Here is a 55,697-nt window from a genome sequence, read left to right as displayed (position 1 = left end):
TTTCTGAGCATGAAGGGACTGCAGGGGCTGGCCTGGCTGCTGGTGTTCCAGTCGATCGGCGAGGTTCTTTCGCGCGGGCTTTCGCTGCCTTTCCCGGGCCCGGTGCTCGGCATGATGCTGATGCTCGTGGGTCTGCGCTTCGCGGTCGTTCGCGAGCCGGTGGCCGAATGCGCGGGCTTTCTGCTCACACACCTGTCGCTGCTCTTCGTGCCGGTCGGCGTCGGCGTGATGACCCATCTCGCGCTGCTCAGCCAGTACGGCGGGCGCATGCTGATCATCATCGCCCTGTCGACGTGGATCGGGCTCGGCGTCACCGCGCTGGTGCTCTGGTGGCCGGACCGCAAGAGCGAACCGCAAGACAAGCCCTGAGGACCCCTGTGCCGCGCTTCGTCGAACTCTGGATCTATCTTTCCGCCACGCCGCTGTTCGGCCTCACGGCGACGCTGGTTGTCTACCTGATCGCGACCGCGGTGTACGCACGGCTCGGCGGCGCCCCCTGGGCCAACCCGGTGCTCTGGTCGGTGATCGTGCTGGCCGGCGGCCTTTTGCTCACGCGCGTGGACTACCAGACCTACTTCGCGGGTGCGCAGTTCATTCACTTCCTGCTCGGCCCGGCGGTGGTCGCGCTCGCATGGCCACTGTGGCAGCGTCGCGCCGAACTGCGCGCGCGCTTCGGGCGACTGCTGCTCGCGTCACTGCTCGGAGGCGCAGCAGCTGGCGGGTCGGCCGTCGCCCTCGGATGGGCGTTCGGACTGCCGCACGACGTGGTGCTGTCGCTCGCACCGAAGTCGGTGACCGCGCCGGTTGCAATGGGCATCTCGGAAAAGATCGGTGGCATTCCCGCGCTCTCGGCGGTGTTCGCGGTGCTCACCGGGATGATCGGTGCACTGTCGGGCAAGTACCTCTTCGACATGCTGCGGATCAGCACCAGCCCGACCGGCTTTGCGGCGCGCGGCTTCGGCCTGGGCACTGCCGCGCACGGCATCGGCGCTGCACGTGCAATGCACGTCAACGCCGATGCGGGCGCCTACGCGGGGTTGGCGCTGGGCATGCAGGTGGTGTTGGCCGCACTCCTCATGCCCCTGGTCTTCCGCCTGTTCTTCTAGGAACGCGGCCCGGCGGAAGCGTCAGCTCCTGTTGGGATCGTTGGGCCGGCGGTCGTACCGGTTCGGCACGCCGTCGTGGTCGTTGTCCCAACGGCCGGAGTGGTATTCCCAGCGGCCCTCGTGCTCACGCCATTCCGGTGCGCGGTAGGCATAGCCAGGCTTTTCACGCATCCAGCTGCCGTTGCTCCACACGTAGCGATGGCCGTTCCATTCGTAGTGACCCGGTGCCCAGACATAGCCCCGGCGCGGCGGCGGAACAGGTTCATGACGCGGCGGCGGCGGCGCGACGTGCACCGAGACCACCGGCTGCGCCATCGCGCCGGTCGGCGCAACGACCGCAGTGCCGATCGTCAGAAAAGATGCGGCTCCCATGACCAGGGTGACAGCGAGTTTTTTCATGGAGGACTCCTTTTGAGTTGCTGGAGCCTTCATCCTCCATGCCCCATGTGAACTGCTTGTAAGCCTGTGACGAAGTGTTGTGTAGAGCTGTGACCTCACCAGGTGTCGACGTAGGCCGTCGCCTCTCGCTTCGAGGCCGCCGTCGACGCCAGGCCCCGCACCAACCAGGCGCGCGTGTCGGCAGGATCGATCACCGCATCGATCTCCAGCGTCTGCGCCATGTGCATCGCCTCGCCGTTCGCGTACTGCTGCGCGACGAGCGTCTTGAACAGCGCGTCGCGCTCCGCCCCTTCGGCGGCGGCTTCGAGTTCCTTGCGGAAGCCGAGCCGCACAGCGCCTTCGAGACCCATCGCGCCGAACTCGCCGGTCGGCCACGCGGCGGTGAACACCGGCGCATCGAAGCCCCCGGCGGTCATCGCCTGCGCGCCGAGCCCGTAGCCCTTGCGCAGCACCACCGCGAAGTACGGCACGCGCAAATGCGATGCCACCATGAACATGCGGCACACGTGACGCACCTGCGCCTGCGCCTCCACCTCCGGGCCGACCATGAAGCCCGGCGTGTCGCAGAGCGAGACCAGCGGCAGTCCGTGCGCATTGCACAGCTGCATGAAGCGAGCCGCCTTGTCCGCCGCCTCGACATCGATCGCGCCGCCGAGATGGTGCGGGTTGTTTGCCAGCAGCCCGACCGGCTTGCCTTCGATCCGCGCGAGCGCGGTCACGATGCCTGCGCCGAATCCGGCGCGCAGCTCCAGCAGCGAGCCCGTATCGACCACGCCGCGCATCGCCGCGCGCACGTCGTAGACGCGCAGCCGGTTCTCGGGCACCGCATGGCGCAATGCGCGCTGATCGGCGCATTCCCAGTCGCTCGTCGGGCCCTGGAAGTACGAGAGGTACTGCTTCGCCGCCGCGACCGCTTCGGCCTCGTCTTTCACGAGGATGTCGATCACGCCGTTGCGCGACTGCACGCTGCTGGGCCCGATCTGCTCCGGCGCGAAGGTGCCGAGCCCGCCGCCCTCGATCATCGCGGGGCCGCTCATGCCGATGTTGCTGGCCTCGGTCGCGACGATCACGTCCGCGCAACCCAGCAGCGCCGCATTGCCCGCGAAGCAGCGCCCATGGACGATGCCGACGACCGGCACCTTGCCCGACAGCGCCGCGAACTGGCTGAAGGTGTGATTGTTCAGCCCCGCCACGATCGGCATGTCGGTATCGCCCGGTCGGCCGCCGCCGCCCTCGGCGAACAGCACCACCGGCAACTGCAGCTGGTGGGCGATGCCCAGCATGCGGTCGGTCTTGTGGTGATTGCGCATGCCCTGCGTGCCGGCGAGCACGGTGTAGTCATAGGACATCACCACGCAGCGCGACTTCTCCGCGCCGAACTGCTTCGCGTTGATGCTGCCGATGCCCGTCACCATGCCGTCGGCCGGCGTGTTGGCGATCAGGTCTTCGAGCGAGCGGCGGCGCGTCTGCGCGGCGATCGCCAGCGCACCGTATTCGGTGAAGTTGCCCGGGTCGTCGGCCAGCGCGCACAGGTCCGCGATGTTCTCGCGCGCTGTGCGGCCGCCCTGTGCATGGCGCTTTGCCACGGCAGCGGCGCGGCTTGCATCCAGCGTGAAGGCGTGGCGATCGATCACCTTCTGCAGATCGGGGCGGATGGCGTCGAGATCCTGCTCGGCACGCGCCTCGGCTTCGACCGAATGCGCATCGACCGGCTCGAGCTTCACCAGCGACTGGCCTTCGACGAGGTAGTCGCCCGGCTCGGCCAGCAGCGCGACCACGCGGCCGGCGGCGGGCGCATGCAGCAGGTGCTCCATCTTCATCGCTTCGAGCACGCCGATCTGGGCGCCGGCCGGCACGACATCGCCGACGTCGACTTCGAACTGCACCAGCTTCGCGGGCATCGGGGCCTTGATGCGGAGGCCGTCCTCGTCGTCCGGCTGCATGCGCGCGTCGGCCGGGACGGCTGCGGGCCGCGCGTGCTTCGCCGCCGCGACGTCGATATGCGATGCGGATGCCAGCAGGTCCGCCAGGTGCGCTTCGACGAATCGCGTGTGCACCGCCTGCGTGGCGAACTCGGGCCGCGTGCCGATCGCGCGAAGAAGCGACAGATTGGTCGCGATGCCGTCCACATGACACTCTTCGAGCGCCCGCAGGGAACGCCTGAGGGCATCGGCGAAACGCGGCGACGACGAATGCACGATGAGCTTGGCGAGCAGCGTGTCGTAGTGCGGCGAAGGCGCAAGGCCCGCATAGCCGTGCGAATCGACCCGCACCCCCGGCCCGGCCGGCAGATCGAAGCGCGTGAGCGTGCCGCCGGAAGGGCGGGCATTGCCTTGCGCATCGAGCGTCTCGGCGTTGATGCGCCACTGCACCGCAAAGCCGCGCTGCGCCGCGGTACGCGTGGTGTCGATGCCGAGGTCCGCGAGCGTCTGACCGCTCGCGACGCTCACCTGGAGCTGCACCAGATCGAGACCGGTCACCGCCTCGGTCACGGTGTGCTCGACCTGCAGGCGCGGATTGGCTTCGATGAACACGCAGGGCAGCGACGCCGAGTGCTCGTCGACGAGGAATTCGAAAGTGCCCAGGCCCTGGTAGCCCACCGCCTTCGCCATGCGCAGCGCGGCCTGCGTGACCTTGTCGCGCAGCGATTCAGGCAAGGAAGGGCTGGGCGCGATCTCGACCAGCTTCTGGAAGCGGCGCTGCAGCGTGCATTCGCGCTCGCCCAGGCTCGCGACCGCCTGGCCGTCGCCGAGCACCTGCACTTCGATGTGCCGCGCGTTGCGCATCAGGCGCTCGACATAGACGCCTTCGACGCCGAACGCGGCCTTGGCTTCGGACATGCAGCGCGCATGCGCCTCCGGCAGATCGTCGGCGTTCAGCACCGCGCGCATGCCGCGTCCACCACCGCCGCCGATCGCCTTGACCATCACGCCGGCGCCATCGGCCTGCTGGGCCGCGAAGAAGGCCTGCGCCTCCGCGAGCGTCACCGCGCCCGCACTGCCGGGCATCACCGGCACGTCGCACTGTTCGGCCAGCGCCCGCGCACGAGCCTTGTCACCGAAGAGCGAGAGCTGCTCCGGCGTGGGGCCGATGAAGCACAGCCCCGCATCGGCGCAGGCCTGCGCGAAGTCGGAGCGCTCGCTCAGGAAGCCGTAGCCCGGATGAACCGCATCGCAGCCCTGCTCGCGCGCGATGGCGATCAGCGCGGCCATGTCGAGATACGCCGACGGCCCGGTCGCCGACAGGGGAACCGCGACATTGGCCAACTGCACATGCAGCGCCGCCGCATCGTCCTTGGCATGCACCGCGACACTCGCAATGCCGAGATCGCGCAGCGCGCGCACCAGTCGAACCGCGATCTCGCCGCGGTTGGCAATCAGAACTTTTTTCAGCATTCGGTCAGTCCTTCAGCAGCCGGCGCAACACCTTGCCCGCGCCAGTGGTCGGCAATGCGTCGATGAAGCGAACCACCCGCGGCGCCTTGTAGGTCGCCATGTTCTCGCGCGACCACGCGACGAGCCCATCGGCATCGATATCGGCGCCCGGCTTCTTCACGATGAAGGCCTTGACCACTTCGCCCTTCTCCGCGTCGGGCTGCGCGACGACGGCTGCCTGCGCCACCGCCGGGTGCTTGATCAGGATCGTCTCGACTTCCTCGGGGAACACGCTGTAGCCCGAGACCTTGATCATTTCCTTGAAGCGGCCGATGAAGGTGAGGTAGCCGTCGGCATCGAGCTTGCCCATGTCGCCGGTGTGCACCCAGCCGTTGCGCAGGGTCGCGGCAGTGGCCTCCGGCTTGTTCCAGTAGCCCTTGAAGGTGCCTGGGCTCGCGAGCACGATCTCGCCGATCTCGCCGGTCGGCTTGTCCGCGCCGGTGTCGGGATCGATGATGCGGATGGTCACGCCCGGCACCGCGACGCCCTGCGTTCCCCAGCGCGGCGCATGGTGCGGCGTGTAGGTGTCGCAGGTGTGGCTTTCGCTCAGCCCATAGGCGGCTTCGAACGAACTGCAGTTCGGCGCGTTGCTGCGCCACTGCTGCGCCAGCGGTTCGGTGAAGGCGATGCCGAAGCTGGTGACCGGATTCATGCGCAGGCTCGACAGATTCATGTCCGCGATGCCCGGCACCCGCATGCACGCGACGTTCATCGGCGCGATGCTGTACCACCAGGTGACCTTGTAGCGCTCGATCGCCTGCAGGGCGGCGCGCGGCTCGAAGCGATGCATCAGCACCGATGTCGCGCCGGTGAGCACCGGCACGTTCACGCCCATCAGCATGCCGGCGATGTGATAGAGCGGCGCGATCGACAGCAGCACGTCGTCGCCATCGACGCCGTTGCAGTCCGCCGCTGCGCGCGTCTTGAAGAGCGCATTGCCGTAGCTCAGCATCGCCCCCTTGGGCAGGCCGGTGGTGCCGGAGGTGTAGGTCATGAGCGCCACGTCGTCGAGCGATACGTCCTCCGGCGCAGGTCGCGCGCCGCTCCCCATCACCGCGAGGAAGTCCTCGCACCCGGCGGGCACGCTGCGCGTTTCGCCCTGGGCCGCAGACAACTCGGCGGGAAGATCCAGCGTCGAGGACGAGGGCAGAAGGTCGGCGTAGTGCACGACGAACACATGCTCGAGGGCGCTCGCGGCTCGCACCTTGTCGACCACCGGCAGCAGCGACGATGCCGCGACGATCACGCGCGCCTTGAGGTCGTTGACCTGGTAGGCCAGCTCGTGCTCCTTGTTGAGCGGGCCGCTCGGGCAGACGATCGCGCCGATCTTCTGGATGCCGTAGTGCGCGACGAGGTACTGCGGGCAGTTGTTGAGGAACAGCACCACCGGCTCGCCCTTCCTGACGCCGATCGCCTGCAGGCGAGCCGCGAAGGCGTCGCTCGCCGCATCGAGCTCGGCGTAACTGGTCGTGTGCCCATACCAGATGCAGGCCGGATGATTTCCGCGCTCGCGCGCATGCGTGCGGAGGTACTCGTGCAGGGGCTGCTGCGGGCGGTCGGGAAGCTGGGTTGTCTCCATGGCGTCACTCTCACAGGGTTATCGATAGGGTTGGCCGCTTGCCAATCGCCGCATGGTGCACGAACAATCCTACCCATGGGTATAACTTCGGCGACACCGCACAAACCCTCTGGGCAAGCCCCTCCGCCCGCCGCTCGGCCCGATCGGCCGCAGGGCACGGGCCGGCAGCGCACCGCCACCGCGGGCACCGACGTGCAGCGCGAGCGCATCCTGCAGGCGGCCGCCCAGCTCTTCGCGGCGCAGGGCTACGCCAACACCACGATGGCGCAGATCGTGCGCGCGCTCGACGCAACCAAGCCCTTCGTCTACTACTACTTCCGCGACAAGCAGGAGATCTTCGAGACGCTGTCGTGGCGGCCCGCGGTCGACTGCTTCACCGCCCTGGACTTCGCCGCGAACGATCCGCGGCCCGCGGTCGACAAGGTCAAGGATGGCATCGAGCGGCTGATCCGCGCGACCATCTCGCACTACCCCTGCGCCTTCTTCGCCTACAAGGAGCCGCAGGTGTACCGCCCCGAGTACCTCGAGGCGCAGAAGAAGCTCGCGCATCACTTCTACGACCAGCTCTTTCCGCTGCTGGAGCAGGCGCGCAGCGATGGCGACCTCGACTTCGACGAAACCAAGATCACCGCGTTCGCGGCGTTGAGCCTGCCGGGCTTTCTCTTCAGTTGGTACAAGCCCGATGGCCGCTTCACGCCGGAAGAGATGACGGCCGAACTCTCGAAGCTCGCATGGCGCGTGATCGGCCTGCGCGAGCGCACCTGACCTTTCCACCCTACCGGAGACAGTTCAATGAAGTTCCCCCTTCTGCTTGCGCCCGTGGCGGCCGCGGCGCTCCTTGGCATCGGTTCCGCGCACGCGCAGCAGCAGACCTACAAGATCGCCTACATCGACCCACTCTCGGGGCCCTTCGCGAATGTGGGCGAACTGATGCTCACCCACACCCAGTTCGCGATCGAGGACATCAACGCCAAGGGGGGCGTGCTCGGCGGCACCAGGCTGCAGTTGCTGCAGTTCGACAGCAAGCTCTCGGCGCAAGAAAGCCAGAGCGCGCTGCAGGCGGCGATCGACCAGGGTGCGCGTGCGATCGTCACCGGCGGCTCGGGCTCGTCGGTGGTGAGCGCGATCGTGCAGGCAGTCAACAAGTGGAACCAGCGCAATCCAGGCAAGGAGCTGCTGGTGCTCAACCACTCGTCGATCGATCCCGAACTCACCGGCAAGCAATGCAGCTTCTGGCACTTCCAGACCGATGCGAACACGTCGATGAAGATGAAGGCCATCGCCAACTACATCAAGAAGACGCCGGAAGTGAAGAAGGTCTACCTGCTCAACCAGGACTACGCGCACGGCAAACAGTGGGCGAGCTACGGCCGCCAGCTCGTCGGCCTCGCGCGACCCGACATTCAGTTCGTCGGCGAGACGCTGCACCCGATCGGCCGCGTGAAGGACTTCGCGCCGTATGTCGCCAACATCCGCCAGTCGGGCGCCGATTCGGTGATCACCGGCAACTGGGGGCAGGACATGACGCTGCTGCTCAAGGCCGCGGGCGACGCGGGCTACGACCTGCACTACTTCAACCACAGCGCCGGGTCGGTGCCGGGCACGGTGCTCGCGGTGTCGCAGGCCAAGCTCGGCCAGCTCACCTGGGTGGCCGAGTGGCATCCGGGCCAGGCCGATTCGCCGAAGGTCGACGCGCTCGCCAAGGCCTACAAGGCCAAGACGGGCAAGGACTTCCTCGCACCGCGCATCGAGATGACGCCGCGCCTGCTGGCCGCCGCGATCAACAAGGCCGGCAGCATGGACACGCCGAAGGTGGCGCACGCGCTCGAGAACCTGAGCTTCGATTCGGTGGTGGGCCCGGTCCGCATGCGCGCCGAAGATCATCAGCTGCTGATCCCGCAGGTGGTCAACACCATCGCGCCGGTGGACGGCAAGACGGTGAAGGTCGGATGGGAGGGCACCAACTACGGCTTCCGCACCGATGCCGTCTACAGCGGCAACGAGCTCGCCCAGGGCACGGACTGCAAGATGGCGCAGCCCTGAACGTCATGACGCGGTGGCGTTAGTGCTGTACCGTTAGGTACCGCACACCCGGAGGCCACCGCTCATGACCGCGACCCTGCAACTCATCGGTGCACCCACCGACATCGGCGCCAGCACGCGGGGCGCCGGCATGGGGCCCGATGCCCTGCGCGTGGCCGGCATCGCGCAGACGCTGGCGCGCCTCGGCTTCGAGGTGATCGACCAGGGCAATCTCTCCGGACCGGCGACGCCGTGGATCGCGCCCACCACCGAGTTGCATCACCTCGACGAGGTCGTGACGTGGAACCGGGCGGTCTACGACGCGGTCGATACCGCGCTCACGGCCAATCACGTCCCCATCCTGCTGGGCGGCGACCACAGCATCGCGGTGGGCTCGATCAGCGCCATCGCCCGGCATGCGCGCCGGCGCGGCAAGAAGCTGCGGGTGCTGTGGCTCGATGCGCATTCCGACGTCAACACCGAAACCACGAGCCCGAGCGGCAACCTGCACGGCATGCCGGTGTCGTGCCTGCTCGGCCATGGCCCTGACGCGTTGACCGGTTGGAGCGGCGAACGCGCGGCGTTCGAGCACGATGCACTCCGCTTCATCGGCATCCGCAGCGTCGATGCGCATGAAAAGGCGGCGATCCGCGCGATGGGGCTCAACGTCTTCGACATGCGCCACATCGACGAGCACGGCATGCGCACCACCATGATCGAGGCGCTGCAGGACGTGGACGAGGACACGCACCTGCACGTGAGCTTCGACCTCGACTGCCTCGACCCCGACTACGCGCCCGGCGTCGGCACCGGCGTGCGCGGCGGCCCCACGTGGCGAGAGATGCAGCTTTGCATGGAGATGATCGCGGACACCGGGCGGCTGTCGTCGCTCGATGTGGTCGAACTCAACCCCGCGCTGGATGTGCGCAACCGCACGGCGGAGGTGGCGGTGGAGCTGATCGAAAGCCTGTTCGGCAAATCGACCCTGTCGCGGTAAGCGTCGGATCCCGATGGTCGGAGGCTTTCTCATGACGCAGCGAGGCTCTCTTCTGCTGTCGGTTGCGGCAGCGACACTGGCACCCACAGCCGCGAGCGGCGACATCGTCGACAGCGCCCTGAACATCATTCCGGCGCAATACACCGCCATGGCGGCCCAGCTCAGCAAGGATGGCGGCATCGCCTACCGATACGGTCCGGATGCGATTTCCTATGGCACGGCCAACACCGGCCCGGTACTCCACAAACGTGCGGACATCAGGCTCAATGCCCCGGCGCCCAGCTATCCGTTCTGGTGGCAGGTCGGACAGCCCTCCGGCGATCCCGGTTCCTACTCGTCGAACCAGGGTTCGATCGCCTTCGTGGCGGACGACCCGGCGCAGCGCGTGGGCGTGGCCGACATCCAGGTCTCGAACTACATGCACGGGGTATTCGCCCAGTCGCCGCAGCTGAGCTGGACGCGTGCGGCCGTCGACGGCGGAGGCATCGACAGCATCACCGTGATGGGCTATCGCGAACAGGGCATCGTGAGCGGCGACCCGGTCGCGGTGGGCCGCTGCACCGGCAGGCCCGGCTTCTGCGCCCAGGGCCTCGTCGCGTTCCAGAACGGCGTCATCGGGACGGTCGGCAGCAACACCGCTCAAAACCGGGCGACGGTGAAGCTGCCCGCCAACAAGGTGCCGACGGCCATCGCGATGACCAACAACAGCGAGTTCGCCCTGGTCACGGTGTGGGACACGCGCGCTCTCAAGGGCCAGGTGGCGGTCATCGCACTGGCGGGCCTCTGCGACGGTTGTGATCCGAACGACGCCAGCCGTTGGTACAACTACTGGGAGGAGTGGATGGGCGTCTACCCCGGCTTGCCGAACATGGGCGACATCGCCTTCATGAAGATCCTGGGCTACGTCGACCTCCCGGGCATGGCGGCGCCGACCGAGATCGCCGTCACCACCGGCATGGACCAGTTCAAGTCGCTCTTCCAGGGCGGCTCGACCGCAGGCCAGTTCGTGGGCCGGGTGAACTCACCGCTGACGAGCCACTGGCGGAAGTTCGCGAGCGGCGGCGCCCACGAGTACAACTACGCCAAGGGCGGCGTGGCGGTGGTGATCTCCAAATCGGAGCAGAAGGCCGCGTTCATCGACCTGAAGCCGCTGTTCAGCTACTTCAACGGCATGTACTTCAGCCCGAACGTGAGCCAGACGACGCGCTTCGGCCAGGCGGCCAACCAGTGGCCGTTCACCTTCGACGTGCAGGCCTCGCAGAAGCCGACGGTGATCAAGACGGTCTCGCTGGGTGCGCGCCCGACGGCAGTGAGGACGTCGGTCTTCGGCCCCACCCCGCGCGCCTGGATCGCGACGCAGGACGGCACGCTGCGCATCTTCAGCCTCGACGGCTTCGCGCCGGGCGACGGATGGAACACGGCGACAGTCAACCCACCAGCGAGCCACATCGCCGAAGTGGGCAGAGTGACCGGCATCGGCCGCAACCCGACGTCGCTCGCCAGCTCCAAGGGCGAACCGGCGGACGACAGCATCGACTCGAGCAACCAGCAGGTCATCGTGGCCTCCCGCGGCGACAACAAGATCAACTGGGTGCGCTTCGCCCCGAACGGCAACAGCGGCAAGGTCGTTCGCACGATCCAGCACAAGGAGATGAAGGACCTGATCGCGGTGGAGGACGGGGACAACTTCGCGAACATCGGCTACGTGCTGAGCGCGCTCGACTACGCCGGCAAGGCGGTGCGCAACTACCGCTATGGCCCGGTGATCTTCCGTGACGGCGGCACCTGTCCGACCGCCACGAGCTGCCCGATCAACGGCACCGTGGCCGAATACGGCGGCGCGATGGCGCTGCCCGGCAAGCCCTTCCAGATGAACTCCGCGAACGTGCCCTGAGCCTCGCCTCAGGGGTGGGCAGGGTGGGGTGCTTCCATCCAGGAAGGCTCGGACACCTCGGCGTCCGGGTCCGAGATCGGACGCAACTTGTCGCTGCGGCAGAAGAAGGTCCAGCCTTCGAACATCACGTCGTAGTAGGTTCCCGGCAGATAGGTCCAGTCCGGCGCGTCATAGGGCTCGGAGACGACCTCGACGATCCTGCAGACCGCCCGCTGCGTGAACGGGCTGGCCACGCAGCTCGGGACCACGTAGCAGAGCGTGCCGATCCTGATCATCCTTGCAGAATCGCACAACGCGGCGGCCGCGCCAAGGGCAGGGATTTGTCAGCCGCGGCTCGGCGAGAGGGGAACCGTCTGCAGCGGCAGCGGCACCTCCACCGGCGGACGCGCCGGCGCGACAGGTCGCGCTTCCGCTGGCGGCGCCTGCTCAATCGATTCAGGCAGGTAGCGCTCGATCAACGAGAAGAAGCGGTCGTAGAAGCGGTCGTCGGTCAGCGTTTCGCTCGCGACCTTGACCATCGCGTCGTCGCTGGACGAGAACGGCAACGACAACGAGCCGATCGCGCCCACGCCGACGCTCGCCGAGTTGTTCACCTTCTTGACGCCGTAGCGATCCTGCAATGCGCTGGCAAAGGCGATGGTGCTGCGTGACTTGCCGCCCTCGCGCGCGCAGACCACGCGGAATTCCACCTCCACATGCACTTCGGTCGCGGGCTGGAAGCTCTTGCGGCCGGTCACCAGCTCCTGGTTGGCCGCCGCGATCATGTAGCCCTGGCTCAGGAGCGCGCGTCGCGCAGCTTCGCAGGTCTGGGCTTCGCTTGCGGTATAGCTGCGGGTATGGGTGGTGGTGGAATCGAACTCTTCCGGCTCGTACGTCAGACGCTGGCGTTCGGTAACGCCACAACCGGAAACGAGAACGGCGACGAGCAACGCGGCAGCAGTTTCAAGGGAAGACGAAGGGCGCATGTCGGCAAGGAATAAGCGAAACGGGGGCAATGCTAGCGGCAAGCCGCCGGCGAGCGGCTCCGCTTGGACATCACGCCGCAGCGGACGTTCCCGTTGACTGCGCGATTCAGTCGTCGATGCGAATCACATGCTGCGCCCGGCCCCGTGTCGCCGCGATGCGGCGCGCGTTGGGCTCGTCGGTCTGCGCCACCCACGCGAGTGCCGCGTCCCGGCTGCGCCCGAACTGCTCGTGCCGGCGCACGAGGCGCTCTCGCCGCAGGTCGTCGTCCACGTCCACGTACCAGACTTCGTCGAGCAGCGGCGCGGCCCCGGCCCACGGGTCTTCGTCCAGCAGCAGGTAGTTGCCTTCGGTGATGACCAGTCGCGTCTGCGGCAGGATCGCGATGGCGCCGGCGATGGGCTCCTCGATCTCGCGCCGGAATTCGGGCGCATAGACGATCTCTTCTTCGCGCTGCTCGCGCAGGCGCCGCAGGAGTGCCACATAGCCCGCGCTGTCGAAGGTGTCGGGCGCCCCCTTGCGATCGGCCCGGCCGAGCCGCCGAAGCTCGACGTTCGCGAGGTGGAAGCCGTCCATCGGCACCACCTGCGCACGGCCGGGCGGCAGTGCGTCCAGCAACGCCTGGGCCAGCGTGGACTTGCCGGACCCGGGCGCGCCGACCAGGCCGAGCAGCCTGCGCTGCCCGCCGTCCAGCAAGCGCTCGATGCGCGCCAGCGCCGAGGCCGGCAGCTCGATCACGGGTAGAGGCCGCGCTCCTGGCGCGCCATCAGGATCCGGCCGCAGGCGACCGCGTAGGTGGCGGTGCGCAAGCTGATCTTGTGCTGGTCGGCCTTGTCCCAGATGTTGTTGAGCGCGTTCATCATGATGCGGTCGAGCCGCTCGTTGATCTCGTCCTCGTCCCAGAAGAAGGACGAGAAGTCCTGCACCCACTCGAAGTAGCTCACCGTCACGCCGCCGGCGTTGCAGATCACGTCGGGCACCACCAGCACGCCGCGCTCGGCGAGGATGTCGTCGGCTTCCGGCACGGTCGGGCCGTTGGCGCCTTCGAGCACCAGCTTGGCCTTGGTCTGCCTCGCGCGCTCGGCGGTGATCTGGCCTTCGAGGGCGGCTGGGATCAGGATGTCGCAGGCGACATCCCAGAAGGCTTCGTCGGCGACCGTGTCGCCGCCCTTGAAGCCGATGATGCCGCCTTCCCTGCGCGATTGCTCCACGAGCTTGGCCATGTCGAGGCCCTTGTCGTTGATGACCGTGCCGGTGTGATCCTGCACCGCGACGATCTTCGCGCCGGCTTCAGCGAAGAGTTCGGCCGCGACCGAGCCCACGTTGCCGAAGCCCTGTACCGCGATGCGCGCGCCGCGCAGGTCGAGGCCCAGGCGGCGAGCCGCTTCACGGCCGGTCACGAACACGCCGCGGCCGGTGGCCTTGACGCGGCCGAGCGAGCCGCCCAGGTGCAGCGGCTTGCCGGTGACCACGCCGGTCGCCGTGCCGCCGACGTTCATCGAGTAGGTGTCCATCATCCACGCCATGATCTGCGCGTTGGTGTTCACGTCGGGCGCGGGGATGTCGCTGTGCGGGCCGATGATGATGCCGATCTCGCTGGTGTAGCGTCGGGTGACTTTTTCAAGCTCCTTCTGCGACAGCTTCCTGGGATCGACGCGGATGCCGCCCTTGGCGCCGCCGTAGGGCAGGTTCACCGCGGCGGTCTTGATGGTCATCCATGCCGAGAGCGCCATGACCTCTTCCAGCGTGACGTCCGGGTGGAATCGCACGCCGCCCTTGCCCGGCCCGCGCGACAGGTTGTGCTGCACGCGATAGCCCTCGAAGTGGGCGATGGAGCCGTCGTCCATCTCGATCGGCACGTCGACGATCAGCGCGCGCTTCGGGCGCTTGAGCGTCTCGACCCAGCGGGCCAGTTCGCCCAGGTACGGCACGACGCGGTCGACTTGCGACAGGTACGTGCCCCACGGGCTGTTGGCGGTCGGGTGGACGTAGGAAAGGGTGGAGGAACTCATGGCGGTCTCGTGTTGTTGAACGACAGGCGCGACGATAGTCCTCCACAGCCCGCCGCGCCACGGCTATGCGCGTTGCTTTTCCGGTTATGCGCTTGCGGCAAGCAGCGCCGCATTGCCGCCCGCGGCGGTGGTGTTGATGGTGAGCGTCTGCTCCGCGCAGAAGCGAAGCAGGTAGTGCGGTCCGCCCGCCTTCGGCCCCGTGCCGCTGAGTCCTTCCCCGCCGAACGGCTGGACGCCGACCACCGCGCCGATGATGTTGCGGTTGACATAGATGTTGCCGACATGCGCACGGGACGCCAGCGCCTGCGCGCGGCTGTCGATGCGCGTCTGGATGCCCAGCGTCAGCCCGAAGCCGAGGCCGTTGACCTGATCGATCACCGCTTGCGGATCGCCGGACCAGCGCGCAATCTGCAGCACCGGGCCGAAGATTTCCGCCTTGACGCTGCTCACCGACGGCACCTCGTAGGCGCGCGGCGCGACCAGGTTGGGAAGCGCCTGCGCCGGCTCGCCGGCGCCGACGACCACCTTCGCTTCGGCATCGAGACGCTGCAGGTGCCGCTGGATGCCTTCGAAGGCTTCGCGGTCGATCACCGGGCCGACGTCGGTCGAAAGCAGCGCCGGATCGCCCGCCGCCAGTTCCTTCGCGGCGCCCCGGATCATGGCGACCACATCGTCGGCGATGCTGTCGTGCACCAGCAGCAGACGCAGCGCCGAACAGCGCTGGCCCGCGGACCGGAAAGCGCTCTGCACCACCGCATCGACCACCTGCTCGGGCAAGGCGGTCGGGTCCACGAGCATCGCGTTGATGCCGCCGGTCTCGGCGATCAGCGGCACGATCGGGCCGTCCTTGGCGGCCAGCGCGCGATGGATGATCTTCGCGACCTGCGTCGATCCGGTGAACACCACCCCCGCCACGCCCGGCGCGGCCACCAGCGCGGCACCGACGGTTTCACCGGCACCGTGCAGCAGCTGGACCGCCTGCGGCGGCACGCCCGCCGCATGCAGCAGCTTCACCGCCTCGGACGCGATGGCCGGCGTCTGCTCGGCCGGCTTGGCGAGCACCGTGTTGCCGGTCGCGAGCGCCGCTGCGACCTGCCCCAGGAAGATCGCCAGCGGAAAGTTCCACGGGCTGATGCATACCCACGGCCCGCGGCCGGTGAGGCGCAACTCGTTACTTTCGCCGGTCGGGCCGGGCAACGCGACCGGCCGCATGATGCGCTCCGCCTCGTCCGCGTAGTAGCGCAGGAAATCGACGGCCTCGCGCACTTCGGCGATCGCGTCGGACCAGCTCTTGAACGCCTCCTTGACCAGCAGCGCGCAGAAGCGCGGCAACGCGGCTTCGAGCGCATCGGCGGCATGGCGAAGCGCACCGGCGCGTTGCGAGACCGGCGTGTGGGACCACGACCGGAAACCGGCCGCGGCGGTCGCGACCGCTTCGGCGGCGCGCTGAGGATCGAACGCCGGCACCACCGGCACCGCGGTCGTGGCCAGCGCGTCGAGCAATGGCGCGCGCATGGACTCGACCGTCAGGTCGATCCCCTGGCTGTTGCGACGCGCAGGCGGGGGCCCGTAGAGGGCGAGCGGCAACGGCAGCGACGCCTCCTTGTCCAGCCAGAGCGGCGACGAAAGCAGTTCGCCCGTGCCGACCGACTCGTCGCCCAGCTGGTTGACGAACGACGAGTTGGCCCCGTTTTCAAGCAGCCGGCGAACCAGGTAGGCCAGCAGATCCTTGTGCCGCCCCACCGGCGCATAGATGCGAACCGGCACCCCGGTGCTCTTCATGACTTCGCGATAGATGCCCTCGCCCATCCCGTGCAGGCGCTGCAGCTCGAAGGGCACGTCGCCGGCCTGGCCCGCCATCTGCAGGATCGCGGCGATGGTACCTGCGTTGTGGGTGGCGAACTGCGGATAGATCGCGTCCGGCGCGGCCAGCAGCGCGCGCGCGCAGGCGAGGTAGCTCACGTCGGTGTGATGCTTGTGCGTGAAGACCGGGTAGTGCGGCAGGCCGAGTTCCTGCGCGCGCTTGATCTCGGCATCCCAGTACGCGCCCTTCACCAGCCGGCACATCAGGCGCAGCTTGTATTTGCGCGCGATCGCGGCGATGTGCTCCACCAGCTCGAGGGCCCGTGTCTGGTAGGCCTGCATCGCGACGCCGAAGCCCCGCCACTGCGGACGCTCGGCCGCGACGCGCGCGGCGAGCGCCTCGAACACATCGAGCGACAGTTCGAGGCGGTCCACCTCCTCGGCATCGATGGTGAGGTTCAGATGCGCGTCGGCTGCCAGCTCGCACAACTGCCACACGCGCGGCACCAGCTCGCGCATCACGCGCTCGCGCTGGGCGTCCTCGTAGCGCGGATGCAGCGCGCTGAGCTTGATGGAGATGCCGTCGTTGTCCTCGGGCCGGTCGCCGTTGACCGCGGCGGCGATCGAGCGGATCGCGTTGACGTAGCTGTCCAGATAGCGCTGCGCATCCGCCTCGGTGCGCGCGCCCTCCCCGAGCATGTCGTAGCTGAAACGAAGCGCCGCGTGCTTGCGATGCGCCGATCGCGCCTCGCCCATCGCCTCGTCGATGGTCTGGCCGAGCACGAACTGGCGGCCCAGCAACTGCACCGCCCGCAGCGTGGCGGCCACGACAGTGCGTGCGCCCAACCGCGCCATCAACCCGGGCCCAGGCTCCGCGTCGCCGGCATCGTCCGAAAGGTGTGGGAGGAACTTCTTCGACAAGGCGATCGCCGACGACGAAAGCCGCGCCAGCGTCGAATCCGCGGCGCCGTCGAAGTTGGCGCGGCCCAGCTGGTCGGCGGTGAGCGCGATGGCGGTTTCCGCATCCGGCACGCGAAGCAGCGCCTCGGCCAGCCGCATCAGCGCCAGCCCCTCGGCGCTGGAGATCGGGTATTCGCGCAGCAGGCTTTCCATGGCCCAGAACGGCGGCGGCCGGTCGCGCACCGCACGCACCCACGGCGTGGCGGTGGGCACGACCGAGATCCAGTCGAGCGCGCCCTTCAGTGCGGCGAGACGATGCGCGACGACGTCGGCTTCGGGGCGGTAGGGAGTGGGCAGGCGCATGGCGTGTTCTCTTGAAGAAGATCGAATGAATGCGATCGTCCGCCTTCTTCCTCCGAGTTATTCACCAAAAATCAGTCAACACGCCGGATAATTCACCACCCATGAGCGCAGAAGCACCCGATCTCGACCGCATCGACATGAAAATCCTGAAGGTTCTTCAGGAGGACGGCCGCATCTCGAACCTCAAGCTCGCGGAAGCGGTGGCGCTCTCGCCCACGGCCGTGCTGGCGCGGGTGCAGCGGCTCACGCGCGAAGGCTTCATCCTCGGCTACGAGGCCCGCCTCGACCCGCACAAGCTCGGCCGCGGGTTCACGGTGTTCGTCGAAGTGCTGCTCGACCGCACCACGCCCAACGTCTTCGACGAGTTCAAGGCCGCGGTGCAGGTGCGTGACGAGATCATGGAATGCCACATGGTCGCGGGCGGCTTCGACTATCTGCTCAAGACCCGCATGGCCGACATGGCCGCATACCGCGAGTTCGCCGGAACCGTGCTGTGGCAACTGCCTGGCGTGCGCGAGACGCGAACCTATGCGGTGATGGAAGAGGTCAAGAGCAGCGCGCGGCTTCCGCTGGGTTTCTGATCCGGCGTTCAGGGCATCGCGGCGGGATACTCCGCGTCGGCGGCGCACCGGCCGCCGGTCACTGGTGGAAAGGAGACAGCCATGCCCTACATCACGATCCAGGTCACCCGCGAAGGCGTGACGCGCGAACAGAAGAAGGAACTGATCGCCGGCGCGACCGACCTGGTGGTGCGCGTGCTCAACAAGGATCCGGCCACCACCTTCGTGGTGATCGATGAAGTGGATCTCGACAACTGGGGCGTCGGCGGCCGTCCTGTCGCGGACATTCGCCGCGAACAGGCCGCCGCGCGCAAAGCGCCGGGCTAGCGGCGCCCGAAGATCGCGGTGCCGACACGCACCATCGTGCTGCCGGCCGCGATCGCGGCTTCGAGGTCGGCGGACATGCCGAGCGACAGCGTGTCGAGTTCGATGCCGTCCTGCCGTATCGCCTCGAACACGCGCGCCGCCGCGAGGAACAGGTCGCGCTGCGACTCGAAATCCGGCGCCGGCTCGGGGATCGCCATCAGCCCGCGCAGCCGCAAACGTGGCAATGACGCCACGGATCGCGCCAGCGCAAGCACGTCGTCCGGCGCCGCGCCCGACTTGTTGGCGCCGGCGTCGACGTTGACCTGCAGGCACACCTGAAGCGGCGGAAGGTGGCCGGGCCGCTGCTCGGACAACCGCTGGGCGATCTTCAGCCGGTCGATGCTGTGCACCCAGTCGAAATGCTCGGCCACCACGCGCGTCTTGTTGCTCTGCAGCGGACCGATGCAGTGCCATTCGAGGCCGCTGCGCAGGTCATCGAGCGCCTCGATCTTGGCGATGCCTTCCTGCACGTAGTTTTCGCCGAATGCCGTCTGGCCGGCCGCGTGTGCCTCCCGCACCACATCGGCGGGGAAAGTCTTTGACACTGCAAGCAAGTGCACGCTCGCGGGATCGCGCCCGACCGCCGTGCACGCCTTCACGATCCGCTCCCGAACTTGCTGGAGGTTGTCGCCAATCATCGTCATAATCGTCAAAGCGTATCAAAACGTCACCGAGGAGCTTCGTGGACATCACCCAACTGCTGGCCTTCAGCGTCAAGAACAAGGCGTCCGACCTGCATCTGTCGTCGGGCCTGCCGCCCATGATCCGGGTTCACGGCGATGTGCGCCGCATCAATGTCGACGCGCTCGACCACAAGGCGGTGCATGCCATGGTGTACGACATCATGAGCGACACGCACCGCAAGCACTACGAAGAGTTCCTCGAGGTCGACTTCTCCTTCGAGATCGACGGCCTCGCGCGCTTCCGGGTGAATGCGTTCAACCAGTCGCGCGGCGCGGCCGCGGTGTTCCGGACCATTCCGTCGAAGATTCTCACGCTCGAGCAACTCAACGCACCCAAGATCTTCGGCGATCTCGCGCTCAAGCCCCGCGGCCTCGTGCTCGTGACCGGCCCGACCGGCTCGGGCAAGTCGACCACGCTCGCGGCGATGATCAACTACCTCAACGAAACCGAGTACGGCCACATCCTCACGGTCGAGGACCCGATCGAGTTCGTGCACGAATCCAAGAAGTGCCTGATCAACCAGCGCGAAGTGGGGCCGATGACGCTCTCCTTCGCGAACGCGCTGCGCTCCGCGCTGCGTGAAGACCCGGACGCGATTCTGGTCGGCGAAATGCGCGACCTCGAAACCATCCGCCTCGCGATGACCGCGGCCGAAACCGGCCACCTGGTGTTCGGCACGCTGCACACCTCGTCGGCGGCCAAGACCATCGACCGGATCATCGACGTCTTCCCTGGCGAAGAAAAGGAAATGATCCGCGCGATGCTGTCCGAATCGCTGCAGGCCGTGATCTCTCAGACGCTTTGCAAGACCAAGGACGGCCAGGGCCGCGTGGCGGCGCACGAGATCATGCTCGGCACGCCCGCGATCCGGAACCTCATCCGCGAAGGCAAGGTCGCGCAGATGTACTCGTCGATCCAGACCGGCAGCGGCCAGGGGATGCAGACGCTGGACCAGAATCTGACGGACCTCGTCCGGCGCAATGTCATTTCTTCGGCCGAAGCGCGCGGCAAGGCGAAGATCCCCGAGAATTTCCCAGGCTGACCCTCCAGCCACGGCATCCGGAGCAAACACATGGAACGCGATCAGGCCAGCCAGTTCATCAACGACCTGCTGAAGCTCATGGTGAGCCGCAACGGCAGCGACTTGTTCATCACCGCCGACTTCCCGCCGGCGATCAAGGTGGACGGCAAGGTCACCAAGGTGTCGCAGCAGGCGCTGGGCGCACAGCACACGCTCGCACTCACCCGCTCGATCATGAACGACCGCCAGACGGCCGAGTTCGAGCGCACCAAGGAGTGCAACTTCGCGATCTCGCCGACCGGCATCGGCCGCTTCCGCGTGAATGCCTTCGTGCAACAGGGCAAGGTCGGCATGGTGCTGCGGACCATTCCCGCCAAGCTGCCGACCATCGACGGGCTCGGCATGCCGCAGGTGCTCAAGGATGTCTCGATGACCAAGCGCGGCCTGTGCATCCTGGTCGGTGCCACGGGCTCCGGCAAGTCGACCACGCTCGCCGCGATGATCGACTGGCGCAACGAGAACTCGTACGGCCACATCGTCACGGTCGAGGACCCGGTCGAATTCGTGCATCCGCACAAGAATTGCGTGGTGACCCAGCGCGAGGTCGGCATCGACACCGACAGCTGGGAAGCAGCGCTCAAGAACACGCTGCGGCAAGCGCCGGACGTGATCCTGATGGGCGAAATCCGCGACCGCGAGACCATGGAGCACGCGGTGGCCTTCGCAGAAACCGGTCACCTCTGCATGGCCACGCTGCACGCCAACAGCGCCAACCAGGCGCTGGACCGGATCATCAACTTCTTCCCCGAAGAGCGCCGGTCACAGTTGCTGATGGACCTGTCGCTCAACCTGCGCTCGCTGATCTCGCAGCGGCTCATTCCGACGGAAGACGGCCACGGCCGCATCGCCGCGGTCGAGGTGCTGCTCAACACCCCGCTGATCTCCGATCTGATCTTCAAGGGCGAGGTCGGCGAGATCAAGGAGATCATGAAGAAGAGCCGCAACCTCGGCATGCAGACCTTCGATCAGGCGCTGTTCGACCTGTTCGAAGGCCACGCGATCTCCTTCGAGGATGCGCTGCGCAACGCCGACTCGGCCAACGACCTGCGGCTGCAGATCAAGCTCAACAGTCAGCGCGCGCGGACCACCGACCTGTCGGCCGGCACGGAGCACTTCGCGATCGTCTAGCTTGGGGCCGCGCTAAGCTCGGGGGATGAGCAGCCTCACCCCCAAAACCTACGAATCCATCCCCCCGCAAAAGGTCGCCTTCCTCGGCCTTGGCGTGATGGGCTACCCGATGGCCGGCCATCTTGCGCTGGCCGGCCACAGCGTGACGGTCTACAACCGGACCGACACCAAATCCAACGCCTGGATCGATGAATTCAAGCCGCAGGCCAAGGGCACGCTCGCGCACTCGGCCACGCCGCGCGGCGCGGCATCGAATGCCGACATCGTCTTCTGCTGCGTCGGCAACGACGACGACCTGCGCTCGGTCGTGCTCGGCGAGAACGGTGCCTTCGCGGACATGCCCAAGGGCGCGGTGTTCGTCGACCACACCACCGCCTCCGCCAACGTCGCGCGCGAACTGTCCAAGGCCGCGATCGCGCAGGGCCTGCAGTTCATCGATGCGCCGGTGTCCGGCGGACAGGCCGGCGCGCAGAACGGCGTGCTGACCGTGATGTGCGGCGGCGACTCGGCCACCTTCAACCGCGTCAAGCCCGTGATCTCGGCGTTCGCGCGGGCCTGCACGCTGCTCGGCGACAGCGGCGCGGGCCAGCTCGCGAAGATGGTGAACCAGATTGCGATCGCAGGGCTGGTGCAGGGTCTGTCCGAAGCCGTCGCCTTCGGCATGCGCGCAGGCCTCGACATGAACGAGGTGCTCGGCGTGATCGGCAAGGGCGCGGCGCAGAGCTGGCAGATGGACAACCGCGGCAAGACGATGATCGAAGGCCAGTTCGACTTCGGTTTCGCGGTCGACTGGATGCGCAAGGACCTCGGCCTGGTGCTCGACGAAGCCAAGCGCAACGGCGCGCGTCTGCCGGTGACTGCGCTGGTCGATCAGTTCTACGCCGATGTGCAGCAGGCCGGCGGCAACCGCTGGGACACGTCGAGCCTGATCACGAGGCTGAAGTAGGCACCCCCCGAGCCGCTTCGCGGCTCCCCCCTCTCTCGCCTTCGGCGGGAGGGGGGCGCACCCGGCGGCCCGGCGAAGCCGGTTCCGCGGGTGCCCTGGGCTGGGGTGCGGCGGTTTCGGGCGTCGCTGGCGATCAGCGGACCGGGGTTGTCACGACACCGCTGCTGGCCGGCGTCGTGGCGGGCGGCGCTGCCGACGAGGATCCCGGCAGCGGCTCCATCGGCGGCAGCGGCACGCGCGAGGTCGATGTGGACGACGACGAAGCGGGTGCCGCCGAGGTCCCCGACGAGGACGACGAACCCGAGCCGCTCACCTGCGACAGCGGCTGCTGCGCCTTCAGGTTCGCCAGCTCCTGGTCGCTGATGACTTCCACCATGCGCACGACCTTCTTCACGCCCGAGGTACCGCGCGCCACATCGGTCGCGCGATCGGTCTCGGTGCGCGTGGCGATGCCCATGAGGTAGACCACGCCGCGCTCGGTCACCACCTTGAACGAGTTCGCGAAGATGTCGTTCTGATCCAGCAGCGCGGCCTTCACCTTGCCGGTGATGAAGGTGTCGTTCGAGCGATCCGGAAAGCTGCTGCCGGGACCGACCACCACTTCGTTGACGACGGAGCGCACGTTGTCCACGCGGCGGATCGCGTCTTCGACCTTGCGCCTGTCCGCGTCCGAACCCACGGTGCCGGTGAGCAGCACCTGGCGGTTGAAGCTCGTGACGGTCACGTTCATGTCGTCGTTGGCAATGTCGCGGATGCGCGCCGCGCCGCGCAATTCGATCGCCTGGTCGTCGACCTGCGCGGACGAGCTCCGGCGATCGGTCGCCACCATGCCGGCACCCGCCACTGCAGCGCCACCGACCACCAGCGGCGCGCAAGCGGAAAGGCCTGCGAGCGTGACGGCGCCTGCAGCCAATGCGATTGCAATTCGTCGTGCGGTGGTGGTCGTCATGGATCGATGCCTTCCTGTGCGGGTGAATGAGATGTTGTCGATGGTAGCCCAGCGAATTTGACCGCCGGTTACGACGTGTCATTGGACTGGCGTCACGACAAGTTACGCTCTGCGTGTGGCCGCCGCGTTCGATGGCGCGGATGTTGCAAGCACACTCCGCGTCCATTCGTATGCGATCGAGCGAGGAAAGGGAACTCACTTGAATCCAAAGACCAGCCTACTGCTGCCGCTGGCAGCGCTGATCCTCGGCGGATGCACCTCGGTCGCGCCGGTCAATCCGCGCATCGATCATGTCGAGCTCGACACCGGCTACCGCGTGGGCAACATGCTCAAGCGATCGCACGGCGTCAAGAACGATTCCGACACGCTGTTCCTGCTCACGTTCTCCGGCGGTGGCACGCGCGCGGCGGCCTTTTCGTATGGCGTGCTCGAGGAACTCCGCCGCACGAACATCAAGGTCAACGGCGAGAACGTGAATCTTCTCAACGAGGTCGACGCCATCGCCGGCGTATCGGGCGGCAGCTTCACCGCCCTCGCCTATGCGCTGTACGGCGACAGGCTCTTTACCGAATATGAGCCCCGCTTCCTCAAGCGCGACGTGCAGGGCACGCTGACGCGACGCGCGCTGAATCCGCTCAACTGGTTCGCGCTCGGCAGCGGCTCCTACGGTCGCTCGGAGCTCGCGGCAGACTACTACGACGAGATCCTCTTCAATGGCGCGACCTTCGACGACCTGATGGACAAGCCCACGCCGGTCACCGCCGTCACGGGGACCGACCTGTCGACCGGTGCGCGCTTTCCGTTCTCGCAGGACCACTTCGACCTGCTGTGCTCCGATCTCGGCAAGGTGCGCCTCGCGCGCGCGGCGGCGACCTCGTCCGCGGTGCCGGCGGTGCTCTCGCCGGTCACCTATCACAACTACGGCGGCCACTGCGGCGCGGTCATGCCGCCCTGGGTGAGCGACGTCACCCGGCCCGAGAACCCCTCGCGCCCGGCCGGACGCGCGCTGCTGCGCTACCGCGACATCCAGAGCTTCCAGGACAGCGAGAACCGTCCGTACCTGCACGTGGTGGACGGCGGTGTTTCAGACAACCTCGGCCTGCGCGGACTGTTGGAGGCCCTCGAAGAAGTGGAAGCCAGCCGCGCCTTCCAGGAGCAGGTGGGCCTCAAGAACCTGCGCAGGATCGTGGTAGTGGTCGTCAACTCGCGCTCGTCGCCCGACACCGACTGGGACCGCTGGCCCAACGCGCCGGGCATCGTGTCGCAGCTCTTCCAGTCATCGAGCGTGCCGATCGATCACTTCTCGTCCGAGTCGGTGGAGCTGCTGAAGGACATCGCGCAGCGCTGGGCCGACAAGCGCGAGCTCGAAGTCGCCGAGCGCCGGCTCGCCGGCATGTCCAAGGCGCAGGCCGAAGCCTCGGTGCCCAAGCTGCGCTTCGACGCGATCGACGTGAGTTTCGAATCCATCGCAGACCCCGAGGAGCGGCGCTACTTCATGAACCTGCCGACCAGCTTCGTGCTGCCCGACGAGGCCGTGGACCGGCTTCGTGAACTGGGTGGCCGGCTGCTCCGTGAATCGCCGGCCTTCAAGCAGCTTGAAAGAGACGTGAGCCAAAGCGCCCCGCCCTCGAAACGGACGACGGCCCAGCCCTGAGCCCACTCAGGCGGACAGCAGCGACGAGTCGGTGTCCTGGTCGCCCAGCAACTGGGCGTCCACCCCGTCGCAGAAGCAATGCAGCGTGAGCAGGTGGACTTCCTGGATGCGCGCTGCGCGCTCGTGCGGCACGCAGACCAGCACATCCGTCTCACGCAGTGCGCGCCCGACGGCGCCGCCATTGCCGCCGCCCGTGTTGCCCGCATTGCCGAGCAGCGCGATCACGGTCATGTCGCGCGCATGCGCGGCCTCGACTGCAGCCAGCACCGCGGCGGACTGGCCGCTCGCGCTCAGCGCCAGCAGTACGTCGCCGGCCTGGCCGAGCGCGCGCACCTGCCGCGCATAGCGGTCGGCGTCGGCTGCGCCGGGCGTGTCGGCAGCGGGATCGTTGGCATCGCCTTGCAAGGCCAGCGCAGCAAGCTCGGGGCGGTCGCGCTCGAAGCGTCCGACGAACTGCGTTGCGAACTGCGCGGCCAGATAGCTGGAGACGCCGGCGCCGCATGAAAGGATCTTGCCGCCGCTGGTCACGCAGGCGAGCAGGGCCTGCATGGCTTGCGAGATGGGTTTTTCGAGAAGGGGGCCGGCCTGGTACTTTAGGTCGGCGCTGTCAATAAAGTGCTGCTGAATCCGTTGCTCAAGCATGGCGCGGATCATAACGACCCGACAGGTCAGCTCGCGTCGAAGGCGGCCTGGATCCACTCGATGCGGTCTTCGACCAGCACCACGTCGAAACGGCACGGCGGCAGCGCACGCAGGCGGCTCAGGTAATGCCGCGCCGCGAAGATGATGCGGCGCTGCTTCACGCCGGTGATGCTCCCGCCCGCACCGCCGTGCGTGCCCGTCGCGCGCTGCCGCACTTCGACGAACACCAGCGTGCCGTCACGTGGATCGCGCATGATGAGATCGATCTCGCCGCCGCCGCGGCCGGGCGTTCGATAATTGCGCGCGATCAGTTGCAGGCCCGCGGCCTGGAGATGATCGAGCGCGGCATCCTCGGCCGCATCGCCGCGCGCCTTCGTCGTTGTCTTGTCGTTCTGGAGAAAACCCATTGAACTCCCTCGCTCCCGCTTCGTTCGGCGCCGCACTTCAGGCCGCGAGCGACGCTGCGGGCGCGCAGCATTATCCGCAGGGGACGCTCTACATCGTCGCCACGCCGATCGGCAATCTTGCCGACATCACGCTGCGCGCATTGCATGTGCTGCAGATCGTCGATGCCATCGCGTGCGAGGACACGCGCCATACGCAAAGCCTGTTGCGCGCCTACGGTATCGATGCGCCCTCGGCACGGCTGCTCGCGGTGCATCAGCACAACGAAGCAGAAGCCGCGCAGTCCGTGATCGGCCGGCTGGCAAACGGCGAGCGCGTCGCCTACGTGAGCGACGCCGGCACGCCCGGCGTGAGCGATCCGGGTGCGCGACTCGTCGCCGCGGTGCGCGAGGCCGGCCACCGCGTGTTGCCGCTGCCGGGCGCAAGCAGCGTCACGACCCTGGTGGGCGCGGCCGGACTCGTTTCGGAAGGCGAGCCATCCAGCGCCTTTGTCTTCGCAGGCTTCCTGCCGAGCAAGGCCGGCGAACGCGATGCCGCCGTGCTCGCGCTGGCCGACGAGCCGCGCAGCGTGGTGCTGCTCGAGGCGCCGCATCGCATCGAGGCGCTGGCGCGCTCGCTCGCGGCGCTCGGCGATCGGCGCGTGACCATCGGCCGCGAGTTGACCAAGCAATTCGAAGAAATCGCAACCGTCACGGCGGCCTCTTTGCCCGACTGGTTTGCCGAAAGCCGCGACCGCACGCGCGGCGAGTTCGCGCTCGTGCTGCATCCGCAGCCCGTCACAACCGGCGAGAACGCCGAAGGCGAGCGCGTGCTGCGCCTGCTGCTGGCCGAGCTGCCGCTCAAGAGCGCCGTCCGCATCGCGGCGGAAATCACCGGCGCGCCGCGCAATGCGCTCTACGACGCGGGCCTTCGGATGCGCGAGGAGCCGAGCGACTAGCGCTCAGCCGTCGAGCTCGGGATACGCCCGGAAGATGCCTTCCTCGTTGAAGGGAATGCGCCGGGGACTCTGCAGGTAGTCGTGCACCCGCTGCCGGCGGGCCACGTTGGCATACAGCTTCACGATGGCCGGCGTGTGCGCCAGTGCCCGCGCCGTCGCCTTGGGGAACGCATAGCGCAGCCCCGCCACGAGCTGGAACAGCGACAGATCGGCATAGGTCAGCGAATCGCCGACCAGATGCACATCGCCCGCCGAATTGCGCTGAAGGATGCGCTCGAACCAGTTGAGGAACTTCGGAATCCGCTCGTCGCGAAACGCCTTCGCCCGCGCGAGTGCCGCTTCGCGCTGGTCCTCGTAGTAGAGCCCCGTCGACAGCGGATGGTGCGTGTCGTGCGCCTCTGCCACCACGTCGGCGATCGTGAGCTGGATCTGATGCGTCCAGAGCGCATCCAGCTCCCCGACGCCCGCCAGCCCGAGGCGCGGACCGAGGTACAGGAGGATTGCCGCCGTCTGCCCCACCACCACATCGCCATCCACCAGAAACGGCGGCGCGAACGAAGGGCGCGGATTGCCCGGGGCGTCCAGGTCGCGCATCAGCGCCGACTCGCCACCGCCCTTGGCCGGCGGCTCGCGCGCCACGTCGACATACTCGGCACCCGCCGCTTCGAGCGCAAGACGGACGAATTCGCCGCGGCCCTGGATCGTGGGCCAGTAGTGCAGTTGATAGGCCATGAGTCGCTCCGACGCAGATCAGGAACGCAGCATACGGGCACACGCCGGCGCGGCAATCGCCCACAATGCGCCGTTCGTTCGTCGGAGCAATTCCATGACCCTGCTCATCCTCGGCCTCGTCCTGTTCCTCGGTGTGCACTCGGTGTCGATCGTCGCGCCGGGCTGGCGCGACGCGCAGGTCGCGCAGCACGAGCGCGCCTTCAAGGGCGTCTATGCGATCGTCTCGATCATCGGCTTCGCGCTGCTGATCTACGGCTACGGCCTCGCCCGGCAGGCGCCGGTGCTCATCTACTCGCCACCGGTCGCGCTGCGGCATCTCGCGCTGCTGCTGATGGTGCCGGTCTTTCCCCTGCTCTTCGCGGCCTACATGCCGGGACGCATTCAAAGCGCGGCGAAGCATCCGATGCTGCTCGCGGTGAAGTTCTGGGCCACGGCGCATTTGCTGGCCAACGGCACGCTGGCCGACGTGCTGCTGTTCGGCGGCTTTCTGGTGTGGGCGGTGGCCGACCGCATCTCGGTCAAGCGCCGCGCCGTGCCGCGCAAACTGCCCGGCGCACCGCCGAGCGCGATGAACGACGTGATCGCCCTCGTGGGCGGGCTGGTGGTGTACGTGGTGTTCCTGTTCTGGGCGCACGTGTGGCTGATCGGGGTTTCGCCGCGCGGATAGAAGCCCCGCGCGCACCGGATCGGTGAATCAACGGCGCGCTTGCGTTTTCGTGCCGCATGGCCGCAAGATGCTTCCCGGGTTGCGGCATCGAAACCCCAACCAGGAGGATGACCTTGAGCGCGAACCTCCCTACCCTTGCACATGCAGCGGCGGGTCGCGACCTCCAGCGACACGAAAAGGTGGTCCTGGTTGCCGACCTCGTCGATTCGGTGAGCCTCATGCTGAAAGACGAGCTGGGCGTCATCCGGCATTGGGGTGCCTTCATCGATCAGGTGATCCTCAACATCCTTCCAGCCAACGAAGGGCGTCTCGTGAAGAGCTTGGGCGACGGTCTGATGGCGGAATTCAATGGCGCACCCCAGGCAGCCGCCTGCGCGCTGGCGATGCATCGCTGGTTCGACGAATCGCAGCAAGGCGCAAGCGGGGCGCCCATGCGCCTGCGCATCGGCATGCACGCTGCGCAGGTCTACGAGGGCGAGCACGACATCTACGGCACCGGCGTGAATCTCGCCGCCCGCATCGCGGCGCTGGCGCAGCCGGGCCACACGGTCATGAGCTCGGCCGTGCGCGACGGCCTGACCGACGGGCTCGACGGCGAACTCGAGGACCTGGGCGAGTGGTACCTCAAGCACGTCGACCAGCCGTTGCACGTCTATGGCGTGCGCACCGCAGGGCAGCAGCCCGCATTTCGCACCGAACGTGCCGACCCCGCGCCCTTCCGGCCGACCATCGCGGTCATGCCGTATGCCTCGCGCAACGTCGAGTTCGATCAGTTCGCGATCGGCAACCTGATCGCCGAGGGCGTCATCGGGCGCATGAGCCGGACGCAGGAGATCAACGTGATCTCGCACCTGTCGACCTCGGCGCTGGCCCGGACCTGGCGCACGCTCGGGCAGGCCGAAACCCATCTTGGTGCGGACTTCGTGCTGTCCGGCAGCTACGTGGTGAGCGGCGACACCGTGCTCGTCTTCTCGGAGCTCGCGAGCACCCGGCACAAGGAGGTGGAATGGACGGGCCGCGTCAAGGGTGACCTCGAAGACCTGATGCAGCTCGACAGCGAGATCTGCGATTCCATCGCCAGCGAATGCCACCAGGCGCTGCTCGAAAGAGGGGCACAGAACGCGCTCGTGCGTCCCTTGCCGACGCTGCAGAGCTACGGCCTGCTGCTCGGCGGCATCGGGCTGATGCACCGGAGCACGAAGTCGGAGTTCCTGCGCTCGCGCGAAGTGCTCGACGCGCTGATCGAGCGCCATGCGACCCACGCCTTGCCCCGCGTGTGGCTCGCCAAGTGGTACATCCTGTGCGCCACGCGCGGGCTGGCGGACGACGCCAGCAACCTGGCCAACCTGGCGCTCCAGGAGACGCGCCGCGCGCTCGATGTGGAGCCTTCGCACCCGCTCGCCTGGGCGATGCAGGGCTTCGTCCAACTGCATCTCATGAAGGACGTGGAGCGCGCCTTGGAGAGCTGCAACCAGGCCCTCGACCGGTCATTCAACGAACCGCTGGCATGGCTCTTCAAGGGCATGGCGCACGCGTTCGACGGCGACGGCTCGCTGGCGCTGCCGGCCGGGCGCAAAGCGCTCGACCTGTCGCCGCTCGATCCGCTCAAGTACTACTACCATTCGCTGATGGCCTCGATCGCCATCTCCGCGGGGCAATACGAATCGGCCATCGACTTCGCACAGCAGTCGCTGCGGATCAACGCCGCGCACCTGTCGACCTATCGCTCGTTGACCATCGCGCAATCGCTGGCCGGCCAGCAAGAGGCCGCCCGTGCGACGCTGGCGCTGATGCTCCAACGCGATCCCCAATTCACGGTGGCGCGCTTCGCGCAGGGCTACCCCGCCCGCGACCGCGTGCCGGCCTACCTGGAGAAGTTGAAGGACGCGCTTCGCGCGGCGGGCGCAAAAGAAAGCTAAGAACGTCGCGAAACAAACCGTTGAGGGGTGAACCATGTCTCTGCTCGGAGGTTACGGCGGCTATGGGGGTTATGGCGGTTACGGTGGTTACGGCGGCTATGGGGGTTATGGCGGCTACGGAGGGTACGGCGGATACGGCGGCGGCTCCACGCCGGGCAGCCTCGGGGATGCCTTCGCCAATCCGCTGGTGTGCACGGCGCTCGTGGCCAATCGCGACGCGACCAGCAATCCCACCGCGGCCTCCCAAACCCCGGCCGATCCCGATTTCAACAATCCGAAGAACATCCCACGCTGGGAAGCCTGGGTTCGCTCATACCTCCTGCAATGGGAGCTCTGCCAGGGCATCACCCTCGTGCCCGATACGACAACCAGCTTCCAACTCAAGGCCGACGGCCAGCCCCTCGCGCGCCTCGCACAGCCTGCGACGACATTCTTCGATGACCAGATCCCTCTCGTCCTGGGCTGGGCGGACCTGCGCCTGGAGCGCATCCCGGAGATCCTGTCGCAGATCGACAACCAGTTCGCGTTCGTGGCCTCGGTGACCGGCCTGAATCCCGATCGCCACCGGAACACCGTCGAGCTGCTGGTGAACGCGATCCAGTTCACCGTGCTGATCGAGATGCAGTTCAAGCATGCGCTCGCGTGCTGGCGCCCCCACCAATACTCGGCGCAGGTGCAGCCGGTGATCACGACGCCGGGGCACGGCAGCTTCCCGAGCGGGCATTCCACGCAGGCGTTCATGCTGGCGCGCCTGCTCCAGTTCCTCCTCCCGGACACGGCGTATTTCAAGACGATGCGGGAGCAGCTGTACCGCCAAGCCGCCCGCATTGCCACCAACCGCGTCATCGCCGGCGTGCACTTTCCGGCAGACAGTGTTGCAGGGCGGCTTCTCGGCCACAGCATTGCCGAGTACATCATCGCCCGCCTCACAAAGGGCGATGCCGGCAAGGTGATGTATCGCGAGTTCGATGCAAGCGTGGCCTTGCCGAACGCCGGTGCCGGCCTCGACCTCGACCTGCAGGATCCGATCGACGCGCCCGCGTGGGGGCCGTTCAAGTGCTACCAGATCTACGCGCCGGCGGGTGTTGTCAACACCGCTGCGGCGCCTTCGGTTCTCACCAAGCTCTACAAAGAGGGCCAGACCGAGCGAGCCGACTTGGCGAAGTGAACGAACACCCGTGCCCGGGAGCAGATCATGCCGAAACACTTGGAGCTGCCACTCAGCCTCGACTTGAATGCGGACGCCTATCTGCAGTGGGCCACGCAGACGAAGTTCAAGTTCTTCAACCTGAAGCCGTCCGACGCCTATGTGGTGCTGGCCGAATTCGGGGAGGCGCTCAAACCCACCGACATGGAAAAGATGCGTCGTAGCAAACGCATCACGATCAGCCCGTGGTACGTGGGCCAGCGCTATGCGGCCATCATGATCGCCGCGAAAAAATTCACCGAACAGTTGGATCTGCTTCACGATCTCGGTGCCATCTGCCTTGAGCTCGCCGCGCCGACGGGCATGGTCATGCCGGACTTTCCGGATGACGTCATGCCGGATTCGGACACGGTCATCGGCGTCATCGACGATGGATGCCCCTTCGCCCACGTGCATCTGAGAGGCACGGTACCCACCGATCCCACGGTGAGGTTCATCTGGGATCAGGGCAGCGGCACCTTCTGGACCAGCATCGCCTTGCAGATGCTTCTCTTGGATGCGACCACGACCACCGGCTCGATCGACGAAGACTCGGCCTGTCTCGCAAGCGGCCTCCCCGACCTCAGAAATGCCACGAGCCACGGCGCCGCGGTCCTGAGCCACGCAAGCGGACATGCGCGCGGCTCGAAGGTCCTGCCTCCGCATACCGCGGCTCCCATCGACATGGTTTTCGTGCAGCTTTCGGACGATGCGCTCGACAGCCCTGCCGGCGAATGGCTCCACCACCTTGGATTGCAGGGAATTCAAGCCATCCTCGCCTATGCGCGCAACAGCGCCGTCAAGGCCTCGCGTGTCCTCATCAACCTCAGCTACGGACCTCGCACCGGTCCGCACGACGGCAAATCCATTCTGGAGAAGGCGATCGATGACCTGATCAATCAGGCAACGCAAGACGGCTATGAGCTGCATGTCGCCCTTCCCAGCGGCAACGACCACTTGGCGAGGTCGCATGCGCAATTCAATCTCGACAAGGGCGGCGGTGTCATCGACTGGCACGTCTCGCCGGACACGCAGACGCCGTGCTATCTCGAGATCTGGTTTCCCCTGGACACGGCGATCGACGACCTCGACATCTTTCTGAAGGCGCCCAACGGGGAAAAGATTCCGGCGAAATACCCAGGCATCTTCCATTCCGCGAACAAGACCGCGTGGACGCTCACGCTCCACGTCTGCGGCGATTTGACGAAGAAGATGGTCCTGATGATCGTGACGCCGACAGCCCGTTCGACGGGGACAGACTGGCTCGGGGGCCGCCCCCTGGGAACGCCGGGACGGTGGCGGGTCTCGGTCAAGGTGCGCCCGGGTCGCGTGGTGGCCGGCACCGCCCACGCCTATCTCGCGCGCAATGCGCCGAACCTGGGGCGCATCCGCCGCGGCGACGACGGCTACTTCGACACGCCCACCTACGATCCGAACCGGTACTTGCGGGAATCACCGCAGCTCGATGTCAATCCGGCGACGCTCGCGCCCGCCGAAGTGGTCGCGGCCGGCAGCATCAGCGGCATCGCGACCGGAGTGAAGTCCGACGTGATTGCCGCGTGCTACGCATCCCCGCCTGGCATGCCCAGCAGCTACAGCAGCGGCGGCCCGACTCGTGGCCTGCGCGCGGGGCCGGACTGGGCCTACCCGGGCGACGACAGCGTGGTGCTCAGCGGACGACTGGCAGGCGGAAACCGCAGTGCCACGATGATCCGGCTGGTCGGCACGAGCTTCACGGCGCCCCAATTCGTGCACGAATCGATCGTGCCTCCGCTGCCGCCGGTGACTCCGCCCAACCCGCCGCGAAAGGAGCGTATGGGAGGCGGGTGCCGCTGAGGGCACCCTTTTCGCTCGCTGCGCAGGAGCTCTCGCGGGGCCACGCGGCCGGGAGAAGTCCCGCGTCCGCCAAGCCCACCGGGAATCCCGGAAAATCGCCGGGTAATAAAAACAGGCTTCCTTATGTCTTCGATCTCCCCCACCGCGGGCCAACCGCCGCGCCGCCTCGTCCCGATCAACCCCAAGCCGCTGACCATTGCCGTGCTGCTCGTCGCGCTCGGCGCGGTGTACCTCGCGCAGGCGGTCAGCGCCCGCCAGGCCGCGCTCTACGTGGTTGGCGCACTGCTCGGCGTCACGCTGTACCACGCGGCCTTCGGCTTCACGTCCGCATGGCGCGTCTTCATCGCTGATGGGCGCGGCGCGGGCCTGCGCGCGCAGATGGTGATGCTCGCCGTCGGCGTGATGCTGTTCTTTCCGGCGCTCTCGGCCGGCACGCTCTTCGGCCAGCCGGTGACCGGCCTCGTGTCGCCGGCCGGCACCTCGGTCATCGTCGGCGCCTTCATCTTCGGCGTCGGCATGCAGCTCGGCGGTGGATGCGCCTCGGGCACGCTCTACACCGTGGGCGGCGGCAGCACGCGCATGGTCATCACGCTGATCGGCTTCATCGTCGGATCGGTCATCGCCACCGCGCACATGCCCTTCTGGACCTCGATGCCCCAGCTTGCGCCGCTGTCGCTGGTGAAGACGCTCGGCGTCGGCACCGCGCTCGTGCTCAACTTGCTGGTGTTCGCCGGCATTGCCGCGCTCACCGTCATGATCGAGAAGCGTCGCCATGGTCGGCTCGTCAACGAACCTGCACCCCCCGCGCACGCATCGCCGTGGCTGCATGGTCCCTGGCCCCTCATCGCGGGCGCGGTGGCGCTGGCAGTGCTCAACTTCGCGACGCTCGCGCTCGCCGGCCGTCCGTGGGGCGTGACCTCGGCGTTCGCCCTGTGGGGCGCGAAGGGCGCCGCCGCGCTCGGTGTCGACATCGCGAGCTGGAAGTACTGGAGCGCCGGCCCCAACGCCGCCGCGCTGTCCGCGCCGCTCAGCTTCGACGTCACCACCGTGATGGACATCGGCATCGTGCTCGGCGCCATGGCCGCCGCCGCGCTCGCGGGCCGCCATGCGCCGGTGTGGCGCATTCCGATGCGCTCGATCGTCGCCGCCGTCGTCGGCGGGCTGATGCTCGGCTACGGCGCGCGACTTGCGTACGGCTGCAACATCGGGGCGTACTTCAGCGGCATCGTCTCCGGCAGCATCCACGGATGGCTGTGGCTGGTCTGCGCGTTTGCGGGCAATGTGCTCGGCACGCGGCTGCGGCCGCTGTTCGGGCTGGAAGTGGAGCGGGTGCAGAACACCGGGTGCTGACCATGCGAAGCCCGCTCCTGCGTCTCCTCTATCTGTCCGTCGGCGCGTTGGTCGGCGCGGCTTCGCTTGCCGCCCACGCCCAGTCGCTGCCGCCCGGCGTCCACCTCGGCATGACGGCGCAGGAGCTCCAGGCCGCGCTGCCGGCCGCCGAACCGGTGCCGCGCCCGCAACGGTTGTCGGGCGGACTGCTGGGCAGCTGGCGCGGCGAGCCCGCGACCATCGGCGGGCTGATGTTCAAGCCGACCTACTACTTCGCCGGCGGGGAACTGAGGCGCATCGAATACGACGCCTCGACGCAAGGCGTTCCCGACGGCGGCGAGGCCGCGTTCTCGTCGCTGCTGCAATGGGGTCGCGCCGCGTTCGGCAACGAACTCGCGGCCCTCGACCCGGGCAGCACCTACGTTTCGTGGAGCAGCGGTGAGCTCGACGTGCTCCTGCAGCGCACCGGCGATGCGCGCCGGGCCAGCCTGCGCCTGATCTACAAGCAGCGCCAGCTGCGCGACGCCAGCGAGCTCTGAGGCGCGAGGCCGCCGGCCCCTGCCGCTCGACCATTTGCGATCCCCCGCCGGCAAGAGCAAACTGGCGGGGCGGCGACCCCGCCGTGTTTGCGCCAGGAGGATTGCCATGTCCATTCCTTCCCATCTGTCCAGCTACCTCGACCAGCGCGGCGCGCACTACGATATCTCCACGCACGCAAGGAGCCACAGCAGCCTGGAGACCGCCCGCTGCGCCAATGTCAGCCTGGGAAAACTGGCCAAATCGGTCATCCTGGAGGACGAAAGGGGCTGCGTGATGGCCGTCGTTCCCGCCGACCGGATGGTCATGCTCGGCGAGTTCTCCCGCTTCGTCGGCCGCCACCGGCTGAAGCTGGCCGGCGAGGCCCGGATCGCCGCGCTGTTCGGCGACTGCGAGCCCGGCGCGATCCCGCCGGTCGGCATGGCTTGGGGCGTTCCGACCATCGTCGATGACGAGCTCGAGTCCAACGACGTCGTCTACATGGAAGGTGGCGATCACGAGCAGCTGCTGCGGATGTCGCACGCGGAGTTTCGTGCGCTGATGCGGGCCCAGCCGCACGGGAGCTTTTCAAAGACGCCGGCTCACTGAACGGGCTGACGGCGCGCCGCCGCAAGAATCGCCCGTCACGCGTTCGCTGGCCACGACGTGCAGCGGAAGCTGGCTGTCTTCGATCGCGTGGTAGTCGAGCGAACGCTGAAGCAGGCTTCGCAGCGCGCCGTTATGCACTAGGTGCTCTTGGCGGCGCAGCAGGATGCGCAGGAACGACGTCAAGCTGAAGGGCATCACGTCGCGGCGCCGGATGTTGCACCACAGTGCCTGAAGGGCCGCCTGCGACCCGTTCCTTTTCTTGATCTGCGTCATGGCCTGTCTTCCGCTCGCCCTCATGATGCAACGAGTCCTCCTGCACCGGAAACCAACCTTGTCGAACCCGCCCACCACCAAGTACCGCGATCTGACGCAGACCGTTTCCGCGAGCCTTGCCAGTCTGCGGGCTGGCACCCCCGAGGTCATGAAGAGCTTCAGCGAGCTCGGCCGGCATGCGACGTCGGAGGGTGCGCTCGACCGCAAGACCAAGGAGCTGATCGCGCTGGCGCTCGGTGTGGCCGCACGATGCGACCCTTGCATCGCCTTCCACATGCAGACGCTCGTCAAGCTCGGGGTCACGCGGCAGGAGGTCGAGGAGACGCTCGGCGTGGTCACCTACATGGGTGGCGGCCCGTCGCTGATGTATGCGGCGAGCGCGGTCGCCGCGTTCCAGGAGTTCTCGCAGGCGGAGGGCCGTTAGACCCCCTGCTGCTCGCGCACTCTAGTGCGGCCCCAACCAACGTGCGCCGGCTTGACCGGACGCGCCGTCAACTCGCCACCGCGACCACCCCCGCTTCGATCAACCCATCGATCCGCTGCGGCGAGTACCCGGCTTCGCGCAGGATCTCGCGCGAGTGCTCGCCGAGCAGCGGCGGCGGGCGAACGGTGCATCGCGCCTGGCCATCGAACTTCACCGGGAATCCCATGTTCATCACCGTGCCGAGCACGGGATGCTCGGACTCCACGAGAAGCTCGCGCGCATCCAGCTGCGGATGTTCGAGTGCCTGATCCAGCCCCTGGATCCGCGAGCATGCAATGCCGGCAGGTCGAAGCGCATCGAGCCACTCGTCGACCGCCCGCGTGCGGATGCGCTCGCCGACGCGCGCGACCGTCTCGTCGAAGTTCGCGACCCGCGCGGCATTGGTGGCGAATCGCGCGTCGCCGCGTAATTCGTCGAGATCGGCCACCGCGCAAAAGCGTCCCCACTGCGCGTCGTTGCCGACGCCGAGCATGAGGTACCCGTCCGACGCCTCGAAGGCCTGATAAGGCGCGAGCGCCGGGTGGGCCGTGCCCATCCGGCTGGGCAGGCTGCCGGAGCACCAATAGGCCTGCGCCATCACGCCCATCAGGCTCATCGCGGTGTCGAGCAACGAGACTTCGACGTACGCCCCCTTGCCGGTCTTGCCGCGTTCGATGACCGCCGCCAGGATGCCCGCCACCGCGTTCATGCCCGTGCCCAGGTCCACCGGCGAGAAGCTCACCCGCGCGAACGGCCCACCCGCCACGCCGGTGCTGCTGATCATTCCGCTGAAGGCCTGGAGCATCACGTCGTAGCCGGGCAGATCGCCCATGGGGCCGGTTCGGCCATAGCCGGAGATCTCGCAGTAAATCAAGCGGCGATTGACCCGCGCCAGGGTGTCGTGGTCGACGCCCAGTCGCTCCGCGGTGCCCGGGCCGAAACCCTGGATCACGATGTCCGATGTCTTTGCGAGCCGCCGGACCACCTCTTGCCCCTCCGCCAGCTTGAGGTTCAAGGCCAGGCTGCGCTTGTTGTGATTGACCGCCAGGAAAAAGGCCGACTGCCCCCACGCCTGCGGCGCCCAGGCACGGCTGTCGTCGCCCGTGTCCACCGGCTCGACCTTGATGACCTCCGCGCCCAGCTCACCGAGGTGCTGGCCGCACAGCGGGCCCGCCAGCACCTTGCTCAGGTCGAGCACGCGCAGCCCCGCGAGCGGGCGCGAAAGTTGGTTCGGCATGACTAGGCCCTCCTCTGCGCGACCGGTCTGCGCGCACGCTTGCGAGCTGAGTATCTGATCGACTCAATTGCAGGCTCGTATCTACACTTCAATCGCGTCGACAGCTACCGCGACTTCGAAGGAGCCGACGCACAGGATGGCGCGCAGCTGCGGACCGATCGGCCCGGCAACGCAAATGCTAGGTTTCAGAACGCGCCAGAATTCACCGCAGCGGACTACTATGATCAAAGTCGGGCTCGCACCTTCGCCTGCTGCTTCGCGCTTGAGAACGATAACCACCTTTGGGAAAACTACGGATCAGGTGGGACCCGCGGGAAGATCGCCGTGGTGCTCGAGTTTGCTTGGCTGCGCAACCACTTGAATGCGCAACTCACATCTGCAGAGGCAACGCTTCTCTGGCAAGGTGTGCCCTGCCGACAGATCTTCTCGATCAACTATGGCATCGTCGACTATGTTGACTGGGAACGGCACCAGCTCAACGATCAGGTTCTGCCCAATCCAATTCTCTACACCTACATCAAATCGGCTCGCTTCAAAGCTGAGCGCGAACTGCGCGTGTCCCTTAGTGCCGTTGGTATGGGTAAGCTAGCGTTCGGGGGAAGGGTACTGGATCTGCCAACGAGCCTGCAGGCGCCTTTGGATTTTCGAGCAGGCATTGCCGAAGGTGGAATTCGTTCGATCGAGATGGGCCCGGATTGTGATCGCGAATGGCTGGAAGGCGAACTGGCAAGGTTCGGAATCGTGCCTACATGAGCCAGTACGACTTCGATCGGGATGGCTTGCATCTTCTGCTGGGGACGCTAATCCATGCCTACGCCCGCCTCGATCACTTCATGGGCCTTCAACTAAAGTGGCTCGGCGAGTACAGGGGGCGCCCTGTTACCAACCTCCTTCGGAAGAACGTTGGCTTCGATCGTCGGCTCAAGCTCCTTCGTGAACTTTCAATCGAGACCTGGGCGCACTCGGACGCCAAGATCGCTGACGAGTTTCGGGCCTGGTTCAAGGAGGTCGAACGGGTGCAAAAGCAGCGGAACAGGTTCGCTCATGGGCGATGGGGCTATGTTCACAAGGAATCAGGAGAAGTCGGGTTCGTGGACCTGTCCTGGGAAAGAGACCCGGACAAGATGAAGCCACCGGTGCAAGTTGCACTCAGGGAGTTCAAGCGATTGGCGAGTGAGGTCGAATGTCTGAGCGGCCAATTCATGGCGCTTCAGGACAAGCACATGGCCCGTGCTCGTTACAAGAAGGAGTGGGAGGATGCGAACCCTGAAGCCTTGGCGACATGGGCGAAACTGCAGATGAAAGCGCCGATTTGAGTCGTCCGCTCAAGGGAGCCTGAACGGCCCTAAGGTGCGCTCACGAGTCATCGGATGCAGCAAGCCCTGCATCATTCAACCTGTATTCATCTCAAATGACAAAAATCTACTGTGACGAGGCGGGGAACTCCGGTGCCAACCTGCTCGACAAGGAGCAGCCCTTCTTTGTATTGGCATCCAACGACTTTTCGACTGATGAGGCGGCAAGTTTGCTGGAACACGTTCGATCAGCTCAAGGTGCTGAGCCAAAGTTCACAGCACTCAAGAAGTCAAAGGCCGGGGTTTCGCGCCTCATTCGTCTTCTGTCGGACCCGCGGTTGAACAAGGACAGAGTTGCCGCGAATGTGTTTCACAAGCAATTCATGGTCATCACCAAGTTGGTTGACCTGATAGCGGAAACCCTCATATATAAGATCGGCGGCGACCTGTATGAGCGCGGCGCGAACCTCGCCATGTCAAACATGTTGTTCTATTGCTTGCCAGTATTCTGCGGTCAAGAGAATACTGATCGCTTTCTGGCAACCTTCGTGGAAATGATTCGTCGCCCGGAGCAGGACCACATCACGGCGTTTTACGACGCCGGCCGCATGTTGATCGATTCGTCTAAGAGTGAGGACTTCGAGAAGGATCTGTTCTACTTCACGGAGCCACATCTCTTCCATGTGTGGTTCAACGACGCAATCGACAGCTTAGCCCTTGACCCGGCGATCCCCGCCTTGTTCCAGCATATTGCCACATGGGGTGCTCGAAGAGAGGATCGATTTGACGTTGTGCACGATTCATCTAAACCAATCCTGGCGTCGCAAGAGACTTTTGAAAAGATGATGGCTCTTTCAAATGAGCCTTCCTCCGAGATTGGCTACGACAGGCGCAAGTTTCGGTTTCCACTTCGCGCTCAAAGCCTCACTCAAGCTGATTCGACTGCTCATCCCCAACTCCAGATCGCCGATCTGTGCGCGGGGATAGTCAACCACATTAGCAAGTGTCGCATCGCGAATGAACTCGACGAACTCGCGAAGGCCGCGATCAACCTCGGTGCGGTGAAATGGATTGTCGACGGAGTTATGCCCTCGCCCGACGTTACGCCCGAGGGGCTCGGGACAGACGAAGTCAGCGGGACGAATCCCGTAGATGGCATGGTCAGCTATTTGTCCAAGAGGCGCTCATAAGAATTGATGCGCGCTATCCGAGTTTCAGCACGAGTTTGCCGGCGTCCAAATGGGTGTAGCGCTTGAGCATACGAAAGTCCTTGTGCCCGGTGATGCTCGCCGTCTCCATCATGTTCAAACCCTTTTCGAACAATCGAGACGTGGCATCGTGCCGCAAGTCGTGGAAGTGAAAGTCTTTCAGCCCCGCCCGGTCACGGGCGCGCTGAAACGCCCGCTTAACAGCCCCGGTCGTGACGCCTGGCCAGACACCGCCAAGCCCCCCCTTTCAAGCTTGCGCCTAGCGAGCAATGCCGCTGCGGCCGTACGACATCCGATAGCATTCCGCTCCTCGGTGCCTCGGTGCCACGAAGCCGCGCAGAGTTACTTCGCGATTCTCGGCTTTAAGAGTGCCACGCTCGAAGTGAAAAAATGGATATGAAGATGCTCCAAACGGTCGCTGCTTACGCAGGGCTTGCCCTTGGCCTTATTAACCTTGGGCTCTTGATCTACAAAGATTACCTCCGACGGGGAAGGCTCACGGTTACGATCCGACGAGCAGAAGTGAGGGCCCTGGTTTTCGGCACTTTTGATATTCAATTAGACCTCGATCTGAGCGCAAAGGGTGGCCCGATCTATATAAAAGAAATAGTCTTCGAACATTCCTTGATGGCAGTTTTCAATCCAAGCCGAGACGTGAAAGATCGGAGGATATCTAAGGTTATTGACTATCCAGGGCACTCAATGCTTGATGCCCAGGTTGAAGAATTCGTGAAACAAGCCACGTCCCTGTTTTCAAATTCCGAGCCCGTGGTTAACCTCAAGTTGGAAGACAAGCAGCATCGAGCTTTAACTCTTATTGATCGAATTCCTGTCGAACGATCAATGGATGGGTATTGGGATTGGCCACGCTCTGGTTGGAGTGTTAGCGTATCGCATTCCGAAGGCAAGACAATAATTCCCATGAGTTTTATTGTTCACAAATCAAACATAGTGCCCGCGTTTGTTGGATAAGTAATTGACCCCGCCGCACCCGCCAGGCGGGGTCAAATTTGCAGAACCGAACGGACGGTGTTTTCATCTTTCACGTAGCAACGCCTGCTTCTTAGTTGAGCGCGCTCATGGGTGCAAGGTCTTGGGCAACCATGAATCCTGGTGGAGAACGCGAGGCACCTGGCCGCCGCGCTGCCTCGGATGTAATGAAGTCATCAAAATGGGGGCGGGCGAGCCGAGTCCCGCCTCGGCACTAAGCACGACCTTTGAATCTGCCGAAGCGATCCTGGCCAACGTGGCTGCGTTCAAATTAATTGCCGCCCGTCATCAGGGAAGCATCGAACAATTCTTGGACGAGATCGATCCACTCATTGACTCTTCCAAGGTCGATCCGCCAGATGAGCCACATGTTTGGATTGGATCGATACATCAGGCGAAGGGCGCGCAATGGCCAATGGTCTTCATTCCAGGTTTGGCGGTTCGTACTTTTCCCCGAGACGATCTGACCAGCAAAGAGATCGAAGCGGAGCGGCGGTTGTTCTACGTCGCAATTACCCGAGCAACTTGAAAGATATCTTCGAGCGGTTGCCTACGCAGCCGGCCAGCCGTATCGAGGAATTGTTGCCCCAATCACTGGCAACCGACGGCAACTACCTGATTTGCTCCCGTCGTCAAGACGGGAGCACCGAGCGCTTACGCCTCTTCTGAGGCTTGGGCGTTACCTTGGAAAATGGCGTCCAGAACACGCGAGAATTCTCCGCGCAACTTTCGCATTTCCTGCTGAATGAACGAAGCCGCCAGCGTCGAGTAGACACTCTTTGCATGTTCATGCCGCTTAAGCTGGCTGATCTGCTCGTTTGCCAAACCCAGAATTCTGGCGCGCTTTTCTTCGGGCAATTCCAGAGCGCTCTCTAAAAGCGCTCGAATGTTTGAAATTTCTAAAGCGATTTGCTGGATCAGCATGGATCGACTGCCCACCAAGCCATCTCGATTCAGCCCATACACGTCAATGCTGACACGGGCTCGGCGAGCTTCCTTCGTACCCTCTTGAGCGGAGGCGACTAAGGGGAACTGGAGGTGCTTAACGACCCAACGGAAATAATCTTCGGGATCGTCGCGTGTAGGGTCGAGCAAAAGGGGCTCTTCGAGGTCAACGTCATCAAGTTGCGACCCGGCGCGGCTCGGGCCAGCGATGGGAAAGACGCTACCCTTGCCAGCGACGTTTTGGATGTACCTGACCGAGCCATCCTCCGCCAGCGAAACCAGCCGCTGCGTACGTGAACGATTGCAATCGGTGCAGCTCGGCAACAGGTTCTCCCAGGATAGCGCCAGCCACCAGTAGCCCCGATGCTTTGCACCCGAAAGCTTCCCCTTGGGACGGTAGTGTTCGACATCCATCTGCTGCGTGCCGCGATAGAAACCTTCGCAGTACGCACATTTGCCATGAAAGAGGGCGGTGAGCGCGGTGCGAACATCTTCGGCCTTGTACGCGCCGAACTTGTAGGCTGCTTTGGGGGGCGGCGTTCTCTCGTAGTGTGCACGGGCTTCTGATCGCTCTCGAGCCGCCTCAGAATCGGAGCTGCTCAGGGAACCGGGGCAAGCAATCGCCTTTCGATCGACGCGTCTCATGCACCGTAGCCCCTATCGAGCGCGTCCAATACTGCGCGCACAGCATCCTCGCGAGCAGCAGCGGTCCTCAACGGCTTGGAAGCGCGTACAGACAAATACCGCGCAGTGGCTTCTGCGAGGATCTGTTCTGCGGGGACTTCACCAATCAAGGTTGTTTGCGCTATGCGCTGTGCGAGCATATCCAGTGCATCTTTCGATACAGCTTCATCATTGGAACTTGCCGTCGTCGCAGCCCTCACGTACTCCTCAAGTAGTGCCTCCATTTCAGGATCGGTCGTACTTGCAAGACCAAAAAACTCCGAAGTGAGCAGTTGTTCCGCTCGCATGCCCTGGACGTTGGGCAGGCCGGTGAGAGCTTCAATTCCATCGTCTTCGTTTCGCACTAGGACCTGTACTTCACCGTCCACCATTCCCCGCAAGCACAGCGGATCATGTGTTGTGACGATAAACTGGACCTGAGGCATTGCCCGCCGCAACGCGGACATGATCAACATCTTCCAGCGTGGGTGGAGATGGGTTTCTACCTCGTCGATGAGCACAACACCCCGGGCCTCCTCGAGGTTGCCCCAGCGTTCGACCATCCTTCTCATGATGTCAACCGCCATCGAGAAGAGAGACCGATAGCCGTCGCTCATGCGCTCAATTGGTGTTGTGCGCCCGTGGGCCTTAACTTGCACGTTGCCTTCATCATCTCGGCTAATGTGATCGTCGGCTTTGAGGGCAAGTACTTCGTTTAGGGCGCGCGCGACGGCCTTAAATTCGCTGTCGTCAGCCTCGCGCAGCCACTGCGATGGATCCGGGATCGGCGCCAACGAGTCAAAGAGCGTCCGACTTGCTTCAGCAGAGCCACTCGATCGGCCACGTCGAAAAACTCGATGTGCCCCGTATGCCAACACCAGCACGTTCAGATCGCCGCCGGTTCGCTTGACTCCCGAGTTCACATCAATCGTGAGATCGACCGACGTGTCCGAGTCGAGCTCAACGACAACTCGGGCTGGTTTTTCCTCCACCATTTTCCAACCCTGCCGCTCACGGCTGACCAAGTCCTCGATGTCCAATCGCAGTCCGCGACGCTGCGCAGGGGTTGCCAAGGCCAGGTACAAGGCCTGCAGGACACTGCTCTTCCCGGTGGAGTTCTCGCCTAGGAGCATCATTGACCCTGTCGAGTGTCTGGAACCCGAAGATGCCTGAAGCTCGAGCCGCTCGATGCCTTTGAAGTTGTGGATGGCAATCCGCCTGACCCGTGCTGCTGGGCTTCGCTGCGACAGAATTGGCAGGCCATCGTGCAATAGCGGCGGTCGCAAGATCGTTCCTAGTGCATCGGTATCTAGGCGTCTATAGCGAGTTAGTGCCGATTTCCAGGTCGAAAGATCCAAAGTCGTCAAGAGCACTTCAAAGTGCTGACGAAATGCCTTTGCACTTCCTCTGCCCCTGCCCGCCAGAACGGATCCTTCAGGAAGCAGGTCACAGATAGTTCGTAGAACTAGCAGACATGCACCAGGGCGTCTTTCGACGAGTCCCTTGGCGAACCGGCTAAGTTGTGTACTTTGGCCACCGAGAGTGAAATGCCGGAAGGAACCCAGGATTCTGTTCACCAACTCAGCGCGGGCAGCGACAAGTTGCGTTCGGTTTAAGCCGACCTATGGTCGCCTGGCCCCGCTCCGTTCTAGCGACGAAGGTTCCTTCGTGCGAAATGCAGAGATGGCGCAGCGGCTCATCAACGCACGGGTCCAGGAGCATAGGTCCCTCCGAACGCACGGCTTCTTCCCAAGTCCCGAGGATTGGCGCTCTTGGGCGTTGGGTCGGAAACAAGTTGCGCTTTGAAGCCTGGCACTGCGGGCAGACGAGAAGCAAGTTCTCCCAGTCATAGGCAAACCATCCGTAATGATCGCTGCTCGTCTCGCCTTTTCCGTCATCAGCGCTTGCCAGAGGACGAAAGTGGTCGATCACGCTGTCGCTTGGAAAGCCAGAAGTAGAGTCTTCGCAAAAGGCACATGACGCGTGAAAGAGCTCGCGCAATGCTGAATACACATCGGGGTTGCGGAACAACTCAAGCTCGACCGGGGCTCTTTTGACGTCTCTCAGTTCGTCAGGAAGGGTAAAGTGCTGGCGTAAGCGCGTCCGTGCTTCTTGCACCCTCCTGCTCTTCAAGAACGCAGGTGAAGACACCTTGCTCTTTTCGCATTTCTTCATCCTGCTTGGCCCATGTAACTTGTGTCATGAATTATGCGGGCGGCTCTCCTCAAGTACGGCATCGACATCCGTGGTCAGAGAGCGAATAAGGGACGAGCTGTGATGAGGCCGGGAGTTGCTCGTATCGCGTCTGATTCCGGCGGACAGATTTCCGAGTCACCGGTGATTGCGCGATCTTGCGCGAGGATGTTGCTCGCTCGCCCCTTGCCCGAGCACTTCTAACGCATGTTCGCCGACAAGGACGGACGAAAGCGACGGCTTCTCTTGAGCAAGAATGGAAAAGGCCGGAAGCACTCAGATGCTTCCGGCCTTTGAATTGGTCCCGCCGCCAGGAATCGAACCTGGATCTCAGCCTTCGGAGGGCCGAATTCTATCCGTTGAAATACAGCGAGGATCTGGTTTCCGACGTGGTCGGAAGCCTCACATTATCGCCTATCAGGCGCCACTTGGCTCCGGTTTTCCGAAACCCAGCCCCGCCAGGTAGACGCGGAAGGTCCGCCGCCCGGTCGCGACGAGGTCGAAAGCCTCCGGGTCGAGCAGCCAGTTCTGGATCAGCCCGTTGATGAGCGCGTGCAGCCCCTGCGCGGCCTGGGCCGCCGGGATGGGCAGCTTGGTGCGCGTGCGGCGGGCCTCGGCGACCATGGCTTTTTCGAAGTCGACCACGCATTCGTTGCGCGCGTCGAGGTGGCGGCGGTGCACCGATTGCATGTCGTGCGTGTATTCGACCTTGTGCGTGGCGACCTCGAACACGCGGCGCATCTGCGGGTCGGTGGTCATGAGCTTGAGGGCCTCGACCATCATGGTTTCGACGCTCTCCATCGAGCCGTCGTCCTTGGTCGCCTGCTGCACGGCGGCCTCCAGCGGCAGCGTGACGCGATCCATCATGGCGTTGAAGAGGTCCGCCTTGTCCTTGAAGTGCCAGTAGATGGCACCGCGCGTGGCGCCGGCCTTCTGGGCGATCTGCTGCAGCGTGGTCTGCGATACACCCTGTGACTGGAAAAGCACCTCGGCGGCGTCCAGCAAGCGCTGGCGCGTCTCTTGCGCTTCCTCCTTGGTACGTCTCACCATTTTTTGTCTCCCGTTTCTAAAATCGGCCCTTTGCGCGTTGAGGGTGTCACTATACATGCACGAATGTATGTAAACTAGCGCCCTTTCCCGATAGCCAAGTTCGCCGTGTTGCTTTAGGCACCCGCGCGGACACAGCGCTGTCCCCGTCCTCGCTACAAAGGATTCGCATGCCCAAACTGCATGTCTCGCGCCCCTTTTTGTTTTCGCCGCGCCTTGCGGCCGTTTCCGCCGCCACGGCCGTGGTCCTGACGCTCGCGGCCTGCGGCAAGAGCGATGCCCCCGCAGCCGGCGGCCATGGCGGTGCGGCACCGCCGGCGCCTGAAGTGGGCGTGGTGGTTGCCACCCCGACGAGCGTCGGCCTGGTGACCGAGCTGCCGGGTCGGCTGGAGGCCTCGCGCATTTCGGAGGTGCGTGCCCGTGCGGCCGGCATCATGCTGGAACGTGTCTTCAAGGAAGGCAGCGACGTGAAGGCCGGCCAGCTGCTGTTCCGCATCGACCCCGCCCCGTATGCGGCCGCCGCGCGCAGTGCCGAAGCGAGCCTCGTGCGCGCCGAGGCGAATGCGGTGCAGGCCAAGGCGCTGGCCGAGCGCTACAAGCCGCTGGTGGCGGCCAATGCGGTCAGCAAGCAGGAATACGACAACGCGGTCGCCGCGCAGAAGACGGCCGAGGCCGACGTGGGCGTGAGCCGCGCGGCGCTGACGACCGCCAAGATCAACCTGGGCTATGCCGCGGTGACCGCGCCGATTTCCGGCCGCATCGGCCGCGCGCTGGTGACCGAAGGCGCGCTGGTGGGCCAGGGCGACGCGACGCAGCTCGCGGTGATCCAGCAGATCGACCCGATCTACGTGAACTTCACGCAGTCCGCCACCGACGTGATGCGCCTGCGCCGCCAGATGGAGGCCGGCCAGTTCAAGCGCGCCGAAGGCCCGAACGCGGCGAGCGTGCGCGTGGTGCTCGAAGACGGCAGCGAATATCCCCTGCCCGGCCGGCTGCTGTTCTCCGACCTGACGGTGGATTCGACGACCGGCCAGGTCACGCTGCGCGCCGAGGTGCCGAACCCGCAAAAGAATCTGCTGCCGGGCCTGTACGTGCGCGTGCGCGTGGAGCAGGCGCAGGCCTCCGACGCGATCACGTTGCCACAGCAGGCAGTGACGCGCACGCAGCAGGGCGACACGGTCACGGTGGTGAGCGACGACGGCAAGTTGAGCAAGCGCACCGTCAAGATCAGCGCCGCGCAGAACAACCAGTGGGTGGTGATCGACGGCCTGAAGGCCGGCGAAAAGGTGATGGTCGACGGCTTCCAGAAGCTGCAGATGATGCCGCCCGGCACGCCGGTGAAGCCGGTTCCTTGGAAGCCCGCAGGCGCAGCGCCCGCTCCTGCGGCTGCCGCAGCAGCCGCCCCGGCTCCTGCCGCCGACAAGAAGAAAGAGTAAGGAGCGCGCCCGCATGGCCAAGTTCTTCATCGATCGACCGATCTTTGCGTGGGTGATCGCGCTGTTCATCATCGTGATGGGCAGCGTGGCGATCACGCAGCTTCCGATCTCGCAATACCCGCCCGTGGCGCCGCCCGCGATCGTCGTCAGCACGGCCTACCCTGGTGCCTCGGCACAGACGCTGGAAGACAGCGTGCTGTCGGTGATCGAGCGCGAGATGAACGGCTCGCCCGGCCTCATCTACATGGAGTCGGTCGCGCAGGCGGACGGCACCGGCACGATCACGATCACTTTCGAGACGGGCACCAACGCCGATCTCGCGCAGGTGGACGTGCAGAACCGGCTGTCGCGCGCCACGCCGCGCCTGCCTGCCGCCGTGACGCAGCAGGGTGTGCGCGTGGACAAGTCGCGCAACAACTTCCTGTTGTTCACGATGCTCTCGTCGGACAACCCGGCCTACGATCAGATCGCGCTGGGCGACTACGCATCGCGCAACGTGGTGCCCGAACTGCAGCGCATTACCGGCATTGGCCAGGCGCAGCTCTTCGGCACCGAGCGCTCGATGCGCGTGTGGATCGATCCGGCCAAGCTGCAGGGCTACAACCTGTCGGCGGCCGACGTGAACAGCGCGATCAAGGCGCAGAACGCGCAGGTGTCTTCGGGCGTGATCGGCGATCTGCCGAACGTGCCGGGGCAGGCGATCTCGGCCACGGTGGTGGTCAACGGGCAGCTCACCACGGTGGAGCAGTTCGGCAACATCGTGCTGCGCGCGAACACCGACGGCTCGGCCGTGCGGCTGCGCGATGTGGCGCGCATCGAGCTGGGCGGGCAGGCGTATTCGACGTCGGCGCGCCTGAACGGCAAGTCCGCGGTGGGTATCGGCGTGCAGCTCGCACCGAGCGGCAACGCGCTCGAATCGGCCAAGCTGATCCGCGCCAAGATGGACGAGCTCTCGAAGTTCTTCCCGCAGGGCGTGAAGTGGACCATTCCGTACGACAGCTCGCGCTTCGTGAGCATCTCCATCAAGGAAGTGGTGAAGACGCTGTTCGAGGCGATCGCGCTGGTGTTCCTGGTGATGTTCCTGTTCCTGCAGAACTGGCGCTACACGATCATCCCGACGATCGTGGTGCCGATCTCGCTCCTTGGCACCTTCGCGATGCTGCTGGCGCTGGGCTTCTCGATCAACGTGCTGACGATGTTCGGCATGGTGCTGGTGATCGGCATCGTGGTGGACGACGCGATCGTGGTGGTCGAGAACGTCGAGCGGATCATGAGCGAGGAAGGGCTTTCCCCGCTCGAAGCCGCGCGCAAGGCGATGCGGCAGATCTCGGGCGCGATCATCGGCGTGACGGTGGTGCTGGTGTCGGTGTTCGTGCCGCTGGCCTTCTTCGCGGGCTCGACCGGCAACATCTACCGCCAGTTCTCGGCGGTGATGGTGGTGTCGATCGGCTTCTCGGCCTTCATGGCGCTGTCGCTCACGCCGGCGCTGTGCGCGACGCTGCTCAAGCCGGTCGAGGCGGGGCATCACCACGAGAAGAAGGGCTTCTTTGGCTGGTTCAACCGCGGGTTCACGCGCACGGCCAAGGGCTATGAAAGCCTGGTGGCGCGCATCCTCAAGCGCGCGGCGCGCTATCTGATCATCTACGCGGCGATCATCGGAGCGGTCGCGCTGGTCTACAGCCGGCTGCCCACCTCGTTCCTGCCGCAGGAAGACCAGGGCTACATCATCGTGAACGTGCAGCTCCCGCCGGGCGCGACCCAGGAGCGCATGCTGTCGGTCATGGGCAGCGTCGAGGACTACATGCTCAAGCAGCCCGAAGTGGAGAACATGGTCGGCGTGCTGGGCTTCAGCTTCTCGGGCCAGGGGCAGAACGCGGGCCTCGCCTTCGTGACGCTCAAGGACTGGGAGCAGCGCAAGGACGCGCAGCACTCGGCCGATGCGGTGGCGGGCCGCGCCTTCGGGGCGCTCTCCGGCATCCGCGACGCGTTCATCTATCCGCTGAGCCCGCCGCCGATTCCCGAGCTCGGCAACGCGAGCGGATTCAGCTTCCGTCTGCAGGACCGTTCGGGCGCAGGCCACGAGGCGCTGATTGCCGCGCGCAACCAGATGCTGGGCATGGCGAGCAAGAGCCCGCTGCTCACGCAGGTGCGCCCGGACGGCCTCGAAGACGCGCCGCAGCTGCAGATCGACATCGATCGCGACAAGGCGAACGCGCTGGGCGTGACCTTCGATGCGATCAACACGACGCTGTCGACGGCGCTCGGTTCGTCCTACGTCAACGACTTCCCGAACCGCGGCCGCCTGCAGCGCGTGGTGGTGCAGGCCGATGCGCCGGCACGGATGCAGCCGGAAGACCTGCTGAAGCTCAACGCGAGCAACAGCAAGGGCGTGCCGGTGCCGCTGTCGGCCTTTGCGAGCACGCGATGGGTCACGGGCGCGCAGCAAACGGTTCGCTACAACGGCTATCCGGCGGCGCGTATCTCGGGTTCGGCCGCACCGGGCTACAGCTCGGGCGCGGCGATGGCGGAGATGGAGAAGCTGGCGGCACAACTGCCCGCAGGCTTCGGCTTCGAATGGACCGGCCAGTCGCGTGAAGAAAAGCTCGCGGGTTCGCAGGCCATCATCCTGTACGGCTTCGCGATCCTGGCGGTGTTCCTGTGCCTCGCGGCGCTGTACGAAAGCTGGACGATTCCGCTGTCGGTGATCATGGTGGTGCCGCTGGGCGTGCTCGGCGTGCTGCTGGCGACGCTGCTGCGGGCGTACTCGAACGACGTGTACTTCCAGGTGGGGCTGATCACGATCATCGGCCTCTCGGCGAAGAACGCGATTCTGATCATCGAGTTCGCGAAGGACCTGCAGGCGCAGGGCAAGGGCGTGATCGAGTCGGCGCTGGCCGCGGCGCACCTGCGGTTCCGCCCGATCATCATGACCTCGCTGGCCTTCGGCCTGGGCGTGGTGCCGCTCGCCACGGCCACCGGCGCAGGCTCGGCGAGCCAGCGCGCGATCGGCACCGGCGTGCTGGGCGGCATGCTGACCGGCACCGCGCTTGCCGTGATCTTCGTGCCCGTGTTCTTCGTGGTCGTGCGCAGCCTCTTCAAGGGCAGCGAACGCCAGCACCAGATGGATAAGCGCCACGCGGAAGCCGCGGGCATCGAGGAAGCACATGAGTAAGCACACCTCCCGAATTCGCCTTGCCGCTGTCGCGGGGGCCGCTGTCACGCTGTTGAGTGCCTGCTCGCTGGCACCCAAGTACGAGCGTCCGGACTTGCCGGTGCCTACGGCCTTCCCTAACACCAATGCGGCAGCGCCCGCGGCTCCGGCTGCGCAACAGCCGCCGGCGGCGACCATCGCGTGGCAGGACTACTTCACCGATCCGCGTCTGGTGAAGCTGATCGAGATCGCGCTGGCGAACAACCGCGACCTGCGTGTCTCGGTGCTCAACATCGAGCAGGCGCGCGCGCAGTTCCAGATCCAGCGTTCGGCGCTGTTCCCGGCGCTGAATGCCTCGGCGAGCCAGACGCGCCAGCGGCCCTCGACGACGGGTATCGGCAACGTGTCGGAGGTCGATCAGGTCAGCGTCGGCATCACGGCGTGGGAGATCGATTTCTTCGGCCGCATCGCAAGCCTGAAGGACGCGGCACTCGCGCAGTACCTGGCCACGGAAGAGTCGCGCAAGGCGGCGCAGATCAGCCTGGTTAGCGCAGTTGCCACCGGCTGGCTCACGGTCCTGAGCGACGACGAGTTCCTCGAGATCACGCGCCGCACGATGGAGACGCGCGACGAGTCGCTCAAGCTGACCAAGCTGCGATTCGACAACGGCGTGGCGTCGGAGATCGACTACCGCTTTGCCGAGTCGCAGGCCGAAACCGCGCGCGCCGCCTATGCGCAGCAGCAACGCCTGCGCATGCAGGACGAGAACGCGCTCGCGCTGTTGCTGGGCTCGCCGGTGCCGCCGGAAGCGTTTGCCGGCAGCGCGGCGGGCCTGCAGGCGCTCGCGCCGATGCAGGACCTTCCGGGGGGGTTGCCTTCGGACCTGCTGACGGAGCGGCCGGACATCCGCGCGGCCGAGCAGCAGTTGATTGCCGCCAACGCCAACATCGGCGCGGCGCGTGCTGCGTTCTTCCCGCGTGTGACGCTGACTTCGTCGATCGGCACGGCGAGCACCGAGTTCTCGGGGCTCTTCAAGAGCGGCTCCAAGGCATGGGTCTTCGCGCCGCAGGTCACGCTGCCGATCTTCGATGCGGGCCGCAACCGCGCGGGGCTCGACTCGGCGAAGGCCGAGCGCGAGATCGCGGTGGCGCAGTACGAGAAGGCCATCCAGACTGCGTTCCGCGAAGTCGCCGATGCGCTCGCCGGCCAGGCGACCTACGACGAGCAACTGCGCGCGCTGATCGCGCAGGCCAACGCGGAGGAGATCCGCTTCAAGCTGTCGGACATGCGCTATCGCAACGGCATCGCGAGCGGGCTTGACCTGCTGGATGCGCAGCGGTCGCTGTACACGGCCCAATTGGCCACGGCGCAGGCGCGTCAGGCGAAGCTGCAGAACCAGGTGGCGCTCTACAAGACGCTGGGCGGCGGCTGGAGTACGAAGTAGGCACACCCCCAGGCTTCGCGCACTTCGTGTCGCTTCGCCAACCCCCTTGCAGGGGGCGATACCAGCGGCCCGGCAAAGCCGGTTCCGCGGTATCCCCGGCTTAGGGCACGCACGGGACAGGCTGGCGCGGGGCGGTCCCTATAATCCGCCGTGATCTAAAACGCCCCCGACGAGCCCCACACTGAGGACCCAATGAGCGACGAAGTGCACAACCAGGCCACAGAAGAAGCCCACACCGGCCCGATCAAGAATCCCAAGCAGCTCCTGCTGGCGGTATTTTTCTCATTCATCGCTCCCATCCTGATCATTGCGGGCCTGGTCTCGTACGTGGTCTCGGGCACCCGGCCCTCGGGGTCCGAACAGGGCGAAGGCCTGTCGCTCTACGGCGTGTCGAAGGACGTCCGCGACCGCGAAGTCGCCGAACGTCTCAAGAAGGTCGGCTCCATCGAAATCCGCGACGCCAACCGGCCGCTGGCCACCGGCGAAGCCGTGTTCAAGGCGCAGTGCGTGACCTGCCACGGCTCCCCCGGCATTCCCGGCGCACCGCACTTCAGCGACGCCGCGGCCTGGGGCCCCCGCATCGGCCAGGGCTATGCAACGCTGCTCGAGCACGCGCTCAAGGGCAAGAACGCCATGCCTCCGCAAGGCGGCGGCGACTTCGAGGACGTGGAAATCGGCCGCGCCGTGGTCTACATGGCCAATGCCGGCGGCGCCACCTTCCCGGTGCCGGACCGGCCCGCCGCAGCGCCGGCCGATGGCGCGACGACGGCCGACGCGGCCAAGCCTGCCGAAGGCGCCGCCAAGTAACGACGGCCCCTCCGTCCAGAATCAGGAAGAGCCCGCGGAAGCGGGCTTTTTCTTGCCTGAACGGCGCTCAGTTCGATGCGGGAGTGCTGGCCGGCTGGCCTGCCGCCGGGCTCGGCACGTAGCCGAAGCGGGCCGGCAGGTCCGCGGCGCGGATGTCCTCGGGCACCCACCGGCCCTGCTCGATCGCCTCCGCCGCCAGACCGACATCCAGCGTGTGAACCAGGCCGAGGCCGGTCGGAGCGACCAGATACAGCTTGCCGTCCTCGTCGAGCAGGCAGGCCGAAGGCTCGACCTCCTCGCCCGCGTGCGAGCGCACCGAGAGATCCTCCGCGATGCGCCAGATCCACGGCGTGACTTCGAGTTCGACGTAGACGCGCTGCGGTCCGTTCTGGAAGAACCACTGCCCCTGCTCGTCGTGCTCGTAGTTGCGCTGGATGAATTCGATCAGCTTCTCGTGCCGGAGCATCGAGCCCTTCGATGCTGCGAAGGGCCCGGCGGCCTGCGTGGGCGCGTCGCGCAGATACCAGTTGCCCCGCGCATCGAGACCCAGCCAGCCGAAGCAGTGCGGAACGTTCGGCCACTTGGCCAGGGCTTGCTTGACGATGTCGTCCATCGCGGTATTTTGCTTGGCTACCGGTCCGCGAGCCAGCCGATGACGCGCTCGGGCATGCCGCGCACGTGGCCGGGCGGAAAGCCGAGCGGGAAGCCGACATGGCCGCCGTGGGCGGGTTGCCAGAGCGTGACGTGATGCCCGACCTCGCCGGCGCGCGGCAGGCTCGCAGCCGGCACGAAAGGGTCGTTGGCCGCGTTCACCACCAGCGCCGGAATCTGGATCTGGTGCAGGTGCGGCTTGGCGGAGCCGCGCGACCAGTAGTCGTCGGTGTCGCGAAAGCCGTGCAGCGGCGCGGTGAAGATGTTGTCGAAGTCGTACAGGTCGCGCGCCGCCAGGAGCTTGTCGCGATCGAACAGGCCCGGGTGCTGCGCCAGCTTGGCGAGCGCCTTGGGCTTCATGGTCGCCAGGAACATCCGCGTGTAGACGAGCTTGTTGAAGCCCCGGCCGATCGCAGCGCCCCCGGCCGCCAGGTCGAGCGGCGCGCAGATCGATGCCACCGCGCGCACGCGCTTCGAGGCTTCGCTGCCGGACTCTTCCGCCCAGCGCATCAGCGCATTGCCGCCGAGCGAGATGCCCACCGCGCGAATGGCTTCGCGGCCCTGGTGAAGGCGCGCGAGGATCCAGTCGATCTCCTCGAAATCCCCGGAGTGGTAGGCGCGCGGCGCGAGGTTGATCTCACCGCTGCAGCCTCGGAAATGCGGCACCGCGTAGTCCCAGCCGCGCGCCAGCGCGAAGGCCGCGAACGCTTCCGCGTAGTGGCTGCGCGACGAGCCTTCGAGCCCGTGGAAAAGCACCAGCAGCGGCCTGGGGCCCTTGCCCTGGGCGTCGAGGAAATCGACGTCGATGAAGTCGCCGTCGGGCGTGGTCCAGCGTTCGCGCCGGTACGCCGGCAGCGGCGTCATCACGCGCCGGCCGTACAAGGCGGCCCAGATGGTCTGGAGGTTGCCCCCCGGCAACCAGCGCGGTGCGACGTATTGCATCAATGAAGGGTCTGCGGCGCCTCGGGGGCGTCGCCCGGCTCCTGTGCGCTGCCCGGGCTCGCATGGTGCGCGACCATGCGCCATCCCTGCGCGGTCTTGTGATAGACGTTGGTGGCCAGCACGAAGGCGTGCTTGCGCCCTTCGGTGGTCAGCACGTCGACGCGTTCGAGCACGTTGTGCACGGCACTCGCGATCGACTCGACCTTGCGCACGCGCGCAGGCGTCGCGTGGATGGCGCCGCCGTGGCCGAACATGTTCTCGAAGGCGGCGCGGATCGCGTCGGCGCCCACCAGCCGCGGGCCGCCGGGGTGGACGCAGAAGATCTCGTCCTCGTCGGCCCAGCAGTCCATCAGCGCATCGACGTCGCCGCGCTGCAGCGCCTCGTAGAAAGCCGCCTCGACGTCATCGGCGGTGCCGCCGATCGTCGCGGCGCGGAGTCTGGTTTTGGTGGACATGGGTGGATCTGCCGGAAGGATGGATTTTGCCTCGGTCCAGTACGGCTGGGTGCTCAAGACGACTCAGCGCGACTCGGCCAGCCAGGCCTCGACGACCTCGCGCACATCGCCCTGGGATGCCCGCCACACCATCTCGGGCGCCATCACGCGCACACCCGGCGGCGCGAGGCGCAGCGCGACGTCGACCAGCTCGGCGACCTTGGATGCGCGCACCGGCTGCTCGCTGGACGGCACCATGAAGCGCGTGATCGAGAGCATCCAGGCGGCGAGCCGCTCCGCCGGGTTCGCCTGCCGCACCTTCGCCGGCTTCTGCGCGCTGCGCACGAGGATCACGCGCTCGAAGCCTTCGGCGACCACGGCCTGCTCGTCGAGCGAGGCGAGACCCCGCTTGAGCGCCTCGGGCAGGCGCCCCTGCGCATGCGGCTGGACGACCGCGAGGGATTCGACACCGCTGGCGCGCAGCCATCGCGCCAAGGCCGGCAACTGGTCGGGCGTGGGCGTCCAGAGCGCGCGTTCGCGGTCGTAGTAGAGGCGCGGCGGCTCGAACAGGACGAGGGCCGTATCGGCTTCCACCAGAGGCCATTCGTCGATGGGCGCGTCGGGCGTCAGCACGGTCTCGACGCCGCTCAGGCCTTCGCGGATCGGCTCGCGCACCAGCACGCGGGTGTGGTCGAAGCGGTGCCTGCCGGCCAGCCGCCGGACCAGCTCCTGGCCCAGCACGCCGGTCGCGCCGGCCACGAGCAGCGTCCCGGTGCCCGCATCGGCCGTGCCTTGCGCCGGACCCCGCTGGCCCGCCTGCAACGCATGGATGGGGTCGACGGGCATCCCGCTATGCTACCTTTGCCGACTTCACAACAAGGGACCTCGCGATGATGAAAC

General features: G+C 66.0%; 54 protein-coding genes, 1 tRNA gene and 1 pseudogene (2 of these 56 only partly in view). 32 read left to right on the top strand and 24 right to left on the bottom strand.

The genetic code is table 11. The features are described from left to right. The 3 genes in view from BLW05_RS10350 to BLW05_RS10340 are tightly spaced (at most 8 nt apart) and all read left to right on the top strand, a layout consistent with a single transcriptional unit that may run on beyond the window. On the top strand, positions 1–7 hold the final stretch of the coding sequence (locus BLW05_RS10350; RefSeq protein WP_093162339.1) for an FAD-linked oxidase C-terminal domain-containing protein. Its footprint begins 1,499 nt before the window's first position; only the last 7 of its 1,506 coding nucleotides appear in the window; its start codon lies beyond the left edge, outside the window; its stop codon occupies positions 5–7. Between the two features lie 2 nt (positions 8–9). Next, positions 10–369, top strand: coding sequence for a CidA/LrgA family protein (locus BLW05_RS10345; protein ID WP_093162337.1), 360 nt, complete (start codon positions 10–12; stop codon positions 367–369). An 8-nt stretch (positions 370–377) separates the two neighbouring features. After that, positions 378–1,106 carry an LrgB family protein gene (locus tag BLW05_RS10340; protein ID WP_093162336.1) on the top strand — a complete coding sequence of 243 codons (729 nt, stop codon included), beginning with the start codon at positions 378–380 and terminating at the stop codon, positions 1,104–1,106. A gap of 21 nt (positions 1,107–1,127) precedes the next feature. Here the strand turns inward: BLW05_RS10340 and BLW05_RS10335 are convergent, their stop codons facing one another. The 3 genes from BLW05_RS10335 to BLW05_RS10325 form a co-directional block, all read right to left on the bottom strand. After that, positions 1,128–1,505, bottom strand: coding sequence for a YXWGXW repeat-containing protein (locus BLW05_RS10335; RefSeq protein ID WP_093162335.1), 378 nt, complete (start codon positions 1,503–1,505; stop codon positions 1,128–1,130). A gap of 95 nt (positions 1,506–1,600) precedes the next feature. Continuing rightward, positions 1,601–4,900, bottom strand: a complete 3,300-nt coding sequence (locus tag BLW05_RS10330) for a carboxyl transferase domain-containing protein (protein ID WP_093162333.1) — start codon at positions 4,898–4,900, stop codon at positions 1,601–1,603. A gap of 4 nt (positions 4,901–4,904) precedes the next feature. Then, on the bottom strand, positions 4,905–6,518 hold the full coding sequence (locus BLW05_RS10325; RefSeq protein ID WP_093162332.1) for an AMP-binding protein: 1,614 nt from the start codon (positions 6,516–6,518) through the stop codon (positions 4,905–4,907). A 75-nt stretch (positions 6,519–6,593) separates the two neighbouring features. Here BLW05_RS10325 and BLW05_RS10320 point away from each other — a divergent pair, with 75 nt between their 5' ends. The 4 genes from BLW05_RS10320 to BLW05_RS10305 all read left to right on the top strand — a co-directional run bounded on the left by BLW05_RS10320 (position 6,594) and on the right by BLW05_RS10305 (position 11,431). Next, positions 6,594–7,283, top strand: a complete 690-nt coding sequence (locus tag BLW05_RS10320) for a TetR/AcrR family transcriptional regulator (RefSeq protein WP_093162330.1) — start codon at positions 6,594–6,596, stop codon at positions 7,281–7,283. A gap of 27 nt (positions 7,284–7,310) precedes the next feature. Next, positions 7,311–8,561 carry a branched-chain amino acid ABC transporter substrate-binding protein gene (locus BLW05_RS10315; protein ID WP_093162328.1) on the top strand — a complete coding sequence of 417 codons (1,251 nt, stop codon included), beginning with the start codon at positions 7,311–7,313 and terminating at the stop codon, positions 8,559–8,561. 64 nt (positions 8,562–8,625) lie between these two features. Then, complete coding sequence (rocF, locus tag BLW05_RS10310) at positions 8,626–9,537, top strand: arginase (protein ID WP_093162327.1); 912 nt, start codon at positions 8,626–8,628, stop codon at positions 9,535–9,537. A 31-nt stretch (positions 9,538–9,568) separates the two neighbouring features. Continuing rightward, positions 9,569–11,431 carry a hypothetical protein gene (locus BLW05_RS10305; protein WP_093162325.1) on the top strand — a complete coding sequence of 621 codons (1,863 nt, stop codon included), beginning with the start codon at positions 9,569–9,571 and terminating at the stop codon, positions 11,429–11,431. 8 nt (positions 11,432–11,439) lie between these two features. On the opposite strand, the gene BLW05_RS10300 is transcribed toward BLW05_RS10305, so the two are convergent. From BLW05_RS10300 to BLW05_RS10280, 5 genes are all read right to left on the bottom strand, one after another. Next, positions 11,440–11,706 (bottom strand): hypothetical protein, encoded by a 267-nt coding sequence (locus BLW05_RS10300; protein WP_256330168.1) that lies wholly within the window; start codon positions 11,704–11,706, stop codon positions 11,440–11,442. A gap of 48 nt (positions 11,707–11,754) precedes the next feature. After that, complete coding sequence (locus BLW05_RS10295; protein WP_371126934.1) at positions 11,755–12,360, bottom strand: DUF2242 domain-containing protein; 606 nt, start codon at positions 12,358–12,360, stop codon at positions 11,755–11,757. A 142-nt stretch (positions 12,361–12,502) separates the two neighbouring features. Further along, the gene (locus BLW05_RS10290) at positions 12,503–13,132 is read right to left on the bottom strand and encodes a nucleoside/nucleotide kinase family protein (protein ID WP_093162322.1); all 630 of its coding nucleotides are present in this window, start codon (positions 13,130–13,132) and stop codon (positions 12,503–12,505) included. Beyond that, positions 13,129–14,406 (bottom strand): Glu/Leu/Phe/Val family dehydrogenase, encoded by a 1,278-nt coding sequence (locus BLW05_RS10285; protein WP_093162321.1) that lies wholly within the window; start codon positions 14,404–14,406, stop codon positions 13,129–13,131. The genes BLW05_RS10290 and BLW05_RS10285 overlap by 4 nt, the downstream gene beginning before the upstream one ends. 84 nt (positions 14,407–14,490) lie before the next feature. Continuing rightward, entirely contained in the window at positions 14,491–17,472 is a 2,982-nt protein-coding gene (locus BLW05_RS10280; protein WP_093162319.1) for an L-glutamate gamma-semialdehyde dehydrogenase, read from the bottom strand. A 101-nt stretch (positions 17,473–17,573) separates the two neighbouring features. On the opposite strand from BLW05_RS10280, the gene BLW05_RS10275 reads away from it, so the two are divergent. Then, a complete protein-coding gene (locus BLW05_RS10275; RefSeq protein WP_093162318.1) occupies positions 17,574–18,053 on the top strand; it encodes an Lrp/AsnC ligand binding domain-containing protein in 480 nt (159 codons plus the stop codon). A gap of 81 nt (positions 18,054–18,134) precedes the next feature. Next, positions 18,135–18,359, top strand: coding sequence for a tautomerase family protein (locus BLW05_RS10270; RefSeq protein ID WP_093162316.1), 225 nt, complete (start codon positions 18,135–18,137; stop codon positions 18,357–18,359). Here the strand turns inward: BLW05_RS10270 and BLW05_RS10265 are convergent. Continuing rightward, positions 18,356–19,042: a YggS family pyridoxal phosphate-dependent enzyme gene (locus BLW05_RS10265; RefSeq protein ID WP_093162315.1), complete on the bottom strand. Its 687-nt coding sequence runs from the start codon at positions 19,040–19,042 to the stop codon at positions 18,356–18,358. The genes BLW05_RS10270 and BLW05_RS10265 overlap by 4 nt on opposite strands. Before the next feature lie 38 nt (positions 19,043–19,080). Here BLW05_RS10265 and BLW05_RS10260 point away from each other — a divergent pair, with 38 nt between their 5' ends. From BLW05_RS10260 to BLW05_RS10250, 3 genes are read left to right on the top strand one after another with little or no spacing between them, the layout of a single operon-like run. Further along, complete coding sequence (locus tag BLW05_RS10260; RefSeq protein ID WP_093162313.1) at positions 19,081–20,124, top strand: type IV pilus twitching motility protein PilT; 1,044 nt, start codon at positions 19,081–19,083, stop codon at positions 20,122–20,124. Between the two features lie 30 nt (positions 20,125–20,154). Next, a complete protein-coding gene (locus BLW05_RS10255) occupies positions 20,155–21,291 on the top strand; it encodes a PilT/PilU family type 4a pilus ATPase (RefSeq protein WP_093162312.1) in 1,137 nt (378 codons plus the stop codon). Between the two features lie 25 nt (positions 21,292–21,316). Then, positions 21,317–22,237 (top strand): NAD(P)-dependent oxidoreductase, encoded by a 921-nt coding sequence (locus BLW05_RS10250; protein WP_093162310.1) that lies wholly within the window; start codon positions 21,317–21,319, stop codon positions 22,235–22,237. Between the two features lie 133 nt (positions 22,238–22,370). Here BLW05_RS10250 and BLW05_RS10245 read toward each other — a convergent pair whose 3' ends face one another. Beyond that, the gene (locus BLW05_RS10245) at positions 22,371–23,186 is read right to left on the bottom strand and encodes a BON domain-containing protein (RefSeq protein ID WP_093162308.1); all 816 of its coding nucleotides are present in this window, start codon (positions 23,184–23,186) and stop codon (positions 22,371–22,373) included. A 199-nt stretch (positions 23,187–23,385) separates the two neighbouring features. Here BLW05_RS10245 and BLW05_RS10240 point away from each other — a divergent pair, with 199 nt between their 5' ends. Next, positions 23,386–24,840 (top strand): patatin-like phospholipase family protein, encoded by a 1,455-nt coding sequence (locus BLW05_RS10240; RefSeq protein WP_256330166.1) that lies wholly within the window; start codon positions 23,386–23,388, stop codon positions 24,838–24,840. Between the two features lie 6 nt (positions 24,841–24,846). Here the strand turns inward: BLW05_RS10240 and BLW05_RS10235 are convergent, their stop codons facing one another. Together BLW05_RS10235 and BLW05_RS10230 are read right to left on the bottom strand one after the other, a co-directional pair. Then, positions 24,847–25,482, bottom strand: coding sequence for an SIS domain-containing protein (locus BLW05_RS10235; protein ID WP_093163117.1), 636 nt, complete (start codon positions 25,480–25,482; stop codon positions 24,847–24,849). Between the two features lie 26 nt (positions 25,483–25,508). Then, on the bottom strand, positions 25,509–25,889 hold the full coding sequence (locus BLW05_RS10230) for a YraN family protein (protein ID WP_093162307.1): 381 nt from the start codon (positions 25,887–25,889) through the stop codon (positions 25,509–25,511). Here BLW05_RS10230 and rsmI point away from each other — a divergent pair. Beyond that, positions 25,889–26,824 (top strand): 16S rRNA (cytidine(1402)-2'-O)-methyltransferase, encoded by a 936-nt coding sequence (gene rsmI, locus BLW05_RS10225; protein WP_093162305.1) that lies wholly within the window; start codon positions 25,889–25,891, stop codon positions 26,822–26,824. The genes BLW05_RS10230 and rsmI overlap by 1 nt on opposite strands. A 3-nt stretch (positions 26,825–26,827) precedes the next feature. Here the strand turns inward: rsmI and BLW05_RS10220 are convergent, their stop codons facing one another. Further along, positions 26,828–27,556: a glutathione S-transferase gene (locus tag BLW05_RS10220; RefSeq protein ID WP_093162304.1), complete on the bottom strand. Its 729-nt coding sequence runs from the start codon at positions 27,554–27,556 to the stop codon at positions 26,828–26,830. 94 nt (positions 27,557–27,650) lie between these two features. Between BLW05_RS10220 and BLW05_RS10215 the strand changes: the two genes are divergently transcribed. From BLW05_RS10215 to BLW05_RS10185, 7 genes are all read left to right on the top strand, one after another. Further along, positions 27,651–28,223, top strand: a complete 573-nt coding sequence (locus tag BLW05_RS10215) for an NnrU family protein (RefSeq protein ID WP_093162302.1) — start codon at positions 27,651–27,653, stop codon at positions 28,221–28,223. A gap of 113 nt (positions 28,224–28,336) precedes the next feature. Further along, complete coding sequence (locus tag BLW05_RS10210) at positions 28,337–30,142, top strand: adenylate/guanylate cyclase domain-containing protein (protein WP_177142618.1); 1,806 nt, start codon at positions 28,337–28,339, stop codon at positions 30,140–30,142. A 34-nt stretch (positions 30,143–30,176) separates the two neighbouring features. Then, the gene (locus tag BLW05_RS10205) at positions 30,177–31,310 is read left to right on the top strand and encodes a phosphatase PAP2 family protein (protein ID WP_093162299.1); all 1,134 of its coding nucleotides are present in this window, start codon (positions 30,177–30,179) and stop codon (positions 31,308–31,310) included. A gap of 141 nt (positions 31,311–31,451) precedes the next feature. Then, positions 31,452–33,164, top strand: a complete 1,713-nt coding sequence (locus BLW05_RS10200; protein ID WP_143044811.1) for a S8/S53 family peptidase — start codon at positions 31,452–31,454, stop codon at positions 33,162–33,164. 123 nt (positions 33,165–33,287) lie between these two features. Further along, a complete protein-coding gene (locus BLW05_RS10195; protein WP_093162296.1) occupies positions 33,288–34,514 on the top strand; it encodes a YeeE/YedE family protein in 1,227 nt (408 codons plus the stop codon). A gap of 2 nt (positions 34,515–34,516) precedes the next feature. After that, positions 34,517–35,032, top strand: coding sequence for a hypothetical protein (locus BLW05_RS10190; protein WP_093162295.1), 516 nt, complete (start codon positions 34,517–34,519; stop codon positions 35,030–35,032). A 106-nt stretch (positions 35,033–35,138) separates the two neighbouring features. Then, a complete protein-coding gene (locus BLW05_RS10185; protein ID WP_093162293.1) occupies positions 35,139–35,618 on the top strand; it encodes an aminoacyl-tRNA deacylase in 480 nt (159 codons plus the stop codon). Here BLW05_RS10185 and BLW05_RS10180 read toward each other — a convergent pair. Beyond that, the gene (locus BLW05_RS10180; RefSeq protein ID WP_093162292.1) at positions 35,598–35,891 is read right to left on the bottom strand and encodes a patatin-like phospholipase domain-containing protein; all 294 of its coding nucleotides are present in this window, start codon (positions 35,889–35,891) and stop codon (positions 35,598–35,600) included. The two genes, BLW05_RS10185 and BLW05_RS10180, sit on opposite strands and share 21 nt — an antisense overlap. A gap of 58 nt (positions 35,892–35,949) precedes the next feature. Here BLW05_RS10180 and BLW05_RS10175 point away from each other — a divergent pair, with 58 nt between their 5' ends. Further along, positions 35,950–36,315, top strand: a complete 366-nt coding sequence (locus tag BLW05_RS10175) for a carboxymuconolactone decarboxylase family protein (RefSeq protein WP_256330164.1) — start codon at positions 35,950–35,952, stop codon at positions 36,313–36,315. A gap of 67 nt (positions 36,316–36,382) precedes the next feature. On the opposite strand, the gene BLW05_RS10170 is transcribed toward BLW05_RS10175, so the two are convergent. Next, positions 36,383–37,591 carry a CaiB/BaiF CoA transferase family protein gene (locus BLW05_RS10170; RefSeq protein WP_093162290.1) on the bottom strand — a complete coding sequence of 403 codons (1,209 nt, stop codon included), beginning with the start codon at positions 37,589–37,591 and terminating at the stop codon, positions 36,383–36,385. A gap of 39 nt (positions 37,592–37,630) precedes the next feature. Here BLW05_RS10170 and BLW05_RS35910 point away from each other — a divergent pair, with 39 nt between their 5' ends. From BLW05_RS35910 to BLW05_RS10155, 3 genes are all read left to right on the top strand, one after another. Beyond that, positions 37,631–38,344: a hypothetical protein gene (locus BLW05_RS35910; RefSeq protein ID WP_177142617.1), complete on the top strand. Its 714-nt coding sequence runs from the start codon at positions 37,631–37,633 to the stop codon at positions 38,342–38,344. After that, the gene (locus BLW05_RS10160) at positions 38,341–38,907 is read left to right on the top strand and encodes a hypothetical protein (protein WP_093162289.1); all 567 of its coding nucleotides are present in this window, start codon (positions 38,341–38,343) and stop codon (positions 38,905–38,907) included. The genes BLW05_RS35910 and BLW05_RS10160 overlap by 4 nt, the downstream gene beginning before the upstream one ends. 95 nt (positions 38,908–39,002) lie before the next feature. Continuing rightward, on the top strand, positions 39,003–40,076 hold the full coding sequence (locus BLW05_RS10155; protein ID WP_093162287.1) for a DUF3800 domain-containing protein: 1,074 nt from the start codon (positions 39,003–39,005) through the stop codon (positions 40,074–40,076). A 13-nt stretch (positions 40,077–40,089) separates the two neighbouring features. Here BLW05_RS10155 and BLW05_RS10150 read toward each other — a convergent pair. Beyond that, a pseudogene (locus BLW05_RS10150) lies at positions 40,090–40,293 on the bottom strand (tyrosine-type recombinase/integrase); the annotation flags it as partial. A 197-nt stretch (positions 40,294–40,490) separates the two neighbouring features. On the opposite strand from BLW05_RS10150, the gene BLW05_RS35345 reads away from it, so the two are divergent. After that, the gene (locus BLW05_RS35345; protein ID WP_143044810.1) at positions 40,491–41,066 is read left to right on the top strand and encodes a hypothetical protein; all 576 of its coding nucleotides are present in this window, start codon (positions 40,491–40,493) and stop codon (positions 41,064–41,066) included. A 199-nt stretch (positions 41,067–41,265) separates the two neighbouring features. Next, positions 41,266–41,613: a 3'-5' exonuclease gene (locus BLW05_RS10145; RefSeq protein ID WP_093162286.1), complete on the top strand. Its 348-nt coding sequence runs from the start codon at positions 41,266–41,268 to the stop codon at positions 41,611–41,613. Between the two features lie 125 nt (positions 41,614–41,738). Here BLW05_RS10145 and BLW05_RS10140 read toward each other — a convergent pair whose 3' ends face one another. The 4 genes from BLW05_RS10140 to BLW05_RS10125 all read right to left on the bottom strand — a co-directional run bounded on the left by BLW05_RS10140 (position 41,739) and on the right by BLW05_RS10125 (position 45,935). Next, a complete protein-coding gene (locus BLW05_RS10140) occupies positions 41,739–42,674 on the bottom strand; it encodes an HNH endonuclease family protein (RefSeq protein WP_143044809.1) in 936 nt (311 codons plus the stop codon). After that, entirely contained in the window at positions 42,671–44,059 is a 1,389-nt protein-coding gene (locus tag BLW05_RS10135) for an AAA family ATPase (RefSeq protein WP_177142616.1), read from the bottom strand. The genes BLW05_RS10140 and BLW05_RS10135 overlap by 4 nt, the downstream gene beginning before the upstream one ends. Positions 44,060–45,184: 1,125 nt before the next feature. Then, positions 45,185–45,259, bottom strand: a tRNA-Arg gene (locus BLW05_RS10130). Positions 45,260–45,302: 43 nt separating this feature from the next. Next, entirely contained in the window at positions 45,303–45,935 is a 633-nt protein-coding gene (locus BLW05_RS10125; protein ID WP_093162281.1) for a TetR family transcriptional regulator, read from the bottom strand. A gap of 167 nt (positions 45,936–46,102) precedes the next feature. Between BLW05_RS10125 and BLW05_RS10120 the strand changes: the two genes are divergently transcribed. The 4 genes from BLW05_RS10120 to BLW05_RS10105 all read left to right on the top strand — a co-directional run bounded on the left by BLW05_RS10120 (position 46,103) and on the right by BLW05_RS10105 (position 52,770). Further along, complete coding sequence (locus BLW05_RS10120; RefSeq protein ID WP_093162280.1) at positions 46,103–47,368, top strand: efflux RND transporter periplasmic adaptor subunit; 1,266 nt, start codon at positions 46,103–46,105, stop codon at positions 47,366–47,368. 13 nt (positions 47,369–47,381) lie between these two features. After that, positions 47,382–50,540 (top strand): efflux RND transporter permease subunit, encoded by a 3,159-nt coding sequence (locus BLW05_RS10115; protein WP_093162278.1) that lies wholly within the window; start codon positions 47,382–47,384, stop codon positions 50,538–50,540. Then, positions 50,533–51,963, top strand: coding sequence for an efflux transporter outer membrane subunit (locus tag BLW05_RS10110; RefSeq protein ID WP_093162277.1), 1,431 nt, complete (start codon positions 50,533–50,535; stop codon positions 51,961–51,963). The genes BLW05_RS10115 and BLW05_RS10110 overlap by 8 nt, the downstream gene beginning before the upstream one ends. 192 nt (positions 51,964–52,155) lie before the next feature. After that, the gene (locus BLW05_RS10105; protein WP_093162276.1) at positions 52,156–52,770 is read left to right on the top strand and encodes a c-type cytochrome; all 615 of its coding nucleotides are present in this window, start codon (positions 52,156–52,158) and stop codon (positions 52,768–52,770) included. Positions 52,771–52,837: 67 nt separating this feature from the next. On the opposite strand, the gene BLW05_RS10100 is transcribed toward BLW05_RS10105, so the two are convergent. From BLW05_RS10100 to BLW05_RS10085, 4 genes are all read right to left on the bottom strand, one after another. After that, positions 52,838–53,383: a DUF2946 family protein gene (locus BLW05_RS10100; protein WP_093162274.1), complete on the bottom strand. Its 546-nt coding sequence runs from the start codon at positions 53,381–53,383 to the stop codon at positions 52,838–52,840. A gap of 17 nt (positions 53,384–53,400) precedes the next feature. Continuing rightward, on the bottom strand, positions 53,401–54,363 hold the full coding sequence (locus BLW05_RS10095; protein ID WP_093162273.1) for a YheT family hydrolase: 963 nt from the start codon (positions 54,361–54,363) through the stop codon (positions 53,401–53,403). After that, complete coding sequence (locus tag BLW05_RS10090) at positions 54,363–54,818, bottom strand: YybH family protein (RefSeq protein ID WP_093162271.1); 456 nt, start codon at positions 54,816–54,818, stop codon at positions 54,363–54,365. Before BLW05_RS10090 ends, BLW05_RS10095 begins: the two co-directional genes overlap by 1 nt. Before the next feature lie 63 nt (positions 54,819–54,881). Continuing rightward, positions 54,882–55,643: a Rossmann-fold NAD(P)-binding domain-containing protein gene (locus BLW05_RS10085; protein WP_093162270.1), complete on the bottom strand. Its 762-nt coding sequence runs from the start codon at positions 55,641–55,643 to the stop codon at positions 54,882–54,884. Positions 55,644–55,687: 44 nt separating this feature from the next. Here BLW05_RS10085 and BLW05_RS10080 point away from each other — a divergent pair, with 44 nt between their 5' ends. Then, positions 55,688–55,697, top strand: the 5' portion of a protein-coding gene (locus tag BLW05_RS10080; RefSeq protein ID WP_371126933.1) for a LemA family protein. The gene runs 587 nt beyond the window's last position; 10 of the gene's 597 nt are visible here — the first part of the coding sequence; its start codon is at positions 55,688–55,690; its stop codon lies off the right edge, out of view.

The sequence above is a fragment of the Variovorax sp. YR216 genome (assembly GCF_900107745.1).
Taxonomy (GTDB): Bacteria; Pseudomonadota; Gammaproteobacteria; order Burkholderiales; family Burkholderiaceae_C; genus Variovorax.
The sequence above is the reverse complement of the archived record's forward strand: the minus strand, read 5'-3'. Positions and strand labels throughout refer to the sequence as shown.

What these genes read in the sequence shown, in the direction of transcription:
- BLW05_RS10345 (WP_093162337.1), top strand. Translation starts at nt 10, where the DNA reads ATGAAGGGACTGCAGGGGCTGGCCTGGCTGCTGGTGTTCCAGTCGATC.
- BLW05_RS10335 (WP_093162335.1), bottom strand. Translation starts at nt 1,505, where the DNA reads ATGAAAAAACTCGCTGTCACCCTGGTCATGGGAGCCGCATCTTTTCTG.
- BLW05_RS10330 (WP_093162333.1), bottom strand. Translation starts at nt 4,900, where the DNA reads ATGCTGAAAAAAGTTCTGATTGCCAACCGCGGCGAGATCGCGGTTCGA.
- BLW05_RS10325 (WP_093162332.1), bottom strand. Translation starts at nt 6,518, where the DNA reads ATGGAGACAACCCAGCTTCCCGACCGCCCGCAGCAGCCCCTGCACGAG.
- BLW05_RS10320 (WP_093162330.1), top strand. Translation starts at nt 6,594, where the DNA reads ATGGGTATAACTTCGGCGACACCGCACAAACCCTCTGGGCAAGCCCCT.
- BLW05_RS10315 (WP_093162328.1), top strand. Translation starts at nt 7,311, where the DNA reads ATGAAGTTCCCCCTTCTGCTTGCGCCCGTGGCGGCCGCGGCGCTCCTT.
- rocF (WP_093162327.1), top strand. Translation starts at nt 8,626, where the DNA reads ATGACCGCGACCCTGCAACTCATCGGTGCACCCACCGACATCGGCGCC.
- BLW05_RS10305 (WP_093162325.1), top strand. Translation starts at nt 9,569, where the DNA reads ATGACGCAGCGAGGCTCTCTTCTGCTGTCGGTTGCGGCAGCGACACTG.
- BLW05_RS10300 (WP_256330168.1), bottom strand. Translation starts at nt 11,706, where the DNA reads ATGATCAGGATCGGCACGCTCTGCTACGTGGTCCCGAGCTGCGTGGCC.
- BLW05_RS10285 (WP_093162321.1), bottom strand. Translation starts at nt 14,406, where the DNA reads ATGAGTTCCTCCACCCTTTCCTACGTCCACCCGACCGCCAACAGCCCG.
- BLW05_RS10280 (WP_093162319.1), bottom strand. Translation starts at nt 17,472, where the DNA reads ATGCGCCTGCCCACTCCCTACCGCCCCGAAGCCGACGTCGTCGCGCAT.
- BLW05_RS10275 (WP_093162318.1), top strand. Translation starts at nt 17,574, where the DNA reads ATGAGCGCAGAAGCACCCGATCTCGACCGCATCGACATGAAAATCCTG.
- BLW05_RS10270 (WP_093162316.1), top strand. Translation starts at nt 18,135, where the DNA reads ATGCCCTACATCACGATCCAGGTCACCCGCGAAGGCGTGACGCGCGAA.
- BLW05_RS10265 (WP_093162315.1), bottom strand. Translation starts at nt 19,042, where the DNA reads ATGACGATGATTGGCGACAACCTCCAGCAAGTTCGGGAGCGGATCGTG.
- BLW05_RS10255 (WP_093162312.1), top strand. Translation starts at nt 20,155, where the DNA reads ATGGAACGCGATCAGGCCAGCCAGTTCATCAACGACCTGCTGAAGCTC.
- BLW05_RS10250 (WP_093162310.1), top strand. Translation starts at nt 21,317, where the DNA reads ATGAGCAGCCTCACCCCCAAAACCTACGAATCCATCCCCCCGCAAAAG.
- BLW05_RS10245 (WP_093162308.1), bottom strand. Translation starts at nt 23,186, where the DNA reads ATGACGACCACCACCGCACGACGAATTGCAATCGCATTGGCTGCAGGC.
- BLW05_RS10235 (WP_093163117.1), bottom strand. Translation starts at nt 25,482, where the DNA reads ATGCTTGAGCAACGGATTCAGCAGCACTTTATTGACAGCGCCGACCTA.
- BLW05_RS10230 (WP_093162307.1), bottom strand. Translation starts at nt 25,889, where the DNA reads ATGGGTTTTCTCCAGAACGACAAGACAACGACGAAGGCGCGCGGCGAT.
- BLW05_RS10220 (WP_093162304.1), bottom strand. Translation starts at nt 27,556, where the DNA reads ATGGCCTATCAACTGCACTACTGGCCCACGATCCAGGGCCGCGGCGAA.
- BLW05_RS10215 (WP_093162302.1), top strand. Translation starts at nt 27,651, where the DNA reads ATGACCCTGCTCATCCTCGGCCTCGTCCTGTTCCTCGGTGTGCACTCG.
- BLW05_RS10205 (WP_093162299.1), top strand. Translation starts at nt 30,177, where the DNA reads ATGTCTCTGCTCGGAGGTTACGGCGGCTATGGGGGTTATGGCGGTTAC.
- BLW05_RS10195 (WP_093162296.1), top strand. Translation starts at nt 33,288, where the DNA reads ATGTCTTCGATCTCCCCCACCGCGGGCCAACCGCCGCGCCGCCTCGTC.
- BLW05_RS10190 (WP_093162295.1), top strand. Translation starts at nt 34,517, where the DNA reads ATGCGAAGCCCGCTCCTGCGTCTCCTCTATCTGTCCGTCGGCGCGTTG.
- BLW05_RS10185 (WP_093162293.1), top strand. Translation starts at nt 35,139, where the DNA reads ATGTCCATTCCTTCCCATCTGTCCAGCTACCTCGACCAGCGCGGCGCG.
- BLW05_RS10180 (WP_093162292.1), bottom strand. Translation starts at nt 35,891, where the DNA reads ATGACGCAGATCAAGAAAAGGAACGGGTCGCAGGCGGCCCTTCAGGCA.
- BLW05_RS10170 (WP_093162290.1), bottom strand. Translation starts at nt 37,591, where the DNA reads ATGCCGAACCAACTTTCGCGCCCGCTCGCGGGGCTGCGCGTGCTCGAC.
- BLW05_RS10160 (WP_093162289.1), top strand. Translation starts at nt 38,341, where the DNA reads ATGAGCCAGTACGACTTCGATCGGGATGGCTTGCATCTTCTGCTGGGG.
- BLW05_RS10155 (WP_093162287.1), top strand. Translation starts at nt 39,003, where the DNA reads ATGACAAAAATCTACTGTGACGAGGCGGGGAACTCCGGTGCCAACCTG.
- BLW05_RS35345 (WP_143044810.1), top strand. Translation starts at nt 40,491, where the DNA reads ATGAAGATGCTCCAAACGGTCGCTGCTTACGCAGGGCTTGCCCTTGGC.
- BLW05_RS10145 (WP_093162286.1), top strand. Translation starts at nt 41,266, where the DNA reads ATGGGGGCGGGCGAGCCGAGTCCCGCCTCGGCACTAAGCACGACCTTT.
- BLW05_RS10140 (WP_143044809.1), bottom strand. Translation starts at nt 42,674, where the DNA reads ATGAGACGCGTCGATCGAAAGGCGATTGCTTGCCCCGGTTCCCTGAGC.
- BLW05_RS10125 (WP_093162281.1), bottom strand. Translation starts at nt 45,935, where the DNA reads ATGGTGAGACGTACCAAGGAGGAAGCGCAAGAGACGCGCCAGCGCTTG.
- BLW05_RS10120 (WP_093162280.1), top strand. Translation starts at nt 46,103, where the DNA reads ATGCCCAAACTGCATGTCTCGCGCCCCTTTTTGTTTTCGCCGCGCCTT.
- BLW05_RS10115 (WP_093162278.1), top strand. Translation starts at nt 47,382, where the DNA reads ATGGCCAAGTTCTTCATCGATCGACCGATCTTTGCGTGGGTGATCGCG.
- BLW05_RS10110 (WP_093162277.1), top strand. Translation starts at nt 50,533, where the DNA reads ATGAGTAAGCACACCTCCCGAATTCGCCTTGCCGCTGTCGCGGGGGCC.
- BLW05_RS10105 (WP_093162276.1), top strand. Translation starts at nt 52,156, where the DNA reads ATGAGCGACGAAGTGCACAACCAGGCCACAGAAGAAGCCCACACCGGC.
- BLW05_RS10100 (WP_093162274.1), bottom strand. Translation starts at nt 53,383, where the DNA reads ATGGACGACATCGTCAAGCAAGCCCTGGCCAAGTGGCCGAACGTTCCG.
- BLW05_RS10095 (WP_093162273.1), bottom strand. Translation starts at nt 54,363, where the DNA reads ATGCAATACGTCGCACCGCGCTGGTTGCCGGGGGGCAACCTCCAGACC.
- BLW05_RS10090 (WP_093162271.1), bottom strand. Translation starts at nt 54,818, where the DNA reads ATGTCCACCAAAACCAGACTCCGCGCCGCGACGATCGGCGGCACCGCC.
- BLW05_RS10085 (WP_093162270.1), bottom strand. Translation starts at nt 55,643, where the DNA reads ATGCCCGTCGACCCCATCCATGCGTTGCAGGCGGGCCAGCGGGGTCCG.